At 64.2% G+C, this 57671-nt stretch carries 53 protein-coding genes and 1 tRNA gene (2 of these 54 only partly in view); 29 read left to right on the top strand and 25 right to left on the bottom strand.

Going from position 1 to position 57671, the window contains the following annotated elements:
* Positions 1-872, top strand: partial view of a class I SAM-dependent methyltransferase gene (locus ACRECS_RS10230; RefSeq protein WP_431582857.1) — the 3' portion only. The gene continues 79 nt to the left of window position 1, outside the view; the window shows 872 of its 951 coding nt (coding positions 80-951); its start codon lies beyond the left edge, outside the window; the stop codon is at positions 870-872.
* A gap of 18 nt (positions 873-890) precedes the next feature.
* On the opposite strand, the gene ACRECS_RS10225 is transcribed toward ACRECS_RS10230, so the two are convergent.
* The 3 genes from ACRECS_RS10225 to rpsU form a co-directional block, all read right to left on the bottom strand.
* Positions 891-1514, bottom strand: a complete 624-nt coding sequence (locus ACRECS_RS10225; RefSeq protein WP_431582856.1) for an FKBP-type peptidyl-prolyl cis-trans isomerase — start codon at positions 1512-1514, stop codon at positions 891-893.
* Positions 1515-1567: 53 nt separating this feature from the next.
* A complete protein-coding gene (locus tag ACRECS_RS10220; protein ID WP_431582855.1) occupies positions 1568-2191 on the bottom strand; it encodes an FKBP-type peptidyl-prolyl cis-trans isomerase in 624 nt (207 codons plus the stop codon).
* Between the two features lie 91 nt (positions 2192-2282).
* Positions 2283-2489, bottom strand: coding sequence for a 30S ribosomal protein S21 (gene rpsU, locus ACRECS_RS10215; RefSeq protein WP_034160206.1), 207 nt, complete (start codon positions 2487-2489; stop codon positions 2283-2285).
* Between the two features lie 166 nt (positions 2490-2655).
* Here rpsU and cysS point away from each other — a divergent pair, with 166 nt between their 5' ends.
* The 5 genes from cysS to ACRECS_RS10190 all read left to right on the top strand — a co-directional run bounded on the left by cysS (position 2656) and on the right by ACRECS_RS10190 (position 11131).
* Complete coding sequence (gene cysS, locus ACRECS_RS10210) at positions 2656-4083, top strand: cysteine--tRNA ligase (RefSeq protein ID WP_431582854.1); 1428 nt, start codon at positions 2656-2658, stop codon at positions 4081-4083.
* 48 nt (positions 4084-4131) lie between these two features.
* A complete protein-coding gene (locus tag ACRECS_RS10205; protein WP_431582853.1) occupies positions 4132-5067 on the top strand; it encodes a D-2-hydroxyacid dehydrogenase in 936 nt (311 codons plus the stop codon).
* Positions 5068-5358: 291 nt separating this feature from the next.
* Complete coding sequence (locus ACRECS_RS10200) at positions 5359-6729, top strand: class II 3-deoxy-7-phosphoheptulonate synthase (RefSeq protein WP_431582875.1); 1371 nt, start codon at positions 5359-5361, stop codon at positions 6727-6729.
* Positions 6730-6769: 40 nt separating this feature from the next.
* Positions 6770-7813: an alpha/beta hydrolase fold domain-containing protein gene (locus ACRECS_RS10195; protein ID WP_431582852.1), complete on the top strand. Its 1044-nt coding sequence runs from the start codon at positions 6770-6772 to the stop codon at positions 7811-7813.
* Between the two features lie 366 nt (positions 7814-8179).
* Positions 8180-11131, top strand: coding sequence for a TonB-dependent receptor plug domain-containing protein (locus tag ACRECS_RS10190; RefSeq protein ID WP_431582851.1), 2952 nt, complete (start codon positions 8180-8182; stop codon positions 11129-11131).
* Between the two features lie 316 nt (positions 11132-11447).
* On the opposite strand, the gene ACRECS_RS10185 is transcribed toward ACRECS_RS10190, so the two are convergent.
* Positions 11448-12437, bottom strand: coding sequence for a helix-turn-helix domain-containing protein (locus ACRECS_RS10185; RefSeq protein WP_431582850.1), 990 nt, complete (start codon positions 12435-12437; stop codon positions 11448-11450).
* A gap of 173 nt (positions 12438-12610) precedes the next feature.
* Between ACRECS_RS10185 and ACRECS_RS10180 the strand changes: the two genes are divergently transcribed.
* The 4 genes from ACRECS_RS10180 to ACRECS_RS10165 are packed head-to-tail and all read left to right on the top strand — an operon-like array spanning position 12611 to position 16987.
* Entirely contained in the window at positions 12611-14626 is a 2016-nt protein-coding gene (locus ACRECS_RS10180; protein ID WP_431582849.1) for a TonB-dependent receptor, read from the top strand.
* Positions 14627-14640: 14 nt separating this feature from the next.
* Entirely contained in the window at positions 14641-15783 is a 1143-nt protein-coding gene (locus tag ACRECS_RS10175) for a PepSY-associated TM helix domain-containing protein (protein WP_431582848.1), read from the top strand.
* On the top strand, positions 15783-15989 hold the full coding sequence (locus ACRECS_RS10170) for a hypothetical protein (protein ID WP_431582847.1): 207 nt from the start codon (positions 15783-15785) through the stop codon (positions 15987-15989). The genes ACRECS_RS10175 and ACRECS_RS10170 overlap by 1 nt, the downstream gene beginning before the upstream one ends.
* Positions 15986-16987, top strand: a complete 1002-nt coding sequence (locus ACRECS_RS10165; protein ID WP_431582846.1) for a pyridoxamine 5'-phosphate oxidase family protein — start codon at positions 15986-15988, stop codon at positions 16985-16987. The genes ACRECS_RS10170 and ACRECS_RS10165 overlap by 4 nt, the downstream gene beginning before the upstream one ends.
* A 53-nt stretch (positions 16988-17040) precedes the next feature.
* Here ACRECS_RS10165 and ACRECS_RS10160 read toward each other — a convergent pair whose 3' ends face one another.
* On the bottom strand, positions 17041-17790 hold the full coding sequence (locus tag ACRECS_RS10160) for an SDR family NAD(P)-dependent oxidoreductase (RefSeq protein ID WP_431582845.1): 750 nt from the start codon (positions 17788-17790) through the stop codon (positions 17041-17043).
* Between the two features lie 116 nt (positions 17791-17906).
* Here ACRECS_RS10160 and ACRECS_RS10155 point away from each other — a divergent pair, with 116 nt between their 5' ends.
* Together ACRECS_RS10155 and ACRECS_RS10150 are read left to right on the top strand one after the other, a co-directional pair.
* On the top strand, positions 17907-18260 hold the full coding sequence (locus ACRECS_RS10155) for a winged helix-turn-helix transcriptional regulator (protein WP_431582844.1): 354 nt from the start codon (positions 17907-17909) through the stop codon (positions 18258-18260).
* 61 nt (positions 18261-18321) lie between these two features.
* Positions 18322-19161: an MOSC domain-containing protein gene (locus ACRECS_RS10150; protein WP_431582843.1), complete on the top strand. Its 840-nt coding sequence runs from the start codon at positions 18322-18324 to the stop codon at positions 19159-19161.
* Between the two features lie 136 nt (positions 19162-19297).
* Here ACRECS_RS10150 and ACRECS_RS10145 read toward each other — a convergent pair whose 3' ends face one another.
* From ACRECS_RS10145 to ACRECS_RS10125, 5 genes are all read right to left on the bottom strand, one after another.
* Positions 19298-20419, bottom strand: a complete 1122-nt coding sequence (locus tag ACRECS_RS10145; RefSeq protein ID WP_431582842.1) for an agmatine deiminase family protein — start codon at positions 20417-20419, stop codon at positions 19298-19300.
* 129 nt (positions 20420-20548) lie between these two features.
* Entirely contained in the window at positions 20549-20962 is a 414-nt protein-coding gene (gene arsC / locus ACRECS_RS10140; RefSeq protein WP_431582841.1) for an arsenate reductase (glutaredoxin), read from the bottom strand.
* Complete coding sequence (arsB, locus tag ACRECS_RS10135; RefSeq protein ID WP_431582840.1) at positions 20959-22050, bottom strand: ACR3 family arsenite efflux transporter; 1092 nt, start codon at positions 22048-22050, stop codon at positions 20959-20961. The genes arsC and arsB overlap by 4 nt, the downstream gene beginning before the upstream one ends.
* Complete coding sequence (locus tag ACRECS_RS10130; protein ID WP_431582839.1) at positions 22047-22394, bottom strand: ArsR/SmtB family transcription factor; 348 nt, start codon at positions 22392-22394, stop codon at positions 22047-22049. Before ACRECS_RS10130 ends, arsB begins: the two co-directional genes overlap by 4 nt.
* Positions 22394-22813: an ArsI/CadI family heavy metal resistance metalloenzyme gene (locus ACRECS_RS10125; protein WP_431582838.1), complete on the bottom strand. Its 420-nt coding sequence runs from the start codon at positions 22811-22813 to the stop codon at positions 22394-22396. The genes ACRECS_RS10130 and ACRECS_RS10125 overlap by 1 nt, the downstream gene beginning before the upstream one ends.
* A 146-nt stretch (positions 22814-22959) precedes the next feature.
* On the opposite strand from ACRECS_RS10125, the gene ACRECS_RS10120 reads away from it, so the two are divergent.
* The 9 genes from ACRECS_RS10120 (at position 22960) to ACRECS_RS10080 (ending at position 31368) form a co-directional block, all read left to right on the top strand.
* Complete coding sequence (locus ACRECS_RS10120; RefSeq protein WP_431582837.1) at positions 22960-24006, top strand: glycosyltransferase family 2 protein; 1047 nt, start codon at positions 22960-22962, stop codon at positions 24004-24006.
* A gap of 416 nt (positions 24007-24422) precedes the next feature.
* Positions 24423-24950, top strand: a complete 528-nt coding sequence (locus ACRECS_RS10115) for a radical SAM protein (protein ID WP_431582836.1) — start codon at positions 24423-24425, stop codon at positions 24948-24950.
* Positions 24938-25552, top strand: a complete 615-nt coding sequence (locus ACRECS_RS10110) for an SPASM domain-containing protein (RefSeq protein WP_431582835.1) — start codon at positions 24938-24940, stop codon at positions 25550-25552. The genes ACRECS_RS10115 and ACRECS_RS10110 overlap by 13 nt, the downstream gene beginning before the upstream one ends.
* A gap of 4 nt (positions 25553-25556) precedes the next feature.
* Positions 25557-26633 carry a glycosyltransferase gene (locus ACRECS_RS10105; protein WP_431582834.1) on the top strand — a complete coding sequence of 359 codons (1077 nt, stop codon included), beginning with the start codon at positions 25557-25559 and terminating at the stop codon, positions 26631-26633.
* Between the two features lie 26 nt (positions 26634-26659).
* Positions 26660-27430, top strand: a complete 771-nt coding sequence (locus tag ACRECS_RS10100; RefSeq protein ID WP_431582833.1) for an AcvB/VirJ family lysyl-phosphatidylglycerol hydrolase — start codon at positions 26660-26662, stop codon at positions 27428-27430.
* Positions 27427-27837: a DUF2147 domain-containing protein gene (locus ACRECS_RS10095; RefSeq protein ID WP_431582832.1), complete on the top strand. Its 411-nt coding sequence runs from the start codon at positions 27427-27429 to the stop codon at positions 27835-27837. The genes ACRECS_RS10100 and ACRECS_RS10095 overlap by 4 nt, the downstream gene beginning before the upstream one ends.
* Complete coding sequence (gene mprF / locus ACRECS_RS10090) at positions 27807-30395, top strand: bifunctional lysylphosphatidylglycerol flippase/synthetase MprF (protein ID WP_431582831.1); 2589 nt, start codon at positions 27807-27809, stop codon at positions 30393-30395. The genes ACRECS_RS10095 and mprF overlap by 31 nt, the downstream gene beginning before the upstream one ends.
* A gap of 71 nt (positions 30396-30466) precedes the next feature.
* Positions 30467-30541 (top strand) — tRNA-Glu (locus tag ACRECS_RS10085).
* A gap of 47 nt (positions 30542-30588) precedes the next feature.
* A complete protein-coding gene (locus ACRECS_RS10080; RefSeq protein WP_431582830.1) occupies positions 30589-31368 on the top strand; it encodes an NRDE family protein in 780 nt (259 codons plus the stop codon).
* 19 nt (positions 31369-31387) lie between these two features.
* On the opposite strand, the gene ACRECS_RS10075 is transcribed toward ACRECS_RS10080, so the two are convergent.
* Genes ACRECS_RS10075 through cyoA form a run of 8 tightly spaced genes read right to left on the bottom strand, consistent with a single transcriptional unit; the run spans position 31388 to position 38527 of the window.
* A complete protein-coding gene (locus tag ACRECS_RS10075) occupies positions 31388-31849 on the bottom strand; it encodes a hypothetical protein (RefSeq protein WP_431582829.1) in 462 nt (153 codons plus the stop codon).
* Between the two features lie 60 nt (positions 31850-31909).
* Complete coding sequence (locus tag ACRECS_RS10070) at positions 31910-32443, bottom strand: response regulator transcription factor (RefSeq protein ID WP_431582828.1); 534 nt, start codon at positions 32441-32443, stop codon at positions 31910-31912.
* A gap of 4 nt (positions 32444-32447) precedes the next feature.
* On the bottom strand, positions 32448-33743 hold the full coding sequence (locus ACRECS_RS10065) for an ATP-binding protein (protein WP_431582827.1): 1296 nt from the start codon (positions 33741-33743) through the stop codon (positions 32448-32450).
* Positions 33740-34450: an SURF1 family protein gene (locus ACRECS_RS10060; protein WP_431582826.1), complete on the bottom strand. Its 711-nt coding sequence runs from the start codon at positions 34448-34450 to the stop codon at positions 33740-33742. Before ACRECS_RS10060 ends, ACRECS_RS10065 begins: the two co-directional genes overlap by 4 nt.
* Complete coding sequence (gene cyoD, locus ACRECS_RS10055; protein ID WP_431582825.1) at positions 34450-34815, bottom strand: cytochrome o ubiquinol oxidase subunit IV; 366 nt, start codon at positions 34813-34815, stop codon at positions 34450-34452. The genes ACRECS_RS10060 and cyoD overlap by 1 nt, the downstream gene beginning before the upstream one ends.
* Entirely contained in the window at positions 34812-35426 is a 615-nt protein-coding gene (gene cyoC / locus ACRECS_RS10050) for a cytochrome o ubiquinol oxidase subunit III (protein ID WP_431582874.1), read from the bottom strand. The genes cyoD and cyoC overlap by 4 nt, the downstream gene beginning before the upstream one ends.
* Before the next feature lie 8 nt (positions 35427-35434).
* The gene (gene cyoB, locus ACRECS_RS10045) at positions 35435-37444 is read right to left on the bottom strand and encodes a cytochrome o ubiquinol oxidase subunit I (protein ID WP_431582824.1); all 2010 of its coding nucleotides are present in this window, start codon (positions 37442-37444) and stop codon (positions 35435-35437) included.
* A gap of 12 nt (positions 37445-37456) precedes the next feature.
* Entirely contained in the window at positions 37457-38527 is a 1071-nt protein-coding gene (gene cyoA / locus ACRECS_RS10040) for a ubiquinol oxidase subunit II (RefSeq protein ID WP_431582823.1), read from the bottom strand.
* Positions 38528-38655: 128 nt separating this feature from the next.
* Between cyoA and ACRECS_RS10035 the strand changes: the two genes are divergently transcribed.
* Positions 38656-39993, top strand: a complete 1338-nt coding sequence (locus ACRECS_RS10035; RefSeq protein WP_431582822.1) for an MFS transporter — start codon at positions 38656-38658, stop codon at positions 39991-39993.
* A gap of 6 nt (positions 39994-39999) precedes the next feature.
* Here ACRECS_RS10035 and ACRECS_RS10030 read toward each other — a convergent pair whose 3' ends face one another.
* The 5 genes from ACRECS_RS10030 to dgcN all read right to left on the bottom strand — a co-directional run bounded on the left by ACRECS_RS10030 (position 40000) and on the right by dgcN (position 45863).
* On the bottom strand, positions 40000-40671 hold the full coding sequence (locus tag ACRECS_RS10030; protein WP_431582821.1) for an HAD-IA family hydrolase: 672 nt from the start codon (positions 40669-40671) through the stop codon (positions 40000-40002).
* Positions 40672-40762: 91 nt separating this feature from the next.
* Positions 40763-42331, bottom strand: coding sequence for an N-acyl-D-amino-acid deacylase family protein (locus tag ACRECS_RS10025; RefSeq protein WP_431582820.1), 1569 nt, complete (start codon positions 42329-42331; stop codon positions 40763-40765).
* Between the two features lie 20 nt (positions 42332-42351).
* Entirely contained in the window at positions 42352-43746 is a 1395-nt protein-coding gene (locus ACRECS_RS10020; protein WP_431582819.1) for a serine hydrolase domain-containing protein, read from the bottom strand.
* Positions 43747-43786: 40 nt separating this feature from the next.
* Complete coding sequence (locus ACRECS_RS10015; RefSeq protein WP_431582818.1) at positions 43787-44800, bottom strand: dipeptide epimerase; 1014 nt, start codon at positions 44798-44800, stop codon at positions 43787-43789.
* A 52-nt stretch (positions 44801-44852) separates the two neighbouring features.
* Complete coding sequence (gene dgcN, locus ACRECS_RS10010) at positions 44853-45863, bottom strand: N-acetyltransferase DgcN (RefSeq protein ID WP_431582817.1); 1011 nt, start codon at positions 45861-45863, stop codon at positions 44853-44855.
* A 202-nt stretch (positions 45864-46065) separates the two neighbouring features.
* On the opposite strand from dgcN, the gene ACRECS_RS10005 reads away from it, so the two are divergent.
* A complete protein-coding gene (locus ACRECS_RS10005) occupies positions 46066-47508 on the top strand; it encodes an amino acid permease (RefSeq protein ID WP_431582816.1) in 1443 nt (480 codons plus the stop codon).
* 104 nt (positions 47509-47612) lie between these two features.
* Here the strand turns inward: ACRECS_RS10005 and ACRECS_RS10000 are convergent, their stop codons facing one another.
* Positions 47613-48515, bottom strand: a complete 903-nt coding sequence (locus tag ACRECS_RS10000) for a MurR/RpiR family transcriptional regulator (protein WP_431582815.1) — start codon at positions 48513-48515, stop codon at positions 47613-47615.
* 222 nt (positions 48516-48737) lie between these two features.
* Here ACRECS_RS10000 and ACRECS_RS09995 point away from each other — a divergent pair, with 222 nt between their 5' ends.
* A complete protein-coding gene (locus ACRECS_RS09995) occupies positions 48738-51116 on the top strand; it encodes a TonB-dependent receptor (protein WP_431582814.1) in 2379 nt (792 codons plus the stop codon).
* 61 nt (positions 51117-51177) lie between these two features.
* Here the strand turns inward: ACRECS_RS09995 and ACRECS_RS09990 are convergent, their stop codons facing one another.
* The gene (locus ACRECS_RS09990) at positions 51178-53244 is read right to left on the bottom strand and encodes a M13 family metallopeptidase (protein WP_431582813.1); all 2067 of its coding nucleotides are present in this window, start codon (positions 53242-53244) and stop codon (positions 51178-51180) included.
* Between the two features lie 179 nt (positions 53245-53423).
* Between ACRECS_RS09990 and ACRECS_RS09985 the strand changes: the two genes are divergently transcribed.
* The 5 genes from ACRECS_RS09985 to ACRECS_RS09965 all read left to right on the top strand — a co-directional run.
* Complete coding sequence (locus tag ACRECS_RS09985; RefSeq protein WP_431582812.1) at positions 53424-55025, top strand: carboxyl transferase domain-containing protein; 1602 nt, start codon at positions 53424-53426, stop codon at positions 55023-55025.
* 4 nt (positions 55026-55029) lie between these two features.
* Complete coding sequence (locus ACRECS_RS09980) at positions 55030-55812, top strand: hypothetical protein (protein ID WP_431582811.1); 783 nt, start codon at positions 55030-55032, stop codon at positions 55810-55812.
* Between the two features lie 173 nt (positions 55813-55985).
* A complete protein-coding gene (locus tag ACRECS_RS09975; RefSeq protein ID WP_431582810.1) occupies positions 55986-56462 on the top strand; it encodes a nuclear transport factor 2 family protein in 477 nt (158 codons plus the stop codon).
* A gap of 32 nt (positions 56463-56494) precedes the next feature.
* Complete coding sequence (locus ACRECS_RS09970) at positions 56495-56980, top strand: nuclear transport factor 2 family protein (protein WP_431582809.1); 486 nt, start codon at positions 56495-56497, stop codon at positions 56978-56980.
* Positions 56981-57008: 28 nt separating this feature from the next.
* Positions 57009-57671 carry the 5' portion of a CPBP family intramembrane glutamic endopeptidase, BDIM_20840 family gene (locus ACRECS_RS09965; protein WP_431582808.1) on the top strand. Its footprint extends 57 nt past the window's final position, so the window shows 663 of its 720 coding nt (coding positions 1-663); its start codon is at positions 57009-57011; its stop codon lies off the right edge, out of view.

Raw genomic sequence — 57671 nt, 5'->3', positions numbered from 1 at the left:
GCGCCGGCGCGCGCTATCTCAATTATGCTGACGGTACAGCCGGGGATCTATTCGATTTCGGCAGCGGCTACCACTATGGCGATCGACGCATCTGGCAGGCGATCGAAGCCAAATTGGTCGGCTTTGCCGAGGCCGGACACCAAAGGCTGACCGTGCTCGACGCTGGGTGCGGCCCCGGCACATGGCTGCGCCGCGTCGTCACGCGCGCGCATCTTCTCGGCATCCCCGAGATTTGCGCAACCGGTTTTGACATTTCCGGCGAGCAGATCGCCATTGCGCGGCTCCAGACGAGCACCCTGCGACAGCTTCCCGGTGTCAGGCTGCGTCTCGAAGAGCGCGACCTGGCTACACCCTTGAGCGAGGAAGACGCGTCGATCGACCTGTGCCTGTGCCTCAATGGCGTACTCAACCATATGCCCGCCGCCCATCGCGCGTCCGTCGCCGCCGACCTCGCCCGCGTCACGGCGGGCAAATTGTTCGTCACCGTACGCACCTGCGGAAGCCAGCCATCGATCTTTATCGACCGGATCGATGCAGCGACCGATTTCCATCATGACGACCGCACCGATCGGCTCGAGATCAACCTGCGCGACGGCCATCGCGTCGAATTCGACCTGCATCTGTTTCATGCCAGCGAAGTGCGGGCGCTGTTCGCGCCACATATCGACATCATTCGCCTGTCCGGGATCGACATCTTCCACAGCCGCTTCACGCCCGATCCACGCTGGAACCCCGCCGAAGGAGCCGAGGACGCAGCATTCCACCGCGACCTCGAACTATTGGAACAGGCTTATGCGGCGGATCCCCATTTCATCGACCATGCCACGCATGTCCTGATGATCGCGGAGCCACAGCAGATGATGGAACGCTGAACCGGTCGCGGCCCGAAGCTATGGCTTCGGCACGGCTCCTGCCGGCGGCGCGCCGGCACCCGGGCCGCCAGCGCCTTGCTGCATCATCTGTTGTTGCATCTGCATCTGGCGAAGCTTCGCCTCGGGGATGAAGTCGAGCAGTTCGACGTCGAACACCAGGACCGAATTGGCCGGAATCGTACCGCTCGTCTTGTCGCCATAACCAAGACTTGGCTTGATCCAGAAACGATATTTGCCGCCCTTGGGCATCAGTTTCAACGCTTCGGAGAAGCCGGGAACGACGCCCGTTACCTGCAAGGGTATGGGTTGCGGCGACTTGTCGAAGGTCGTGCCGTCGGTCAGCTTGCCCTCATAATTGATCAACACAACATCGCTGTCGGTCGGCTTGCCCCCCTTGCCTGCCGTCAATATTTTGTACTGCAAGCCCGATGGTGTCTCGACGATGGTCTTGTCTGCGCTGCGGTTTTTGGCGAGGAAGGTTGCGCCCGAGGTGACCTGCGCGCGCGAATAATCCATGTACTTGATGACACCGAGCGTCGCGGCGACGCCGATGGCGATCCCGATCAGCCCGAAGATCAGCGCGCGACCGTTGCCTGGTTTAGATCCGGGCGCCACGACGGGCTTGGGAGGAATCGACGCCATCGGCTGCTCTTTCATTAGGTCGGCAACGCGCAGCGTGCGCGAAACGATCGGGATTATTGGCCCGGAGGCGGCGTGCCGGCACTCGGGGGTATAGCACCGGGGGGCATGGCGCCTGGAGCACCGCCCTGTTGTTGCATCATCTGTTGTTGCAGCTGTTGCTGCATCTGCATCTCTTGCAACTTTGCCTGGGAGATGAAATCAAGCAGTTCGACGTCGAAAATGAGCACCGAATTGGCCGGAATCGGGCCGGTCACCTTATCGCCATAGCCAAGGCTCGGCTTGACCCAGAAGCGGTACTTGGCGCCCTTCGGCATCAGCTTCAATGCTTCGCTAAACCCTGGCACGACGCCGGTGACTGGAAACGGAGTCGGCTGCTGCGACTTGTCGAAGGTTGTGCCGTTGGTCAGCTTGCCTTCGTAATTGACCAGCACGACATCGGTATCGGTTGGGCGTGCATCGCCGCTGCCGGGCGCGACGATCTTGTACTGCAGCCCCGACAGAGTCTGCACAACGCCCTTGTCGCGCTTGTTCTTCGCCAGATAACCGATCACCGGATCGACCGGCGCCATCTGCGCGAGCCCCACGGCACCGATCAGCGCCAGCGCGATCCCGAGCCACAGATACACCAGCACGCGCCGCTTGGTAGGCTGCAACGGAACCGCGGTGACTGAGGACATCGGCGCTTATCCTGACGCGGTGCCGCCAGGGACACCAAAGTGAAGGAACTTGAGAGCAGTCACGGGAGCCTCAATGGCTCCCGTTGGGCACTTACCGTGCGCCGTCACGCTCCAGGCGCTTACGCTCAAGCTTGCGGGCGCGGCGGACCGCTGCCGCACGCTCGCGAGCGCGCTTTTCCGACGGCTTTTCATAATGCCGGCGCAGCTTCATTTCGCGGTAGACGCCTTCGCGCTGCAGCTTCTTCTTCAGGGCACGCAGGGCCTGGTCGACGTTATTGTCGCGAACGATGATTTGCATAAACCGGTGCAGCTCCGAATCAATAGATACAGGGCGTCGCAGACATAGGTCCGCGCCGCGAAGGCGTGCGCCCTACCAGTGACCGACGTGCTTTTCAAGACGAAAGGGATTTCAGGATGAAACGGCATGTTTGCGGCCCACGCCATGCCCCGCTATGCCCCGCGCCATGACTGGCGCATCCCTGACCCTGTATAACAGCCTCACCCGCTCACTCGAAACATTCGAGCCGATCGATCCGTCACTGGTGCGCGTCTATACCTGTGGCCCGACGGTCTATAATTATCAGCATATCGGCAATATGCGCGCCTTCCTGTTCGCCGACACGCTTGGCCGCGTGTTGCGCTGGAAGGGCTGGCCGACCAAGCACATCATCAACATCACCGATGTCGGGCATCTGACCTCGGATGCCGATGCCGGCGACGACAAGATGGAAAAGGCCGCCGCCGCCCAGGCGAAATCGATCTGGGAGATCGCCGCGCATTACACCGATGCGTTCAAGCACGACGTCGCTCGCCTCAATATCGTGCCGCCAGCCGAATGGACCGTCGCGACCGACCATATCGCGCAGATGATCGACTTCGCCGAGAAGATCGCGCCCGCACATTGCTACGAGATCGATTCGGGTCTGTATTTCGATTCGAGTAGCGTGCCCGATTATGGTCGCCTCGCCCGTACCGTCTCTGATGAGGGCGAGAGCCGCATCGACCCGGTCTCGGGCAAGCGTCATCCGCAGGACTTCGCGATCTGGCGCAAATCACCGGAGGGCGAACAGCGCCAGATGGAATGGGATTCACCCTGGGGCAAGGGCGCGCCGGGCTGGCATCTCGAATGCTCAGTGATGAGCCATGAGCATCTCGGCCATCCCTTCGACATCCATACCGGCGGTATCGATCACCGCGAGATCCATCATCCGAACGAGATTGCTCAGAACCAGGCGTTCTGCTCGTGTGGCGACAGCGGTGCGCGGATCTGGATGCACAACAACTTCCTAGTAGATCGCGGCGGCAAGATGTCGAAATCGACCGGCGAGTTCCTCAAGCTGCAAGTGCTGGTCGATGCCGGCTATCACCCCCTCGCCTATCGCCTGCTGTGCCTGCAGGCGCACTATCGCAGCGAACTGGAGTTCACCTGGGGCAATCTCGCCGCCGCCGCGACGCGGTTGAAGCGGCTCGTCCAGTCGATCGAGCGCCTGCACAGCGATACAATTGGCACTACGGACAGCGCTACTGCGTATCTCGCACGGCTCGATGAAGCGGTATCCGATGACCTCGCCACTCCACGCGCCTTGCCGGTGCTGGAAGAAATGATTGCCGACAAGCGGCTTCCCGCCGCTGATCGCCTCGCGACGCTGACCGCGTTCGATGCCGTGCTCGGCCTTCAACTTTCCAGCCTCACCCGTGCCGATCTGCGCGTGCGGCCGGCCAATGCAACGCTCACCACCGAAGCCATCGACGCCCACCTGACCGACCGCAAACAGGCGCGCGCCGACAAGGATTTCGCCCGCTCCGATGCGATCCGCGACGAACTGGCCGCTTCGGGAGTCGAGGTTATGGACGGTGACCCGTTGGGCTGGGACTGGAAACTGAACGCCTGACCTGCCCCCTGACGGCGATAGGCGACTGACTAGGAGATTGCCAAGATCATGAAAGCCGTTCTCCCCGCCCTCGCCCGCCCTTTGCTCGAACCGCATCTTCCTGCCGATCTCGAGATCGCCTGGTTCACTTCGCGCGAAGAGGCCGAGCAGATGGTGCTCGATGCCGACATCGCCTGGGTCGACATGCAGCGCTCGGGCCATTCGGGTGAAGTCGCAGCGCTTGGCACGCGGCTCAAATGGCTCTCGACCATTTTCGCCGGCCTCGACGCCTTCCCGCTCGACCTGCTCAAGGAACGCGGCATCACCGTTACCAACGGCACCGGCATCAACGCTGTCGCGGTGGCCGAATATGCGGTGATGGGCGTACTCACCGCGGCCAAGCGCTTCGACGAAGTTGTCCGCCTCGCCGACCGCCATGAATGGACCATCGCCGCGCCGGGCCAGGTCGAGTTGCTCGATACGACCGCGCTGATCATCGGCTATGGCGCGATCGGCAAGCTGATCGGCGACCGGCTCACGGCATTTGGTGTGACAGTGACCGGCGTCACTCGCTCGGGCCGTAACGGCACGCTGACACCGGACGCATGGCGCGGCAAACTCGGCGACTTCGACTGGGTAATCCTCGCGGCCCCCTCAACCGGCGAGACCAAGGCGATGTTCGGCGCTGAAGAATTTGCCGCGATGAAGCGGAGTGCCTGGCTGATTAACATCGCGCGCGGCGACATGGTCGACCAGGACGCGCTGATCGAGGCGCTGACCGCACGCCGCATCGCCGGGGCATTCCTCGATACCGTCACGCCCGAACCGCTGCCGCCCGAGCACCCCCTTTGGGACGCGCCCAATGCGATCCACACCATGCATCTTTCCGGCCGCAGCCAGACCAAGATGTTCCAGCGTGCCGGCGTCCTGTTCCTGAAGAATCTCGACGCCTTTTTGGCTGGCCGCCCAATGGAGAATGTCGTCGATCTCGCCGCCGGCTATTGACCCGAATGCAGCAATTTACCCTAATGGGGAAATTCTCGCTTGCCCGCATTACCCCAACTGGGTAATGGCCAGTTTATGACGACGATGGCCGGCCTCAAGATCAAGCGCTTCCGCGAGGAACGCGCACTCACCCGGGCGGCGTTCGGTGCGTGGTACAGCGCGCCGGGCAGCACGGTTCAGGGCTGGGAAGAGGATGGCAAACGCGCCAGCGGCCCGGTCGTCAACCAGATCGCGGCGAACGGTATCGCCACCCATGCCGACTGGTACATTGCAATACGCACGGAGAATGACATGAGCACCTGGGCCCCCGACAGCTGGACCAAGGCCGAGGCGCGACAGCTTCCGACCTATGCTGACCCGGTCGCGCTGGACGCCGCGACCGACGCGCTGGAGAAATTCCCGCCTTTGGTTTTCGCCGGCGAGGCGCGCAACCTGACTGCCGATCTTGCCAAGGTCGCAGAAGGCAAGGCGTTCCTGCTGCAGGGTGGCGATTGCGCCGAAAGCTTTGCCGAGCATAGCGCGAACAACATTCGCGACACGTTCCGCGTGCTGCTGCAGATGGCCGTCGTGCTGACCTATGCATCGAAGCTGCCGGTGGTAAAGCTCGGCCGCATGGCAGGCCAGTTCGCCAAGCCGCGCTCCGCCGATACCGAGATCCAGGGCGATGTGGAGCTGCCCGCCTATCGCGGCGACATCGTCAACGATATCGACTTCACCGCGGCCGGGCGCCAGCCCGACCCGCAGCGCATGATCCGCGCCTATTCGCAATCGGCCGCGACGCTCAACCTGCTGCGCGCTTTCGCGACCGGCGGCTATGCGAACCTGCACCAGGTGCATCGTTGGACGCACGACTATATGGGCCGCAGCCCGTGGGCGAAGAAATATTCCGACGTTGCCGACCGCATCGGCGAGGCGCTCGATTTCATGGAAGCGTGCGGCATCAGCCCCGAGACCGTGCCGCAGCTGAGCCAGACGCAATTCTATACCAGCCATGAGGCGCTGTTGCTGCGCTACGAACAGGCACTGACGCGGCAAGATTCGCTCACCGGCGACTGGTACGACACCAGCGCGCATATGCTGTGGATCGGCGACCGCACTCGTTTCGAGGGGTCGGCGCATGTCGAATATTTGCGCGGCATCGGCAACCCGATCGGCATGAAGTGCGGGCCCAGCCTTGAGCCCGACGCTCTGTTGCGTCTGCTCGACACGCTCAACCCGGCACGCGTTCCCGGCCGCATGACGCTGATCACGCGCTATGGCCATGACAAGATCGAGGCTGGCCTGCCCAAGCTGGTCCGCGCGGTGCTGCGCGAAGGCCATCCAGTGGTGTGGAGTTGCGACCCGATGCACGGCAACGTGATCAAGGCCGCAAACGGCTATAAGACGCGGCCGTTCGAGCGCATTCTCGCCGAGGTGCGCGGCTTCTTCGCCGTGCATCGTGCGGAGGGGTCGATCGCGGGGGGCATCCATGCCGAAATGACCGGCCAGAACGTCACCGAGTGCACCGGCGGCGCGGTCGATGTGACCGAACAGTCGCTGGCCGACCGCTATCACACGCATTGCGACCCGCGGCTGAATGCCGGGCAGAGCCTTGAGCTTGCGTTCCTGCTTGCCGAAATGCTCAATGTGGAAATGGCGGAGCGGCGGCGGGCAGCCGCCTGACAAACGACGGAAGATCGGCCGGAACCGGGAGAAGCGTCACATGAAGGTTTTCATCGCCGCATTGTTGACCTTTGGCGCGGCGACGGCCGGCTTCGCGCAATCGGCGCCGGCCCAGCCCGACCCTCGCGTCGACATGCCCAGCACCATCTCGCCGGAAGCGGCGGCTGAGTTGAAGATGATTTACGGGCTCTCGCGAGGGAGCAAGGCGCCGGCCAAGCCCAATGGCCCGGCTGACTGGAAAGCGTCCTACGACCGGCTCGAGGCGATGATCGAACCGTTCGTCACCGCGACCGTCAAGCCGCTGAACATCACCGAGACGCCCGGCCGGCTCGGTGATGTCCCGGTCCTGCGGTTGCGACCGGCCAATCACAAGGCGGGCACGGCGCCGCTGATCTATGTTCATGGCGGCGGCTATGTCTCCTTCTCGGCCAAATCGTCGCGCCTCACCGGCGCACTCGTCGCTGCCGCGTCTGGCCGTGAAGTGATCTCGATCGATTACACCGTTGCACCACAGGGCAATTGGCGCACCGCCACCGATCAGGTGCTGGCGGTGTGGAAGGCGCTGATTGCCGCCGGTGCGAAGCCTGCGACGATCGGCATGTTCGGTGATTCGGCCGGCGGCGGGTTGGTCGCTGGCTCGGTGCTGAAGATGCGCGACCAGGGGCTGCCGCTGCCCGGCGCGCTGCTGCTGCTCTCGCCCTGGTCGGACATCACCGCCACCGGTGATACCTATACCACGCTGGCCGCGGCCGATCCGTCGCTTAAAACCGAGTCGCTTGCCTGGGGCGCGGATGTGTATGCGGCACCGGCCGACCAGAAGAACCCCTATGTGTCACCGGTCTATGGCGATTACTCGAAAGCCTTTCCGCCGACGCTGATCCAGGGCGGCACGCGCGAGATCTTCCTGAGCAATTTCGTGCGCCAGTATCAGGCGATCCGATCCGGCGGGCATGAGGCAGTGCTCGATATCTATGAAGGCATGCCACACGTCTTCCAGACGCTGGCGTCGCACTCGCCCGAATCTCGCCTCGCGGTGGCGCGCGCGGCAGCTTTCTTCGACGCACATCTCGCTCGCGCAAAATAGGCTCGGAGGCACGGCGTCACTGCCGACCATGCCTGTCACGAAAGCACTTTGATACCGCATTCGACGGGCCACGACCGGCGCGCCGAAGGCTGCAAACTCGCGGCAACATAACGACACTTCGCACGTCGGAAGATTCTGCCGTCGGTACGTGCGCGACCCGACCGCGAATGGGCGCCAGTTGTGTTATTTGTGTTACATAAGCGCCCAAAAATGGCTGAAATCAGCGCCAAACGCTATACAGCGCCTTTACAGACCGCGCGTACCACGTGCTACGGGCCGCCATCCGTGCTGCCCGGGAAGAGCATGGGTGTGTCAATTTCGACAACCGCCGTCAGGGTGCGTTGGGAAAAAGGGAAGCTTAAACACATGAAAATCTGTACTCGCGCTGCGCGCAGGTCGTTCCTGCTCGCCGGTATCGCGCCGTTCACCATGCTTGCAGCGACCGTGCCGGCCCATGCCCAGGATGCGCCCGCAACCGAAGTCGCACAGGACGACACGGCACAGGATACGGCCAAGGATATCGTCGTTACGGGTTCGCGCATTGCGCGGCCGGAACTCGACTCGCCGACCCCCGTCGCCATTGTCGGCAGCGCCGACATTCGCCGCGGTGGCTCGACCAACATCCAGGATGTACTGGCCAAATTGCCGCAGGTCGGCATCCCCGGCCTCAGCAACACCAACTCCAACTTCCTGACCAGCGGCAACGGCGTTTCCACGATCAACCTGCGTAACCTCGGCGACGCGCGGACCCTCGTGCTCGTCAATGGCCGCCGGTTTGTCGCGGGCCTTGCCGGCACCTCAGTTGTCGACGTCAACAATATTCCCGCCGACTTCATCGATCGCGTCGAGGTCGTTACCGGCGGCGCATCGTCAATTTACGGCTCGGACGCGATCGCCGGTGTCGTGAACTTCGTCCTCAAGGACAAGATCGAGGGCCTCACCGCCCGCGCCCAGGCCGGCATCACCGACAAGGGCGACAACCCGCGCTATAATATCAGCGTGACGGGCGGGACCAGCTTCGGCGCCGATGAAGCCGGTGGGATCATTGCCAACTTTACCTATGACAAGGACGGCGGGCTGCTGTCGCGCGATCGCGCGATCTCGGCGGAGGATTGCTCCTTCCTCGGATGCGGTCCGCAGTCGTACAGCAGCTATTCGGCGCAAGGCCGGTTTCAACTGTTCAACAATGGCAGACCCACAGGGAATAACGGCTTCACCACCGAACTATTCTCGTTCGACCCGAGCAATAACCTCGTGCTCGGAGCAGGGGATGGCTTCAACCGCAATGCTGTCCGTCGTATCTCGACGCCGGTCGAACGTTATATGGGCAACGTCGCTGCACATTATGACATCACCCCCGAGATCACCGCATTCGTCGAGGGTACCTATGTCAAGGTGAAGTCGAGCTCCGCCATCGAACCCGCTGCGCTGGATTCCGAGCTTGACGTCGGCGCCGGCTATTCGATCGACAACCCGTTCGTCCCCGCCGCCATCAAAGCCCAGATCGCGGCGCGTAACGGCGATGCCGATCCCACGAACGATGTCGATCATATTGCGTTCCGGCGCCGCCAGAATGAGGTTTTCAGCCGCAGCAACAATAACCGCCGGGAAACCTGGCGCGTTGCGGCCGGCTTCAAGGGGACGGTTGCCGAGAAATTCAATTACGAATTGTCGTACGTCCATGGCGAGCTGAAGGATCACACCTACACCGAAGATCTGGACATTTCGAAATACGCCAACGCGCTTGATGCGATCACGGTCGGCGGACAGGTTGTCTGCCGCGACGTGGCGGCCCGCGCGGCAGGCTGCGTTCCGATCAACCTGTTCGGTTATAATTCGGTGAGCCCCGCAGCCGCTGCCTATGTCACTGCGGCAATGCCTCGCGAAGAGCGCATCAAGAATACCGAAGATGTTTTCTCGGCCAACATTTCGGGCCCGTTGTTCCAGGTCCTGCCGGCCGGCGCCGTCCAGGCGTCGATTGGCGCCGAGTATCGTCGCGAAAAGAGCGTGGACGATTGGGATGCGCTCACCAACGCCGGCCTCAACTCCGGTAACAAGACCCCCGACACGGTCGGCAAGTTCAACGTCAAAGAGGTGTTCGGGGAGCTTAGTGTTCCGATCCTGAAGGATCAGCCCTTCTTCCACAGCCTCAGCCTGACGGGTGCGGCGCGCTATTCGAGCTATTCGACGATCGGCGATGTGTTCAGCTGGAATGCCGGGGCAGAATGGGCCCCGGTTTCCGGTCTGCGTTTCCGCGGCAATTACGCCGTGGCAAACCGGGCACCGAACATCAATGAGCTCTTCCAGCCACCTTCGGAAACCTTCCCGACGGGCATCAGCGATCCGTGCAACGGTATCACCGCCACGACAACCGGAACGCTTGCGAATACATGCCGCGCAATCCCCGGGGTCAATGCGACCATCGCGAACAGCGCCACCCATAGCTTCACATATACTCCGGCTGATCTCCAGTCGATCAATGGCTTCGATGGCGGCAATACCGCACTTCAGGAAGAAAAGGCGAAGACGCTGACCTTGGGCATGGTGCTGGCACCACGTGCTCTTCGGGGCTTCAACCTGACGATCGATTACTTCAACATCAAGGTCGATAACGCGATCGGCATCATTGATCGCCAGACCTCGATCGAGCAGTGCCTGACGGCAGCCCTGCCGCAGTTCTGCGCCAATGTGCTTCGCAACCCGAACACCGGCTTCATCAGGACGGTGAACGCACAGAACGTCAATATCGCCTCGCTGAAGACGAGCGGCATCGACACGGCTGTGCGCTACGGGCGCGAGCTCGGGCTGGTCAGCAACGACCGTCTCGATTTCAACGTGCTGTGGACGCACACGTTCAAGTTCGACACGCAGGCCGATGTTGCATCGCCGGTACGTCACGGCGTCGGCAACCTCGAATTCGGCGGCGCCTTCACCAATGGCGCCGTGTTCCGGGACAAGGTCACGGGGCGGTTGAATTACGAGTTGCCCAATGGTTTCGGCCTTTCCTGGTCGACCACCTTTGTCAGCTCGATGTATGATCAGGACCCCTATCGCTTCGAGAAAAACAGCGCCACTGGCGATCCAGTCATCGACGGCCACAACAAGATCAAGGCACGCCTGTATCATGACGTGCAGCTGAAGACCGCCGTTGGCGAGAAGTTCGAGCTGTTCTTCGGCGTGAACAACCTGTTCGACCGCAAGCCGCCGAAGCTTGAGGACACGGTCTTTACCGGCACGATCACCGGCACGACCACAGCAGCGGACGTCTATGATCCGTTCGGTCGCCGGTTCTATGCCGGCGCTCAGGTTCGCTTCTAGTTCTCACATAGATCCAAGAGGTTTTGGGGCGGCTCCTTCGGGAGCTGCCCCTTTTTTTATCCGAATTTGCGCCGGTATCAGTCCGGCAAGGGATGACATGCCCGATCCCGTGCGATGGTTGAATCGCGGCCGGCACAGGGTCGGCAGGAACCGGACTGCCGGGTCGAGCGCAGGAGATATGGGACACCGGTTGTGTCATATCCCAGGCCGCATCGCGGCGAGGCTGTTATATAGTTTATTATATATATCAGGTACTTAATCTGATCCTGAAGATGCCAGAGCTCCGGCACCGATCCGAAATCCCCAACCCTTCGGATCAGTGCGACCGGGTATCGCGACGCCGGGTCGGCGCCTCACCGAAATGCCGGCGATAGGCGGCGGTGAAGGCCGCGGGGTTGGTGAAGCCGACGCGAAACCCGCTGTCCGCCACGCCAAGCCCATGCTCCTCGATCAGCGCGCGGCCCATTTCCAGCCGGCGCTGCCGGACATAACCGAAGATCGTCGTCCCGAACGCGGCCTTGAAGCTCGCCTGAAGCGTGGTGACGTTGGTGCCGAGCTGACGCGCGAGGTCGAGCGTCTCGGGCGGGTCGACCATCGCGCTGTCCAGTATCTCGCGTGCGCCGTACACGCGGTCATAGGATCGCCGCCCGATCCGCCCGACCAGCCGCGTTTCGTCGCGCAGCTGCCCGGTGATCTCGAGCAGATAGCGCAGCGCCACGCTTTCGTGGAACAAGGTGCGGAGCGGGCCGGTGTAATCGCGATCGAACACGTCATTGGCCAGCGCGACGATCGGGCGCGGCGCGGCCAGCGACCGGACATGAAAGCCCGGATCGAGCAGCCCGCGCAGCGCCACCAGCCCCTCGTCCGCGACGGTGTCGCCGAAGCGATCGAAAAACGCCGGGGTGAGCAGGATCGCAAAGGCGCGGTTCGACTGGCCGGCACGGCATGAGCGCCGGCACGAGGACGGATCACCGAACCCGATCAAGGTCAGCCGCTCGGCCGAATGCAGGATCGCGGGGTGGCCGGGCACTTCGAGCGGTTCGGTATCGCCCGATAGCAACAGACCGCACATCAGCATCCGGTCGACCCTGACGTCGAACAGGCCCTCATCGCGATAGGTGATCTCGCGCGCCGACAGGGTCAGGCCCGGCTGCACATCCTCGGCAATGACCATACCCGACATGATCGGACTGTCGACGATAACCGAAGCCTCGGGCGTCGCGGGAAGCGGGAGCGACTGCGCGGCCGCTTCGCGCACCAGGTCGGATACCGAGAAATCTCCCTGGACCCGTGCCATGACTCCCATCGCGTGCTCCCCGGCGATCGCAAAGCTTGCGTTTCGCGATAGTCTTCGACCGTCGCGCAATAGTCGTCGCCATAGCACGCCATAAGAGCAGTTGCTAATGCGAATGCCTCGCAGAACTCTGCCGTGATGGCGTCGAGGCGCTGCGCCGAAGCGTATATTAGGGGAATTTGTCGATGTCTTTCCGAACGCTGATGCTCGTGGGGGCGGCATCGGTCGCGTTGCTGTCCAGCGGCATTGCCCGGGCACAGGAAGCGGCACGCGCCGACGAGGACATCATCGTCATCGCCGACCGCGCCAATCGTTCGCTCAAGGAGACGTCGGCCAGTGTCAACGTTTCGACCGCCAGGGACATTGCCAGCGCATCGGGAGTCTATTCGGTCAACAACCTGCTCGACCGCATCCCCAATATCGTCACGACCGAGCCCGGCAACGACCTGCCGGCGATCCGCGGCATCGACGGCACGGGCGTCGGCAATGGCATCACCGCGTTCCTGGCCGGCGTCCGCCCCCGCCTGACCTATCAGGTCGATGGCCGGACATTGAGTTTCAACGAGGCGGTGTTCGGCGACACCAGCCTGTGGGACGCATCGCAGGTCGAAGTCTATCGCGGGCCGCAAAGCACATTGCAGGGCCGCAACTCGATCGCCGGGGTGATCGCGGTCAAGACTACCGACCCGAGCTTCGCCTGGCACGGCGCGGCGCGCGCAATCGTCGGTAATCGCGACGAGCTTCAGCTGTCGGGCGCGGTCGGCGGGCCGATCGTGGACGATATCGCCGCCTTTCGCGTCAGCGCCGATTGGCAGCGCAGCCGCAGCTTTCTCGATTTCACCCCTTATCCGGAAAATGACGATCCCGACCGCTTCGACGCCAAGACGTTTCGCGGCAAGCTGCTGCTGACCCCGGCACCCGGCGTGCGCTCGCAATTCACGCTGTCCTATCAGGACGCACGCCAGCCACAGTCCTTCTCCATCGCCCGTCCGTTCACGCAGCTCGTTCCTTCCTATCCGCGGATGTCGGCATTCAGGACACGGTCGACCGTTGGCGTCATGGACACCAGTGTGGCGCTCGATTCAGCGCTGTCGCTTGAGCTGCTGTTGTCGGCCGCCGACTTCCGAATCGACCGCACCGCACCGGCATTCGAGGGCAATCTGCGGATCGACGGGCGCGAATATGTCGCGCAGCCGCTGATCCGCTACGCGCCCGCCGACGGCGCGCTATCGGGCTTCCTTGCCGCCTATGTCTTCCGCACGCATCAGGACGAGACGATCGACCTGTTCGGCGGCGGCGCGTACCGTGATGAAACCGACACCACTGCCCTGTTCGGCGAAGTGACGATCCGGCCGGCCGAGCCGCTGTCGATCATCCTCGGCGCGCGCTACGAAGTGGAGAAGCGCTACCGCGTCGGTGCGACCGGCCCGCTGCTGGCCAATTTCCGCGAAACCTATCGTGAATTCCTGCCCAAGGCGACGATCTCGCTCGACGTGACCAAGGATGTGACCGCCGGCATCACCGCGAGCCGTGGCTATAGCGCTGGCGGCGCCGGCATCACCTTCTTCGCGCCGTTCGTGGAATATACCTACCGGCCCGAATATGTGTGGAATTATGAAGGGTTCGTGCGCGCAAAACTGTCCCGCGACCTCTCCCTGACCGGCAATATATTCTACAATCGCTACAAGGACATGCAGCTCCCCTTCTATCTCTCGCCGCTGTCGGTCGTGATCCGCAACGCGGAACGCACCACGACGTATGGCGCGGAGGCCGGGCTGAGCTGGCGTCCCTCGCGGGGCAATGAGGTCTTCGCCAATGTCGGCGTGCTGCGGACCAGGATCAACCGCTACAATGATCCGCTGACGGTCGGCAACGACTTGCCCCGCGCGCCGGGGTTCAACCTGGCAACCGGGTTCAATTTTTCGCCCGACGGCAAGTTCGAACTGGGCGCCGATGTCCGCTATACCGACGGCTATTTCTCCGACGTGCTCAACGACGCACGGACTCAGGTCGGCGCCTATACGGTGGTGAACGGACGGCTGGCCTATAAGATCGGCCCGGCGCGATTATTCTTCTCGGTGCGCAATCTGCTCGACAGCGGCAAGCCGGTGTGGATCGGACTTGGCCTGTCCGAGGCGACCGATCTCGCCACGATCCTCGAGCCGCGCAAGATCAGCGCCGGCGTCGAGCTGCGGTTCTAGCGGGCGGCGGGATCATGGCCTTGTCGCAAAAGAACATTCGCCGCTGGTACCTGGTCCATAAATGGACCAGCCTGGTCGTGACCGCCTTCCTGCTGATGTTCTGCCTGACCGGCCTGCCGCTGATCTTCCACCACGAGATCGACGACCTGACCCGCGCGCCGGTGATCGCCGCACAGGTCGAGGCGCGCCCGGTCAATCTCGACGCGATCGGCCGCCGCGCGGTGGCCGAACAGCCCGGCTGGCACATGATGTTCCTGACCTGGGATCCGGACAAGCCGATCGTCTCCGCGGTGATCGCACCGTCGATGGCAGCAGATGAGAGCCAGGTGAAGATCCTGCCATTCGATGCGCGCTCGGGCGAACGGCTCCATGCCCCGCCCGCCGACGAGGGCGTGATGGCCTTCCTGCTCGACCTGCATTCGCATCTGCTGCTCGGCATTCCCGGGCAATTGTTCCTCGGGCTGATCGGGCTGGTCTTCATGGTCGCAATCGTCTCGGGCGTGGTGGTCTACGCGCCGTTCATGCGCAAGCTTGCCTTCGGCACGGTGCGCAAGGACCGCAGCAAGCGAGTGAAATGGCTCGACACGCACAATATGATCGGCATCGTCACGTTGGGCTGGATCAGCGTGGTCGGGCTGACCGGCTTCATCATCACCATGACCCTGCCGATCACGATGATCTGGCAAATGGACGAACTGGCCGAGATGGCCGCACCGTACAAGGACGCAAAGCCGCCGGCACGGCTGGCGCCGGTCGATGCGGCGGTGGCGAGGGTGCGCGCGGCGGTGCCCGATGGACGCGTCAGCTTCGTCGCCTGGCCCGGCAGCCAGTTCAGCACGCAGCACCATTACATGATCGGCCTGAGTGGCAAGACGCCGCTGACCGAGCGGCTGATCCGTCCGGCACTGGTCGATGCCGCGACCGGCCGGCTTACCGACCTGCGCGAGATGCCCTGGTACGTGAAGACCCTGTTCCTGTCGGTGCCGCTGCATTTCGGCGATTATGGCGGCATGCCGCTGAAGATCATCTGGGCGCTGCTCGACATTGCGGCGATTATCGTGCTGATCAGCGGCCTGTATCTCTGGCTCGGCCGGCGGCGCGTGCCGCTCGACAAGCGTGTCGCCGAACTCAGCGCCGGCGGCGTGACGGAGGGATGATGAACGCTGGCCTGAAACCCGGCGCGCCGACCCGGCAATCGAGCTGGCGGATCTTCCGCTGGCCGCTGGCAATGGCGCTGGCCAATGCGATCGGCCTGGTCGCGGCGCTGGTCGGCGACGGCTGGTACGATCTCATCTCCTGGGCGACACTCGGCGGGACCATTGTCGTGATGATCGTCGCCTGGCGGGGGCGAGGGACGCGATGACCGACTGGGTCGACAGCATCGCCGCGCTGGAGGCCTGTATCGGCAAGACGCCCCCGCCGGTGCATCTGAAAGTGATCGACCATATCGACCCGCTGGCGATGCGCTGGATCGCCGCATCGCCCTGCCTGTTCACCGGGGTCGCCGGTGCGCGCGGCATGTCGATCACGCTGGGCGGCGGCACGCCCGGGTTCGTCCGCGCCGAACCGGGGCTGCTCACCATCCCCACCGATGCGCTCGATGACCCGGCGGTTGCGCGACCGGGTGACAGTTTTTGCTCATTGTTCCTGCTGCCCGGGATCGGCGAGACGCTGCGCGTCAATGGCCGGGTCGCGGCGTGCGATGCGGCCAGCATCACCGTCGCGGTCGAGGAATGCTATGCACATTGCGCCAAGGCGCTGATCCGGTCAGAGTTCTGGAAGGCCCAGCCGCGAGACATTGCGAGCGACGATCCCACCGCTTTCATCGCCGCCAGCCGCTTCATGGCGCTCGCCACGGTCGATGCCGCCGGCGCCGCCGATCTCAGTCCGAAGGGCGATCCGGAAGGCGATATGGTGCATCTCGCGGACGGGCGGCTGTGGTTCGCCGAACGGCCCGGCAATCGCCGCGCCGATAGTTTGCGCAACATCGTCGCACAGCCGCGCGTCGTGGCCATCCTGCTGGTGCCGGGCGCGACTCATATCGTCCGTCTGTGCGGTACCGCGCGCCCCTCCGCCGACGCCGGGATCCGCGCCGGCTTCGCGGTGCGCGACAAGGTCCCGGCGCTCGCGACCTGCATCGACGATCTCGACCTTGAGCTTCAGCCGAGCGCCGCGCTGGCGCGGGCCCAGTTATGGCCGCTCGGCGACATCCCCGATCTCGATGCCGCCAAGCTGTTCGTCGCGCATCTCAAGATCAACAAGGACAAGGGCCTGCAGGCAAAGTTGATCGGCGCCGCCGTCTCGATCCCCGGGCTGATGCGCAAGGGGCTCGACAAGGATTACGACACGAATCTGTATTGAGGCCTGTGCGGAGCGTTCGCCGGCCGCCCCGCGGCAGCCGGCGAACCATCACCTCAGATCTGCGCCGCGCCGCCATCGGCGAACAGCTCGCCGCCATTGACCAGCAGGCTGTCATCCGTCGCCAGAAACAAGGCCGCGCCCGCCACTTCGTCCGGCTCGCCCAGCCGGCCCCATGGCGTGGTCTGTTCGACCTGTTCGATCATCGCCCGGTGCATTTCCTCATTCGGCGCGATCGCGTGCCAGCCGGGGGTCGAGGTACCGCCCGGCGTCAGCGTGTTGACCCGGATCCGACGCGGCGCGAGCTCCATCATCCAGCTGCGCGCGAAGCTGCGGATCGCCGCCTTGGTCGCGGCATAGCTGCTGGCATGGGGAAAGCCGGTGGTCGCCGATGTCGATCCGGTCATGATGATGCTGCCGCCATCCTTGAGCAGCGGCAGCGCCTCCTGCACGGTGAAGACCGTGCCCTTCACATTGACGCCGAAGACATGGTCGAGATGCGCCGCGGTGATCGACCCCAACGCGCCAAGCTCGCCAAGCCCGGCATTGGCGACGACCACATCGATCGTGCCGGCCTCTGCCTTGACGACCGCATAGAGCCGCTGGACATCGGCAAGGACCGAGACATCGCCCTGCACGCCGCGCGCGCCCTGCCCGACTTCGGCGACCGCCGCGTCGAGCTCTGCCTGGCGGCGGCCGGTCATGAACACCTTCGCCCCTTCCGCTGCGAAGCGCTTCGCGATCGCCAGGCCGATACCGCTATTGGCGCCCGTCACCACCGCCACTTTTCCATCCAGTCTTGCCATCATCTTGTCCTTTCGTCCGGCCGGCCCAGCGCCGGCGTTCATCTGGTGGAAGCGCAGATGGACACTGGCTTTCTTCAATAACAGTACCTACCTTGAGGTAAGTATGGAGAAAGACGATGGCCGGACGGAAATCGGACTGCGGGCTGGACGTGGCGTTTGCGGTGGTGGGCGGCAAATGGAAGCCGATGATCCTGTTCCACCTCGCCCGCGAGCCGCGCCGCTTCGGCGCGCTGCGGCGGCTGGTCGAGGGGGTGAGCGAGAAAGTGCTGATCCAGCATCTGCGCGAGCTGCAGGCGGACGGCGTGGTCGAGCGGACCGATTACCGCGAATTGCCGCCGCGCGTCGATTATACCATCACGCCTTATGGCCGCAGCCTGGCCGAGGCACTGATGCCGCTATGCGAATGGGGCAGCACCAATCGCGCCAGGGTGGAGGAGATCAGGCGCGCCACCGCCGACCTGGCGGCATAGGCTGGCAGGTCGGCCCGCCTCCGGCATGGACGCCGCCGGCCATTGCGGTATGACGCCGGTCATGACCTCGCCCTCCCCGCGCATCGCCGGCCTCCACCGCTATCCGGTCAAGAGCCTGCGCGGCCATCCGCTTGAACACGCCCCGGTCGGTCCGCGCGGTTTCACCGGCGATAGGCGCTGGATGCTGATCGACGATAAGGACCGTTTCCAGACACGGCGCGAATTGCCGCATATGGCATTGTTCGATGTCGCGTTCGACGGCGATGCGCTGATCCTCACGCATCCCGATCTGGGCACGCACCGCGTCGATCGCCCGGGCGAAGATGCCGCGACGGTCGAGGCGAAGATCTGGCGTGACACGGTCTCCACGCACCTCGCGCCCGCTGCTACCGCTGCCTTCCTGTCCGAGGCTCTGGGCAAGCCGGTGCGGCTCGTCCATCAACCCGATACGGTCCGGCGCCCGGTCGATCCGCGCTATGCCGCCGAAGACGACCAGGTCAGCCTGGCTGATGGCTTCCCCTTCCTGATCACGACCGAAGCCTCGCTCCAGGCGCTCAACACCCAGCTCGCCGTGCCGGTCGGCATGGACCGATTCCGGCCCAATATCGTCGTCACCGGCGCCGAGGCATGGGCGGAGGATCGCTGGCGGCGGATCCGCATCGGCACCGTCACGCTGCGCATCGTCAAACCCTGCGCGCGCTGCGTCATCACCACTCAGCATCCCCTGACCGGCGCGCAGGAACAGGGAAACGACCCGCTCACCACGCTGCGCGCAATGGGGCGGATGGCGAAGGGCGGCATCATCTTCGGCCAGAACGCGATCGCCGATGGGCCGGGCGAGATCGCGCTGGGCGATGCGGTGGAGATACTGGAAGAGGGCGAGAGCAATCTGCGCCAATAGCAGATGCCTCTTGTCACCACCCATGCTTACCGGTTTCCCGGCGAAGGCCGGGTCCCAAGCGGGAAGGCCGAGGCGATGAAGCGTGGAGCACGATAAAGGCTCACCGACCGGCACTGACCGCCGCGGGGAAAACCAATCAAGCGTGAGGCGGAATCTTCGCCCCGGCCGCGGGCTGCTGCTGCGTCGCGCAATGAATGCCGCCGCCCGACTCTCCGATCGGATCGACATTGAGCATGACGATGTCACGGCCGGGATAGAGGTCCGCCAGCCTCTCACGGACCAAGTCGTCGGTACGCGGATCGCCGAACTCGGCCGCGATGACCGCGCCATTGCAGACATAATAATTGATGTAGCTGGAAACGAAATCGGGCGCGTTAGACCTGGTCTTCTCCGGCTCGGGAAGCTTGACGATCTGCAAGCGCCGCCCCTGAAGATCACGGGCCTGCTCCAGGACCCGCAGAGTTTGATGTGCCGCGCGCGACCAGGGGTCGGCGGGATCGATCTCATCGTCGATCTGGATCAATACCCGACCCGGCCCGACGAAGCGGGCCAGCGCGTCGATATGATAATCGGTAATGTCCGCGCCGATCACGCCCGGCGCCCAGATCATCTGCTGGGCGCCCAGCGCCTGGCATAGCCGTCCGGCAATATCGTCGCGGCCCAGCCGATTGCGATTGGGATTCACCCAGCAGCTTTCATGCGCAAGGAGCAATCCCGCGCCATCATGTTCGACGCCGCCCTGTTCACCCACCAGGCCGGTTTCGAGCAGCGGCACCCCGAGCCGCGCCGCGACCCGCTCCGCAATCAGGCCGTCATTGGCGAAGCCCTGCTTGTTGCCCCAGCCATTGAAGCGCAAATGCGCGACAGCGAGCGCGCCGGCACCGTCGACGACGAATGTCGGGCCGGAATCGCGGCACCAGAGATCGTCGGTCGGGATGTCCCAGATCTCGACCGCGGCACTCAGTCCCGTCTTATGGCCGGTTCTTGCCGTGTCCGCCGCCAGCAATACCACCGGCTCGAATTCGGCAATGGCGTTGGCGATGGTGACGATCGCCTGCTGCACCTCACTCAGGTCCCGGCGGCCATAGACCGACAGCGCGATCGGCCATTGCATGAAGGTTCGCGTATGCGGTGCGGATTCCAGCGGCATGTGGAACGAACGCAGCCGCGGATCGGGCGGCGCACCTCTCGCGCCGGCCGAGGTCAGGACCCTGGCACCCGCCAGGGCGCCCATGCTTCCCACCACACCCAGGGTCAAGGCAGCTCTTCTCGTAAACAATGCGATGCTCCCATGGCGCGGAGCATAGCAAAAATCGTTGCGACGAACGAGGCCGAAGCGGCGATACACACGCAGTCTCGCGACTGCGGCAAACGGCGCCCAGATGGATCAGGACTGAGAACGAATGATTTCACCATCCTCCTTGGTGAAGACCACCGGCGCCCGATCCAGAAGCTCAAGCACGATTTCAGAGGGTCGGCACAGCTTCACACCCTTCGGCGTCACGACGATCGGTCGGTTCACCAGGATGGGATGTTCGATCATCGCATCGATGATAGCCGCGTCTGCTATCGAGGAGTCCAGCAAGCCCAGTTCGGCAGCAGGCGTGCCCTTTTCGCGCATCACCTCGCGTGGAGCCGCACCCATTGTCGCGAACAGCCATTCAAGCTGAGGACGCGTCCAGCCGACGCCGAGATAGTCGATGACCCTGGGCGCGTATCCGGCGGCCAGGATCATCGCCAGCGCGTTGCGCGAGGTGCCGCAATCGGGGTTGTGGTAGATGGTGACGGGGAACTCGGTCATGGCCTGGCCTGTGTTGCGATGGCGGGCCGGGCGACGCTGCCGCCGCGCTCGTACCAGCCCCTGGAGCGGTTCACGATTGCGACGACCGACAGCATCACCGGCACTTCGATCAGGACGCCGACCACCGTCGCCAGCGCCGCGCCGGATTGCAGGCCGAACAAACCAATCGCGGCGGCGACCGCCAGTTCAAAAAAATTGCTGGCGCCGATCAGGGCCGATGGTCCCGCGACGCAATGCGCTTCGCCCGCTACGCGGTTCAGGACATAGGCCAGCCCGGCGTTGAAATAGACCTGGATCAGGATCGGCACAGCCAGCAGCGCGATGACCAGCGGCTGCGCGACAATCTGTTCGCCCTGGAATCCGAACAGCAGGACCAACGTCGCCAGCAATGCGATCAGCGACACCGGTCCCAGCCGCGCCAGAAGGCGATCGAGCGCACTCTGCCCGCCATCCGCCATGATGGCCCGTCGAATGACTTGTGCGATGATGACCGGCACAATGATATACAGCGCGACCGACAGCAGCAGCGTATCCCATGGCACGGTGATCGACGCGACGCCGAGCAGCAGCCCGACCAGCGGCGCGAACAGGAAGATCATCAGCACATCGTTCAACGCGACCTGGCTCAGCGTGTAGGTCGGGTCACCATCGCACAGGTTCGACCAGACGAAGACCATCGCCGTGCACGGTGCCGCCGCCAGCAGGATCAGCCCCGCAATATAGGACGAGGCCTGCCCCGCCGGCAGCAGCGGCGCGAACAGCCAGCCGATGAACACCGTCCCCAGCAACGCCATCGAAAAGGGTTTCACCGCCCAGTTGACGAACAGCGTGACGCCGACACCACGCCAATGCCGCCTCACGGTACCGAGCGCGCGGAAATCGATCTTCAGCAGCATGGGAATGATCATCAGCCAGACGAGTATCGCGACCGGCAGGTTGACGCTGGCAATCTCCGCCGCACCGATCGCCGCGAACAGAGCGGGTAATATGTGCCCCGCCGCGATACCGACGATGATGCACAGCAAGACCCAGAGCGTCAGATAGCGTTCGAACACCGCCATCTTCGGCCTGCCGGCATCGACCGTCATGCCGTTGCGCTCACATCGCAGCACGCTGCCGGATCGAACAGTGCACCGCAGATTTCGGGACGGCCGGCACAGCAATCGGCGACCAGGAAGCCCAGCAGGTCCCGCATCCCGTCATAATTTGCGGAATAGATCACGGAACGACCTTCACGGCGCGAATGGACCAGCCCGGCATGGCCGAGAATGGTCAGATGCGTGGACAGCGTGTTCGGCAGCACCCCGATGTCGCGCGCGATTTCACCCGCCGGCAAGCCGTCGGCACCGGCCCGAACCAGCAACCGGAACACCGCAAGCCTGTGACCATGGGCAAGCGCCGAAAGCGCTTCGACGGCGGAGGGCAGCAGCATCAGCAGCATCCCGCCTTGGGCGCCTTACCCGGGATCTCCTCGTCTTCGCCATAGGAGGTCGCCTCGCCCATGGTGAAGAACGTCTCCCAGCGAACACCGGCCGTATCGGTCACCCAGCTCTTGTCCGATTTCGCATAGCAGCAGGTGGTCGCCGCCTGATCGAAGGTGGCAGTGCCTGCTGCTTTCAGCCGCGTGGCCAGTGTCGCCAGTTCGTCGGCGCTATCGACCTGGATGCCGACATGATCGACGCCGGTGGCGCGCGCTCGTGACGATATCGCCAGATTCACCCGAGGATCCTCAAGCAACCATTTCGCATAATCATCCTTCACCACCGACGGCGGCGCATCGAACAAGGTGCTGTAAAATATGACTGCCTGGTCGATGTCGGGAACACTGACATGCAGATGCAAACGCTTCATGGCTCAAGCCTCCTGGTTTCGATATTTCGAATATTCTCGAATTATCGATTCGGCAAGCGCTATTTTCCAGATCCGCGGGCGGCTTCGTTTGCTCCGATATCTTTCGACCTAGCTCCCCGGAGCGCAACCAAGCTAGGCTAAGCGAAATGCCGCATCTCAGCCCCGCCCCCGCCGTCTCCATCCTGATGCCGACCTATAATGCGCCCGATCTCGCCCGCGCGGCGATCGACAGCGTGCTTGCCCAGAGCTTCACCGACTTCGAACTGATCGTCATCGACGACGCCTCGACCGACACCACTGCCGCCATGCTCGCCGGGATCGATGATCCCCGCCTCCGCATCCTGAGGCCGGACCGCAACGAAGGCCCCGTCGCCGCGCGCAACCGCGGGTTCGCGGCGGCGCGGGGGCGCTATATCGCCGCGCTCGACCATGACGATCTGTGCCGGCCCGGCCGGCTTGCCGCGCAGGTCGCCTATCTCGACGCGCACCCCGGCACGGTGCTGGTCGCGAGCCATGTTTCGGTTCTTCAGCATGGCGAGGAGCGGCCGCATTCCGGGCCGCGCCGCACCACGCCGGTGCTGCTCGACTGGCTGCTGCTGCTGCGCAATCCTCTGGTCTGGTCGTCAGTGATGGTCCGCGCGGATGCGGCGCGCGCGCTCGATCCGTTCAACCGGCCCGAGCGCTATGGCGCGGAGGATTTCGACTTCTACCACCGCATCCGCGCGCACGGCGCGATCGCGCGGATCGATGCCGATTTGCTGGTCTATCGCGACCATCCGGGCGGCGTATCAAAGCGCTTTGCCGATCGCACGGATGCAGCCGCCATTGCGGTGCTGTCCGAGGCCTATACCCCACTCTTCGGCGACGACGCGGCGGCGCGCGCCACAGCGATGATCCGCCACGCTGCGCGGGCCGCGCCGGTCGACGATGCGGCGACACTCGCCCTGCTCGGCGATACGCTCGATCGGCTTCATGCCTGGTTCCTGAGCGAGCACGCACCGCGTTGGTCCGATCGACGGCATATCGCATGGCACACCGCACGGCTCTGGTGGCGGTTTGCCGCGGAAGCACGGCGCGCCGGCGTGCCGTTGCGCAAGGCGGCGCAGAGTGCACCGCGCTGCGCGCGATTGTCCCGCCTGGGTGCGCCGGCGCTTGCCCGCATCTGGCTCGGCAAAATGCGCCGCCGGACCTAGTCTTCCTTATCGATTCAACCCGGTCACAACCCATGGCAGAGGTGGTGAACGGAGCGCCATCGCGTCTTCCGTCACGCTCTTTCTCATGATGAATCAGACGATGAATTCGTCCGCTGTTATGGCGATAACAGGGGTGGCGCGACCCCTGTTATGTTGGATTTGACCCCTGTTATCCATAACAGCGGTCATCGGCCGCAACACATTGGAAAAACACCGATAAACCGGACGCAAAATCCAACTTAACAGGGGTCGTTTCTTTTTTTCCCAAAAACAGCGGTGGATGACAGGTGCCGGCGGCATGCGGGTGGCGTTTCGAACCCGCAAGCCGACTCCCGATACAATCGACCGGCCCCACGCTTTCTTAATGACTTGGCGGCACGATCCGGCATGCAGCCCATTACTTGCGAGATCTGTGCATGACCATCGAAAGCATCGCCCGTTCGCTTGCCCGCAGCGTACCCGTCTCCGCCCCCGCGCTAAAGGCCGGCTATCGCGCGAGCGAGCGCATGCTCAGCACCATGGCCGGCACCTGGCCCTCATTGATCAAGGCGCGGACCGAGAAGATCACCATTGCGATCACCGCGCATTGCAATCTGCGCTGCAAGGGTTGCAAATATGGCCGCGACTTCATGCCGGGCGCGCAATTGCCGCTCGAAACGGTGCGTGGACTGCTTGAGGATGCGGCAGCTGCGAAAGTGCCTGCGGTACGCCTTTATGGCGGCGAGCCGCTGCTCCACCCGAATGTGGTCGAGATGGTGCAGATCGCCAATGATCTCGATGTCGGCTGCTATATGACGACCAATGCGCTGATCCTCGACAAGAAGATCGCCGCGCTGCACGCCGCCGGACTGCGCAAGGTGACGATCGGCTATTATGTCAGGAAGGCGCGTTCGACGATTATGTCCAGCGCCCCGGCCGGTTCGAGCGGCTGGTGGAAAGCCTGACCAACACCCGCGCCATGTTCGGCCCGGACCAGCTCGACATCCAGTTCAACTTCCTGCTCAGCCGCCGCTCCGCAACGATCGCCGCGGTCGATGAGATGGTCGCCTTTGCCGATCGCTTCCAGGGCAACGTCCATATCGATGTGGTGCATTACTCTTTGCCTTATTTCGATGAAGGCGAGGACCGCGAGCTGCAGTTCCGGCCCGAGGACAAGCCGGCGGTCGACGCGGTGATCGACCATCTGCTGCGCCTGAAAATGGCACGCCCGAAGCTGCTGACCGAATCCGCCACCGCGATTGCCGCCTTTGCCGACTGGGCGCTGAAGCAGGAGGGGATGCGCATCCCGTGCGACGCGCGCAAACTGCTCTGGGTCGGCGCCGATGGCTCGGTGATGCTGTGCTACGTCACCTTCCCGCTCGGCAACCTGCATGAGAAGCGGCTGAGCGAGATCCTTTACAAGGAACCGCATCACGAGGCGGCGCGCGACGCGTTTCAGCTCAACTGCCCCAATTGCCATTGCGAGGCGGCGTCGCGGGTCGAGAAGCACGCGCCGTCGTTCCGCAAATATTCGAAAGAGGCGGCGGAGCGCCTCATGGCGCGCTGACTCCGTGCTCCGCGTCGCGCATCTGCTGCCCAATCTCGTCATTGGCGGGCGCGAACGGATCGTCGCCGATCTGTGCCGCGATGCGCCGGATGATGGCATCGACCCGTTCGTCATCGCCTATGATCCCGCCGCCGATCCGGCCGGGCAGTTCGCGGTCGAGGCTCCGGTGATAGCGGTCGACCGGCGCGACCCCGGCTTTGCGCGCCAGCTCCGTGACTGGCTCACCGATGCGCGGATCGATGTGCTGCATGCTCAGGGGCATGTTTCGGCCGCTCTGGCACGGCGCGGCCTGGGTGATGTGCCGATGGTCGCGACCTTGCACATCGCGCTCGGCACGGGCTGGCGCTGGGCGCTGCCCGTCGCGCGTGGCTTGCGGGCGGCGCGGGAGGTGACGGCGGTGTCCGATGATCTCGCACGCCGCTATCGTCCGCTTGCCGGCCGGCCGATCCGCACCATCGCGACGGGTGTCGATCTCGGCCGCTTCGCCGCGCGGGAGCGGACCTGCCAGTCCGACCGTTCTTTCACGCTTGGTATTGCCGCCCGGCTTCATCCGGTCAAACGCCATCAGGATGCGCTGGCGGCGCTGCGTATCCTGCAGGAGCGCGGCCTGTCCTGTCGGCTGGAGATCGCGGGAGACGGTCCCCGCGCCGCTGAGCTGGCCCGCTTGGCGCAAGATCTGGACGTCCGGCTGCTCGGCACGGTGACCGATATGCCCGGCTGGCTAGCAACACTGGACGGCTTCATGCTGGTGTCGGACCATGAAGGCACGCCGGCTGCACTGATCGAGGCGATGGCGGCGAGCCTGCCCTGTATCGCCACCCGGGTCGGCGGCATGCCGGCGCTAGCCGGTGACGCTGCGCTGCTTGTTCCGCGCCGGTCGCCGCGCGCCATCGCCGACGCGATCGAGCGCCTGATCCGCGACCCCGGACTGAGGCGAGACCTGGCGAATGCCGCGAGAGATCGCGCCGCGCAGTTCGGCACCGACCGGCAATCCTCGGCCTATCGTGAAATCTATCGGCAATGTGTTGCCGGACCCCACCATTTGCATGACAAATTCGTCATCCAGCCGCCATCTCCCTGAAATCCGGTTCTGGTTACATCTGCGTAATGGCCAGATCCTCCTTCAGCACCCGGCGCCGCCGGCCGATCCTACGCCCGATCCTGATCGTGGCGGCGGCGATCCTTGTCATCGGCAGTGTCGTCGCCTGGGCGGCGGGCTTCTTCGACAGCGATCCCGACCATTTCTTCGGCAGTCCGGCAAAGGGCCCCGCGCCAGTCGCGGCGCTGTACATGTCGGGCGATATGGGCCTGCGCTTCGGCATGGGCAGCGGCGTCTCGCATGCGCTGGCCATGCGCCACATCCCGGTGCTCGGCATCAGCTCGCCGGCCCTGTTCGCCACTCACCGCACTCAGGCTGAGGTCGATGCGATCGTGGCGCGCGGGGTACGCGACGTGCTGGCGCGGACCGGTGCCGAGCGGGTCATCCTGATCGGCCAGTCGTTCGGTGCCGATGTGCTCGGCACCGGTGCGGCCGCATTGCCCGCCGACCTGCGGCAACGCATCGCTGCGATCGTGCTGGTGGTGCCGGGCCAGGGTGTCTTCTATCGCGCCGACCCGACCGGCTTCGCCTATCGCGGCACGCCCGATGCCGACCCGGTCAAGGCGGCGAAGAGCATCGGCTGGGCGCCCTATGTGTGCATTTACGGCGAGCAGGAAACCGACAGCCTCTGCCCCCGCCTGAAGGGCACATCGGCGCGTGTCATCGCTTTGCCCGGCGGCCATTTCCTCCACCGTGACGAACCGCGGCTGATCGCCACCATGGTCGCCTCGCTTCGCCCCCATGTCCCCCAGCTCAATCTCAAGGAAGTGACGCAATGACCCGTTTCGGTCGGCTGGCGATGATGCTTGCCCTGCTCCCGGCGATCGCCGCCGCCCCGGTGTCGATCGAGACGCCGCCCATATTGGGCCTGTGGCATAACCCGCAGAACACGCTGCAGGTGCGCACCCAGGCCTGTGGCGGCGAGCTGTGCGGCGTCATCGCCCATGCCACCCCAACCGCCGAGCAGGACGCGCGCGAGGCTGGCGTGAAGCAGCTGATCGGCGTGCAATTGCTCTCCGGCTACCGTGAGACCGGTCCTGGCAAATGGTCGGGCACGGTGTATGTTCCCGACATGGGCCGCAGCTTCTCGTCGCGGATCGTTCAGCTGTCGCCCGACACGCTCAAGATCTCGGGCTGCCTGATCGGAGGATGGTTTTGCAAGTCGCAGATCTGGACCCGCGTCTGATCCGCCGCGACCGGATCGGCGAGGCGATCACCTGGGGCCGCGCGCATCGGCGTGAGCTGGCGATCCTCGCCGTGCTGATCGTCGCGCTGCTTGGCTTCGCGGCGCTGCATGCGATCCTTGCCGAGGTCCGGCTGAAGGAAGTCCGCGCCGCGCTCCATGCGATCCCGCAGATACAGATCGTGGCGGCCCTGGCGCTGACCGCGCTCAGCTATCTCTCGCTGACGCTCAGCGAAGCGCTGTCGCTGCGTGCGATCGGCGTGCGCCTGCCCTGGCGCACCGCGGCGCTCGCGTCGTTCACCAGCTATGCAATCAGCCATAATTTCGGACTGACGCTGCTGACCGGCGGGTCGGCGCGCTACCGGGTATATGCCTCGGCCGGGCTCGATCTAGGTGCCGTCGCGCGGGTCGGGCTGCTCTCCTCCGCGGCCTTTTGGGGCGCCTTGCTCGGCATTGCTGCGCTGGCACTGCTCAGCGGCGGCGCGCCGATCGATATCGCCGGCGCCACGATCCCGGCATTCGCGGGCCAGGCCGTCGCCATCATCGTCCTGGCGCTGCTCGCCTTGCTGTTCATCGTCCGCTTGCGCGGGGTCGAGCAGGTCGGGATCGGGCGCTTCACTCTGCCCATCCCGCCGGCCGCGACCATGGCCGCTCAGCTGGGCGTCGCCGCCTTCGATCTTGCCGCTTCCTCAGCCGCGCTGTTCGTGCTGCTGCCCGAGGCGGCGCCGCAGACGATCGGGATGTTCTTTCTCGCCTATGCGGTGGCGGTCTCGGTCGCGGCCGTGTCGCACGTGCCCGGCGGCATCGGCGTGTTCGAGGCGATCATCCTCGCCATCACGCCGGCCAGCAATGGCGGCGTGTTCGCCGCGCTGCTGCTGTACCGGCTGATCTATTACGTCCTGCCGCTGATCGTTGCGGCGGCATTGCTCGCCTCGGTGGAGGGGCACCGGCTGCGCCGCCCGATCGCGATGGGCCTGTCGCTGGCCGAACGCAGCGCGCGCTACCTCGCCCCGCCGCTGATCGGGCTGCTGGTCTTTACCGGCGGGCTGATCCTGCTCGTCTCCGGCGCGTTGCCGGCGGTGCACTGGCGAATCCACTGGCTCGCCCATGTCGTGCCGCTGCCGTTCGTCGAGGCTTCGCACTTCGCCGCCAGCCTGGCCGGCACCGCGCTGCTGCTGGTCGCCCCGGCGATCAGCGCACGGATGCGCAGCGGCTTTCTCGCGGCGCGCCTGCTGCTTGCCGGTGGCATCGTCTTCTCGATCCTCAAAGGGTTCGATTATGAGGAAGCCATATTGCTCGGCGTGATCGCGATCATCCTGCAATATTGCCGCCCCGCATTCTATCGCCGCGCCGGCATCCTGGATGCGCCGCTGCAACGCACCTGGTTCGCCGCGGCTGCCGTTGCGATCGGGCTCAGCCTGTGGGCCGGGTTCTTCGCCTATAAGCACGTCGCCTATCATGACGATCTGTGGTGGGCGTTTGCCTGGAAAGGCAATGCGCCGCGCTTTCTGCGCGCCAGCATGGGGGCGGCGATCCTGCTCGGCGCGGTCGCGTGCTGGCGGCTGCTGAGCGCACCGATCCGGCCGGTCGGCGACATGATCCTGCCGCCCCGGGTGGCCGATGCCGCGCTTGCTCTCTCGTCGCGTGCCGACGCCGCGCTCGCGCTGACTGGCGACAAGCAGTTCCTCGTCTCGGCCTCGGGCGCCGCATTCCTGATGTACCGCGTGCGCGGGCGGACCTGGGTGGTGATGGGGGATCCGGTCGGTGCGTTCGCCGACTGGTCCGAACTCGTGTGGCAGATCCGCGGGCGCTGCGACGCCGCGCATGGGCGGCTGTGCTTCTATCAGGCGAGCAACGAGCTGCTGCCGCTGCTGATCGAAATGGGCCTGCAGGTGATGAAATATGGCGACGAGGCGCAAGTCGATCTCGCTACCTTCACGCTCGACGGGCCAGCCGCCAAGTCGCTGCGCCATTCGACCCGCAAGGCGGAAAGCGCCGGCCTGTCGTTCGAGATCGTCGCCGCTACGGCCGTGCCGGCGATCGTCCCGCAGCTCCGGGCTGTGTCGGAGGCCTGGCTCGGTGACAAGGGCGGGCATGAGAAATGCTTCAGCGTCGGCCGCTTCGACCCGGCCTATCTCGCCCGCTTCGATTGCGCGGTGCTGCGGCAAGAGGGGAAGATCATCGCCTTCGCCAATATCTGGACGACGCGTAACCGGGCCGAACTGTCGGTCGATCTGATGCGGCACTGGCCCGACACGCCCTATGGGACGATGGACCTGCTGTTCGTGCGGCTGATGCAATGGGGCGCGGCGAACGGCTATGCCCGGTTCAACCTCGGCATGGCGCCGCTCTCGGGCCTGAATGGCCGCCGCCTCGCCCCGCTCTGGTCGCGCATCGGCCATGCGATCTATGGCCATGGCGAGGCATTGTACGGCTTTTCCGGGCTGCGGTCGTTCAAGGCGAAGTTCCAGCCGATCTGGGTACCGCGCTATGTCGCGACCATGCCCGGGCTCGCCACACCCTGGGCGATGATCAACCTTGTCGGCCTGATCGGCGGTTGAGGACGCGCCAATGCGAAGGGCTGCTTGACGCCACCCCGCCCTCGCCCTATTTGCCGCGCCTCAGCTTGCACGGCCCCTTCGTCTAGCGGTTAGGACGTCGCCCTCTCACGGCGAAAACACGAGTTCGATTCTCGTAGGGGTCACCAGCGATTATCGCTGGCAGCCGCACGCCATCTCGCTATGAGCCGCTGGCATGTGTGTCCTTGCCCTTGCCTGGAAAGCGCATCCCCGCTGGCATCTCGTGATGGCGGGCAATCGCGATGAACTCCACGCGCGCCCGACCGCGCCACTGGCCCATTGGGACGAACCCCAGCCCTTGATCGCAGGCCGCGACCTGCTGTCGGGCGGGACATGGCTCGGCGTTTCCAAGGCAGGCCGCTTCGCCGTCATCACCAATCTCCGCGGCCATGGCACGCCCCGGCCCGACCGGTCGTCGCGCGGCACATTGGTAACCGACCTCATTGCCGGCACGGGGCGATATGCCGACCCCGACCGCGCAGAACTCTCCGACTTCAATCCATTTAACCTGATCCTCGCCGATCATGACCGGGCGTTGTTCCTGTCGAATCGGCCCGAGTCGGTCCGCAGCCTCCTCGCCCCCGGGCTTTACGGCCTGTCCAACGGCACGCTCGACGAGCCCTGGCCCAAGACGCTCCGCCTCAAACAGATCCTGCTCGACTGGATCGTCCAGGGCGCGACCGAGCCGGCCCAATTGCTCGACGGCCTGGGCGAGGACACACTCCCCGCAGCCGGACTGAACCCGGCCACACCGTCCGACGTGCCACAGGAACCGCAGCTCTCGCCGATCTTCATCCGCAATCCAGTCTATGGAACGCGCTGCAGCACGGTCGTCGCGGTCGACAGTCACGGTCAGGGCCGGATCGTCGAACGGCGCTACACCTCGACGGGCGAAGTTTCCGGCGAGACCACAATCACCTTTTCTTGGCCGCGCGGTATCGACGGCTCGCAATGAAGTATCGGTCGCTGTCGAATCAGTCCCGCACCGGACATTCGGGCTCGCCGGCGTTCGACCATTCATCGGCTTGCGTGACGTCGCTGTTTGACCAGCGCTCGAACGCCTCGACATCGGCCGGGATCAGCGTCCAGGCACTGCGCGTGCATTGCTTGGTGAGCCTTGCGTCCGAACCGAACGGGCAATGTACGGTCACCGCGGCGAAAAAGCCGACATCGCTGGTCGTGCCACGGAAGATATAATCGATCGCGTCGCTCGTCTCATGACGCGATGGCTTGCGGTAATAGCAATGCTCGAACCGTCGCACGCCGGTCTCGACCTGCTCGCGCGAGCTGCCCACCGGTGCCGACAGGATATAGGCGTCGAGTCCGTCGAGCGAGACATCGCCCATGTAATTGGGCGCGACGAACATCAGGACGAACAGGAACGGCACGGCGATCTTGTCGAACGTGCGCGTCTTGCTCTCTGCCGCTTCCGCCATGCGCTCATCTTAGCCGCTTAGCCTCAATAAAGGGTTCAAGCAGACGCCGCCCGAGCGAAATTATCGCAGCGGCCGCTTCTCCAGCTTTCGTGCCAGCGTGCGGCGATGCATGCCCAGCCGGCGCGCGGTTTCCGAGACGTTGAAGTCGCTCTCCGCCAGCGTCTTGTGGATCCGCTCCCATTCGAGCGTCTTGATCGAGGTCTGCCGCGCGCCGATCGGCGTATCGACATCGCCGCCGATCTTGCCGAATGCGGCCTCCAGATCGTCGGTATCGGCCGGCTTGGCGAGATAGGATGTCGCGCCCAGCTTGACCGCCTGCACCGCCGTCGCGATGCTCGCATAGCCGGTCAGCACGACGATCACGGTCTCGGGATCATGACCATGCAATGTCTGCACACAGGCAAGACCCGATGCCTGGCCGAGCTTCAGGTCGACCACCGCATAGTCTGGCGTCTCCGCGGCCAGCAACTGGTCGAGCTCCGCCGGGTCGGCGGCAAGCGCGACGCGGTAACCGCGCCGTTCGAACGAGCGCTGCAGCGTACGGGCAAAAGCTGCATCATCCTCGACCAGGAAGAGCAAAGGCTGGTCCGCCATGATCCTACTCCGTCAACGCGAGTGCCGCGAGCGGCAGGTGCAGCACCACTTCCGCGCCGCCGCCCGGCCTGTTGCGCGCCTCCATCGTGCCGCCAAGCTTGCGCATCACATTGGCGACCAGAAACAGACCGAGCCCCGCGCCCGCCGTCCGCTTGGTCGAGTTGTACGGCCGCCCGATCGCGTCGAGCGTCGCCGCGGCAAAGCCGGAGCCGCGATCGGCGACCGTGACGAGAAGCGTGTCACCGTCGCGCGCCAGGCCGATGCGGATTTCCTCGGACGACGCCTCGGCGGCGTTGTCGAGCAGGTTGAAGACCATTTGCTGCAGCACGGTGTCGGAAACGATCGGCACATCGGTCCCGAAGGCGTCGTCATAACGCAGCCCGGTGAACCCGCGCGCCGTCTGCCAGTCGGCGACGACCCGGCCGAAAAAGGCACGCACGGTGGTGACGGTCGAGGCTTCGCCGCGTGCTTCGCCCGCCGCGAGCAGGATGCCGGTCACGATCGCCTTGCAGCGTTGCACCTCGGCCTGCATCTCGGCGAGTTCATGGGCGAGGTCGGGATCGCCGGCAATGCCGGGCGACCTGCGCCAGTCGCCGAGGATCACAGACAGCGATGAGAGCGGCGTGCCCAGTTCATGCGCCGCGCCCGAAGCGAGCAGGCCGATGCGGACGATATGGTCCTCCTCCGCCGCTTGGCGCTGCATTGCGGAGAGGTGCGCGTCGCGGGCGCGCAGATTGCGGTTGATGCGCGTGACGAACATCACCAGCAGCACCGCGACCAGCGCGAAACAGACCCACATGCCCTGCACATGCAACTGGAACAGCGAGGTGCGATAATCGTCGGGCAGCAGGATCGGCCGGTAGAATATGGTCAGCAGCGCGAAGGCGATGCTGGTCACCACCACCACCACCCAGGTCGACCCCTGTTTGAGCAGCACCGATCCCAACACGACCTGAAGCAGGAACAGCGACACGAACGGATTGGTCGCCCCGCCGCTGAAATAGAGCTGAACCGACAGGCACAGCACGTCGAGCAGCAGCGCGACGAGCAAGGCGCGGTTGTCGATCGACCGCCCGGAGCGGAGCCACACCATGCTGATCGCATTGAGCAGAGCGAGTCCGGCAAGCACAGCGAGCATCGGCACGATCGGCAGCACGATGCCGAAGGCGTAATGGGTGAGCAGGATCGTCACGCATTGCCCGGCGATCGCCAGCCAGCGCAGCTGCACCAGCTGCAGCATGTTCTGCGACGCGGTGGCATCGGCCGGGGCGAGCGCCCGGGGCGTGACGAGCGCGGTCATTGCGGTGCCGCGCGGCGGTCCGCGCGCAGAAAGATGACAAGGGCACCGGCGACCATCATCGCCAGCACATACCATGTGATCGCATAAACCAGATGGTTGTTCGGAAAGGCGATGACCGTCAGGCCGCCGATCGGCCCGCCCGGCGGCGCGGAAGCCGCATCCAGATCAATGAAATAGGGCGCAACGACGCCGAGCTTGCGCGCGGCGGCGATGGCGGCGACGTCGCGCGAATACCAGGCATCGCGCGCCGGGTCGTTCGAGCGCAGGAAGCCGCCGCCCGGCTCGGTGATGCGCAGCAGCCCGGTCAGGGTGACCGGCCCCGAGGGTGGAGCGGCGACTGCGCGTGTGGGCACGAAGCCGAGGTTGACCAGCACGACAAACCCCTGCTCCGTCCGCATTGGCGCGATCACCCACCAGCCGGGGCCCTGCACCGTGGCCGCCTGCACCAGCGCCGGCGGTACCGGCAGGAACTGACCGGTGAGCCGGAGGCGGCGATATTGCGCACGGGGGCCATCGACCTTCGGCCAGGCGGCGGGTCCGGGTGCGGCGACAGGCGCGGCATGGACGCGGGCATCGACCTGCGCGATCAGGTCGCGTTTCCAGGCCAGCCGCTTCACCTGCCAGGTGCCGAGCGCAATCAGCATGGCAATGAGCAGCAGCGCCACCACCACAGCGGTGACGCGCGCGCCGGTGGCGCGCCGCCTCATTACATCGGGTCCATGGCCTGCGGCATCGGCATCATATTGGCGTTCATGTGATACATGACCCACAGCGACCCGCTCAGCGCGATGCCGACGATCACTACGGTGAACAGCAGCGCCATCATCGACCAGCCGCCCTCCGCGCGCCGGTTCATGTGCAGGAAGAAGATCATGTGCACGACCATCTGCACCGCGGCAAAGGCCATGATGATCAGCGCGATCACCGGTTTCGAAAATGGTGTCGTCATCACCAGCCAGAACGGGATCGCGGTAAGGATCGCGGCGAGCACGAAGCCGATGATATAGCCCTTGCGGGTACCATGGCTTTCTTCATCGTCATGATGGCCGTGAGTGTCGGCGGAGGCGCTCATCGCAGCATTCCCATCAGATAGACAAAGGTGAAGACGCCGATCCAGATGACGTCGAGAAAGTGCCAGAACAGGCTGAGGCACATCAGCCGGCGGCGATTGGCCGGGATCAGCCCCTTCATCTTCACCTGGACCATCAGGGTCACCAGCCAGATCAGGCCGAAGGTGACGTGCAGGCCGTGAGTGCCGACCAGGGTGAAGAAGGAGGACAGGAAGGCGCTGCGCTGCGGCCCTGCCCCTTCATGGATGAGATGCGCGAACTCGTACATCTCGATGCCGAGAAAGGCGAGGCCGAACAGGCCGGTGACCGCCAGCCAGGCCTGTGTCCCGCGCACCTTGTCCTCAGTCATCGCCAGCATCGCAAAGCCATAGGTGATCGATGAGAAGAGCAGCATCGTCGTGTTGAGCGCGACCAGCGGCAGGTCGAACAATTCGCGCGGGCCGGGACCGCCGGCATAGCTCGCGCCGAGCACGCCGTACGTCGCGAACAGCATCGCGAAGATCAGGCAGTCGCTCATCAGATAGATCCAGAAGCCGAGCATGGTGCTCGAGCCCTCAGGATGATCATGCTCGTCGACCAGATAGAAGACGTCGCTACTGTGCGTGTCGGTCATCGTCGCGCTCATGCTGCCGCTCCCGCCGCGAGCAGTCGCGTGCGCTTGTCCTCGGTCGCGACCACCTCCTCCACCGGGATGTGGAAGTCGCGGCGATAGTTGAAGGTGTGGCCGATCGAAACGGCGAGGATCGCGACGAAGCTGAGCGCCGCCAGCCACCAGACATACCAGATCATGCCGACCGAGAAAGCCACGCTGAGCGCGGCGATGATCACGCCGGTACCGGTGTTGCTCGGCATATGGATCGCCTTGAACCCCTGGGTCGGGCGCACATAGCCCCGCTGCTTCATGTCCGCCCAGGCATCGCCATTATGCACCACCGGCGAGAAGGCGAAGTTGTAGTCGGGCGGCGGCGAGGAGGTTGCCCATTCGAGCGTGCGGCCGTTCCATGGATCGCCAGTCTCGTCGCGCAGTTTCTCGCGGTCGCGGATGCTGACATAGAATTGCATCAGCATCGCGCCGATGCCGATCGCGACCAGCACCGCACCGAACGCGGCGATGCCGAACCAGATCTGCAGGCTCGGATCCTCAAAGGTGCGCAGGCGGCGCGTCACGCCCATCAGGCCGAGGATGTAGAGCGGCATGAAGGCGAAATAGAAACCGAGCACCCAGAACCAGAAGGACACTTTCCCCCAGAATTCATTGAGCCGGAAGCCGAACGCCTTGGGAAACCAGTAATTGATCCCGGCGAACAGGCCGAACAGCACGCCGCCGATGATCACATTGTGGAAATGCGCGACGAGGAACAGTGAGTTGTGCAGCACGAAATCGGCCGGCGGCACGGCGAGCAGCACGCCGGTCATGCCGCCGATCACGAAGGTGATCATGAACGCGATGGTCCACATCATCGGCAGCTCGAAGCGGATCCGCCCACGGTACATGGTGAACAGCCAGTTGAAGATCTTCGCGCCGGTCGGGATCGAGATCACCATGGTGGTGATGCCGAAGAAGGAATTGACGCTGGCGCCCGATCCCATGGTGAAGAAATGGTGCAGCCACACGACATAGGCGAGCAGCGTGATCACCGCGGTCGCATAGACCATCGAGGTATAGCCGAAGAGCCGCTTGCCCGAGAAGGTCGAGGTCACTTCACTGAAGATGCCGAACGCGGGGAGGATCAGGATGTAGACCTCCGGATGGCCCCAGATCCAGATCAGGTTCACATACATCATCGGGTTGCCGCCGAGCGTGTTGGTGAAGAAGGCCGTGTCGGCATAGCGGTCGAGCGAGAGCAGGCCGAGCACTGCGGTCAGCACCGGGAAGGCCGCGACGATCAGGATGTTGGTGCACAAGGCGGTCCAGCAGAAGATCGGCATGCGCATCATGGTCATGCCCGGCGCGCGCATCTTCACGATCGTCGCGATCAGGTTGACGCCGGACAGCAAGGTACCGACGCCGGCGATCTGCAGCGACCAGATATAATAATCGACCCCGACCCCGGGACTGTAGCTGATCCCCGATAGCGGCGGCATGGCAAGCCAGCCGGTCTGCGCGAATTCGCCGACGAACAGGCTCATCATCACCGTGATTGCGCCGGCCGCGGTCATCCAGAAGCTGAAATTGTTGAGGAACGGGAAGGACACGTCGCGCGCGCCGATCTGCAGCGGCACGACATAGTTCATCAAACCGGTGACCAGCGGCATCGCCACGAAGAAGATCATGATCACGCCGTGCGCGGTGAAGATCTGATCATAGTGATGCGCGTTGAGATAGCCTTCGGACCCGTTGAACGCCATCACCTGCTGCAGCCGCATCATGATCGCGTCGGCAAAGCCGCGCAGCAGCATGACCAGCCCGAGGATCATGTACATGATGCCGATGCGCTTATGGTCGACGGTGGTGAACCATTCGCGCCACAGATAACCCCAGAGCTTGAAGTAGGTCAGCGCACCGAGCAGTGCGATGCCGCCCAGCGCGACACCGGCAAAGGTCGCGACGACGATCGGTTCGTGCAGCGGCAGGGATTCCAGCGTGAAACGGCCGAAGATCGGGCTGACGGAAGAAGGTGAGATCTGCATCGGAATGGCCATTTAGAGGGCAGGCTGTTTGGGCGGCACAGCGTCGGACGGCGCGCCGTGCGAGCGGTGATCGACATGCGCGGGATCGGCGGGCGGTGGGCTGCCGGGGGCGGCCGTGGTCAGAGGGGATTCGGGCTCCTTCGCTGGCGCGGACATATGGTTCATCCCCGCCATGCCGGCGTCCTTCATCATGATGTCGGCCATGCATGGCGTGCCCGGCTTGACACACTGCCCGACCGCCGCGTCGAACAGGCCCGGCGCGACCTTCGCGAAGCGCATCACCGGCACCTTTTCGGTCGGCTTTTCGAGCTGCAGGTAGCGCGCACGGCTGAGCTCGTTGCCGGCCGCCTTGTTGCGTGCGACCCAGGCCGCGAAGTCCGCATCGCTCAGCCCGTGAAAGCGGAAGCGCATGCCGGAAAAGCCCGCACCGCTATAATTGGAGGAGAAGCCCTCATAGTCGCCGGCCTTGTTGATCACGGCGTGGAGCTTCGTCTCCATCGACGGCATGGTGTAGATCATGCCGGCAAGCGTCGGCACATAGAAGGCGTTCATCACCGAGGAGGAGGTGAGCCGAAACATGATCGGCCGATCGACCGGCGCAGCGAGTTCATTGACCGTCGCGATGCCATATTCGGGATAGATGAAAAGCCATTTCCAGTCGAGCGAGACAACCTGCACCTCAAGCGGCTTGACGTTCGGCGCGACCTTCCGGCCCGTTGCGATGCGCTCGATCGGGCGATAGGGGTCGAGCAAATGGGTGCCGGTCCAGGTCACTGCGCCCAGGCAGATGATGATCAGCAGCGGCGCCGCCCAGATGACCAGTTCGAGTTCAGTCGAATGATCCCAGTCGGGCTCGTAACGTGCGTCCTTGTTCGACGCGCGGTAGCGCCAGGCGAACAGCCCGACTAGGGCAAGCACCGGAACGACGATCAGCAGCATCAGCACCGTGGCGATGATCACCAGGTTGCGCTGCTGCACCGCAACATCGCCCATCGGGTTCATCACAACCCAATTGCACCCGCCGAGCAGCAGGAGCGCGGCGGCCACGGCGGGCAGGCGAACGATGCGGAGAACCTTTACCATGGTCGCTCGCTACCCTTCTAGGGTGCACTGCAACATTGGACATTTTGTCCAATGCGCAAAGCCATCAAATGGGAGTATACCCTAGCTGACCGGCATTCTCCATCCGCCGCCACCCAGGAAGTTCGTCAATGACCGCGCCCATTGCCCCCACATCCCGGGCTCCGACATCCGGTACGGCCGAACGCGACGCCCGCGCGATCAATGCGCGGCACAGCGATGTCGCACCGGGCGAGATCGCCATTGGCGTAATCATCGGGCGGACGTCGGAGTTCTTCGACTTCTTCGTCTATGCCATCGCCTCGGTGCTGGTCTTCCCCAGCCTGGTCTTCCCCTATGTCGACCGGCTGACCGGCACGATCTATTCCTTCGCCATCTTCGCGCTCGCCTTCGTCGCGCGGCCGGTCGGGTCGCTGGCGTTCCTGTGGATCGACGAAGCGATGGGGCGCGGCACCAAGCTGACCATCGCGCTGTTCCTGCTCGGTGGGTCGACCGCGGCGGTCGCGTTCCTGCCCGGCTATGAGACGATTGGCATCTGGTCGGCGGTGCTGCTCGCACTGTTCCGCCTCGGCCAGGGCGTCGCGCTGGGCGGCGCCTGGGACGGACTTGCCTCACTGCTCGCACTCAACGCACCGGCCAAGCGGCGCGGCTGGTATGCGATGATTCCGCAGCTCGGCGCACCGCTCGGCCTGATGGTGGCAAGCGCCTTGTTCGCCTTTTTCGTGACCACCCTGTCCAATGCCGATTTCCTCGACTGGGGCTGGCGCTATCCTTTCTTCGTCGCCTTTGCGATCAACGTCGTGGCGCTGTTCGCGCGGCTGCGCATCGTCTCCACGCCGCATTACGCCAATCTGTTCGAGAGCCGCGAGTTGCAACCGTCACGCGTGATCGACACGGTGCGCGGCGACTGGCGCAACATCGTGATCGGCGCGTTCGCGCCGCTCGCCAGCTTCGCGCTGTTTCACATGGTCACGGTGTTTCCGCTGTCCTGGGTATTCCTGTTCACGCATCAGGATCCGGCGCGCTTCATGGTGATCGAGATCATCGCCGCCGCCTTCGGTGTGGTCGCAGTGATCGCTTCAGGCGTGATCGCCGACCGCTTCGGGCGCCGCACCGTGCTCGGCGCGTCAGCCGCCGGGATAGCGGCATTCAGCGGCTTTGCGCCACAGTTGCTCAATGGCGGCGACGCCGGCGAGCTGGCGTTCATGATCATTGGCTTCGTGCTGCTCGGCCTCGCTTTCGGTCAGTCCTCGGGCTCGGTGTCGGGCAATTTCTCCTCCGCGCACCGCTATACCGGCGCGGCATTGACCTCCGATCTTGCCTGGCTGGTCGGCGCGGGCTTCGCGCCGCTGGTCGCCTTGCTGCTCGCGGCCAATTTCGGACTGCTCGCGGCCGGCGGCTATCTGTTGTCGGGTGCGGTCGGCACGCTGGTGGCGCTCGGCATCAACAAGGAACTGGCCGGGCGCTGAGCCGGGTCAGGCAGCGACGGGCAGGAAACCGAGACGGTCGGAATCGGCCGGATCCAAAGCCATCGTCTCATAACCGGCAATGCGGGGATGAACCGTCTCGAGCGGATGGCGATGCGTCGCGGTCAGCACCATGACATCCGCGCCCGCCGCCTCGGCCGCGGCGATACCGGCCGGAGCGTCCTCGAACACGAGACATTCATCGATCGCGACACCAAGACGATCAGCGGCGAGCAGGAAGCAATCCGGCGCCGGTTTGCCGCGTGCCGCATCCTCGGCCGCAATCAGCAGCGGCGGCGTGGGCAAGCCGGCAGCGGCAAGGCGCCGCAAGGCAAGGCCGCGCGGCGCCGAGGTGACCACCGCCCAGCGATCCAGCGGCAATGATGCGAGGAAAGCGGCCGCGCCGGGGATCGGCGCGATATCGTCGACATCGTCCATTTCCAGCCGGGTGATCTCTGCCGCCTCGGCAACCGGATCAACCCCCGGCAACCCGAGCCGCCGGATCGTTTCGACCGACTGCACGCCGTGGATGGTCGGAATAAAGGTCGCAACGTCGAGACCTTGACGCAGCGCCCAGGCAGTCCAGACCCGCTCCGCCGATGCGATCGATGTCAGGATCGTCCCGTCCATATCGAACAGGAACGCGGCATAGCGCCGCTGCGGCGTCTCGGTAGCTGGCACGGATGATAACCTTTCCGGGCGCAAGGAATGCGCCTCCGCGCCGGAGATAGGTTTGCCGGTCGGCGAGAACCAGAGCCAATCTGCAAGGCGCTCACTTTGCCGCCACGGCGCGCCTCACCGGCTGACCGGTCCGGGTGCCGGTCGGCTTGCCGTCCTTCAGCACCAGCCCGCCATTGACCCAGACCCGTGAGATGCCGACCGATTGCGCCGACGGGGTCTCGCTCGTCGCGCGATCGGCAACGGTGGCGGGATCGAACAGCACCAGATCAGCGCGTGCGCCGGGGCGAATGACGCCGCGATCGGTGAGCCCCATATGGGCCGCCGCCGCGCCGGTCATCTTGTTGATCGCCTGTTCGAGCGTCAGCAGATGCTGTCCGCGGACATATTGGCGCAGCACGCGGGGGAAGGAGCCGGTGCCGCGCGGGTGACGATCGTTGAGCTGGCCATCGCTGCTGATGTTCGCGGACGGCCAGGCGATAAGCTTGCCGACATCGTCAGACCGCATGCTGGTGCCGATCACCATTTCCTCCGCACCGGGCGCCTGCGATTCAGCGATCAGCTGCATCAGTGCGGTGGCGGGATCGATACCGCGCTGCGCCGCGACCTGCGCCACGGTCTTGCCGACCAGCTTGCGGTCGGGGCTGAACTCCGAAAGCAGCAGGCCGTTGGCCGGCGCAAGATGGTCGAGCGCGAACTGCGCGCTCTCGCGATTGGTGAAATCGCGCTTGGGGAACATGACCGTCAGCGTCGATTGCCAATATTCATAGGGATAGACGTCGCCGGTGATGTTCACGCCCGCGGCGCGCGCGCGGTCCATCACGCCGAGATAGCGATCGGCCTGCCCCCACCAGTCGGTCATGGCGAGTTTCATGTGCGAGACCTGCACCGGCATGCCGGTGGCGCGCCCGATCTCGACAATCTCGTCGAGTGCGGCCCAGATATACTGATCCTCGCTGCGGATATGGCTGATATAACGCCCGCCGTCCCGCGCGGCTTCTTTCGCGAGCGTCAGCACCTCATCCTTGGTGGCATAGATGCCGGGATCATATTCGAGCCCGGTCGACAGGCCGAGCGCGCCCGCCTGCATCTCGGCGCGCACGATGGCGCGCATCCGGTCAATCTCGGCGGCGGTGGCGACGCGCTTGTAATCCTTGCCCAGCACCTGGGCACGGATCGAATTATGCCCGACATAGGAGGCGATATTCACCGCGACCGGCATCTTCGCCATCCGCGCGAACAGGCGCGGCAAGGGCAGTTCCGACCCGCCATCCTGTCCGACGACGATCGTGGTGATGCCCTGGCTGGTCACCGGCAGCGCATCGGGCTGTTCGAACAGCCCGCGATCGTGATGGCTGTGCGTGTCGATGAACCCCGGCGACAGGACCTGCCCGCCCGCGTCGACGACCTGCTCTTCCGCGAGCGGCTTCAATTCGCCGATCGCGACGATGCGGTCGCCCTGGATCCGCACCGATGCCGGGCGCGCCGGCGCGCCGGTGCCGTCGATCACGCTGGCGCCAGTGATCAGCGTTGATTTCGGCGTTTGCGCACCGGCGGCGCCAGTCGGCGCGACGATGATCGCCGCCATCATCAGACCGCGGCCACACGACCGGTACAAGGTTTCGAACCACCGGCGTCCAGCGCCGAACATGCCCATTTTCATCTCGTTGCTCCCCTCGCGGCTTATTCGTTGATCATGAACTGGGAGACTTTATCCCCGGGCGCGATCGCAAGCCGCGCTTTCATGGTTCGATCGCCAAAGGCCACGGCAAAGCTGTAGCGCGTGTCGTCGCCAAGCTCGCGGCGGTCAGTGAGTTCCACTCTCGTCACCGGACCCAGCGTCTTCAGCTTCGGCCCGAAATATTTGTTCGCGAGGTCCGCAAATCCTTCCCCCGCAAGTGGCACGTCCTGCTGACGCAAAGTGCCGCCGCGTACGGCCTCGATCAACGTAGTGAGGCGACGCGCCACCGCCGGTTCCGGCGCCGGGTGCGGCCCGGTTGCGACAAGCTTGTCGTCCCAGAGTTTGGCAATGCCGTCGACAAAGGTGTCGAGCTTGGTGTCGGCCGAATTGGTCAGCAGGATGATCGAGAGATCATCACCCAGATAACGCGAATAATAAGTCCGGAAGCCCTGCCAGGCGCCACCATGATGGTAACGCGGCGCCCCGCCCGCCTGATCGATCTGCCAGGCGAATCCATAAGGGTAGGTCTTGCCGCTATTGAGCTTGACCGGGGTATAGACCTGTTGCCAGCCGGCGGCACCGATCACCGCGCTCTGTTCGACGCCGCGCGCCCAGGCGATCATGTCGTTAAGCGAGAAATAGAGCGATCCGTCCGCCGTGGCGTTGAGCGACGGCGAGACAAAATCCTGATTCTTCAGCGCGCCTTCGACGAGTTGATAACCGGACGCGCGATGGGGCACGATATCGGCGTCGCTGATCCCGCGCGCGGTCTTCATCCCCACCGGCTTGAACACGCGCTGGTCGAGGATGTCGAGATAGGATTGGCCCGACGCTTTCTTCACCAGGATGCCGAGCAGCGCATAGCCTGTATTGCTGTAGTTCCAGCGCGCGCCGGGCGTGAAATCGAGCGGCAGCGCGTACGCCTGCTTCACCAGCTCATCATCGCTATAGTCGCGGCGATAGTCGAAATCGGGTTTGTAATTGGCGACGCCCGAGGTGTGAGTGAGCAAATGCCGGATAGTGATCGGGCGCCAGCTCGCGGGCTCATCGGGCAGATATTTGCTGATCGGATCGTCGAGCCCGATCTTGCCCTGCTGAACCAATGTCATGACCGCCACGGCAGTGAACATCTTGCCGACCGAGCCGGACTGGAAGATCGTGTCGGCGGTCACGGGTACATCATGCTCGACCGTCGCCTTGCCGAAGCCTTTGGCGACGATGATCTCACCCTTGCGCAACACCGCGACCGCGACGCCGGGCACTTTTTCCGCCTGCATCTCCGCCTCGACAAAGCTGTCGACTTGCTTGCGGAAAGTTTCAGGGTCGGGCGCCGCGATCGCCGGCGCGGCGATGCAGAGGGTTGCCAGTGCGCCCAGAATTGTGACCTGCTTCAACATACCCATCCCCTTTTGCTGTTTTCATGACTTATCGATCGGCTCAGGCATGAAAGGCGACCGGTGCGCCGGTGCGCGCACCGCCCCAGAGATCGTCGGGGCACCAGATCATGCCATTGCCATAATGGGCGCCCGGCACCCGGTCGCGCCGCAGCAGCACCGGCCCATCGAGATCGACGACGTCGCAGAACTGACCGACGATGAAGGCGGGTGCCATGGCCAGCGACGTGCCAAGCATATTGCCGACCATCACCCCCATGCCGCGCGCCCGCGCGGCATGGACCATGGCCAGCGCCTCGGTCAGGCCGCCGCATTTGTCGAGCTTGATGTTGATGACCGAAAAACCGTCCGACAGGGTGGCGAGCGACGCCAGCCCCTGCACGCTTTCATCCGCCGCAAGCGGGATCGGCGAAGCGAAGGTGCCGAGTTCGGCATCGCGGTCCACCGGCAGCGGCTGCTCCACCAGCGCCACGCCGGCCTCGACCAGTATCGGCATCAGCTGTTCGAGCCCGGCCAGCGTGAAGCCGCGATTGCCGTCGACGCCGAGCCAGACATCGGGCCGCGCCGCGCGTACCGCACGCACCCGCTCGGCATCGAGGCCGTCGCCAGTCAGTTTGAGCTTGATCGCGCGCGCATCGGCAAAGGCCAGCGCGCGCTCACCGACCAGGTCGGGCGCATCCGCACCGATCGTCCAGGTGGTGAGGCACGGCTTGGGCCGGGTCACGCCGGCATCGAGCCAGGCCGGCCGCCGCGACCGCGCGCCTTCCAGATCCCAGAGCGCGCAGTCGAGTGCATTGCGGGCACCGCCGATCGGCAGCAGCGATTGCAGACGTGTACGATCCATGCCGACGGCAAAGGCCGGCCGGACCGCCTCGATCTCGGCGGCGATACTGGTCGGCGTTTCGCCGAGATAATCGACGCCGGCGGCCTCGCCTTTGCCTTCATGCTCGCCGTCCCGGATCACCGCGACGACCAGCTCGATCTCGGTATAGGTACGCCCGGTGATGCGGAATGGATTGGCCAATGGCCATGTCTCGATGCGAACTTCGATATCCATCACTGCACTCCGGGAATGGGCGAGATCACCGGCCAGCGCCGGGCAGAAAAAGTCAGTCGAAGGTTTCGGCAATATGAGCGACAAGCGCCCCCGCGCCGGTTGCGACCGGATCGAAACAGGGCAACCCGAAGCGGTCGGTAATGGCTTGCAGATGCGCCGCGCGCGCCTCCGCCGACAGGGTCTGCGTATTGATGCTGACGCCCGCGCAGCGCACCGCCGGATTGGTCAGCCGCGCCATGCGCAAATTGGTCTCGATGCACTCGGCAAGATCGGGCAGCGGGAAATCGGGATAGCCGTCGATATGCGTCCGCCCGGCCGCATGGCACAGGATGATCGCATCCGGCTGCGATCCGTGCATCAGGCCCAGCGCGACCCCGGCATAGGCGGGATGGAACAGCGATCCCTGCCCTTCGACCACATCCCAGTGATCGGCGTCATTGTCGGGCGAAAGCGCCTCCGCCGCGCCGGCGACAAAGTCGGAGACCACGGCGTCGATCGGCACCCCCTGCCCCGCGATCAGGATGCCGGTCTGCCCCGTCGCGCGGAACGTCGCTTTGATCCCCGCCGCCGCCATGTCGCGCGCAATCGCCAGCGCGGTGTATTTCTTGCCGACGGCGCAATCGGTGCCGACCATCAGCATGCGCCGGCCGCTCCGCTTGCGCCCCGATCCAACGGCATAGCGCATACCCGGCGTGCGGACATTGAACAGCCTGGCCCCGGAGGCACTGGCCGCTTCCGCAATCTCGGGCACGCTCTCCAGCCTTGTGTGCATGCCGCTCGCCACATGGAGCCCCACCTCAAGCGCGGCGACGATCGGTGCGACCCATTCGGGCGCGATCGCGCCCCCAAAGGGCGTGATCCCGATCACCAGGGTCTCGGCGCCGGCGGCCCGCGCCTGTGCGAAGTCCAGGTCCGGAAGTCCCAGATCGATGCTGCAATCGGGCAGGCGCCACTGCCCCGCGCACCGATCGCGCGCCCAGTCGACCAGCCCATATGCGGTCTTGGCATCCAGCGGATCACGTGCCGCCCCCAGGAAGAGCAGATATTTTCCAGGGATGATCATTCGGTTCGGTCTTTCCTGCGGTATTGTCGATGCCGGCATTCCGGCTATGGCGTTATAGTTATAATTATTGCTAGAAGTGTCAACTGACATAAAAATAACATTTTGCCATGACCAATCGGGAGGCATGCATGACGACGATATTGATTCAGTCCCCATTTCAATCTCCGCCGGCCCCACCGCACGCAGATCAACGAGGGCAAGCATGAAGCCCTTCGAGCGCAAGACGATCGCAGCGCTGCAGGGCGATCGCGCCGGCCATGGCGAGGGGCTGTCACGCAATATCGGTCTGTTCGCACTGACCTGTTTTGGCGTGGGCAGCACGGTGGGCGCTGGCATCTTCGTGCTCACCGGCACCGTCGCCGCGCAGCATTCGGGACCGGCGGTGGCTTTGTCCTTCCTGATCGCCAGTGTGGTCTGCCTGCTTGCTGGCCTTTGCTATGCCGAACTCGCCGCGATGATGCCGGTCACCGGCAGCGCCTATTCGTACAGCCACGCATCGATGGGCGAAGCGGCGGCCTGGATGGTCGGATGGTGCCTGCTGCTCGAATATCTCTTCGCCGGCACGCTCGTCGCGATCGGCTGGTCGGCCTATTTCCAATCGGCGCTGCACGATCTGGGGGTTGGCCTCCCCACGCTCTTCACTCAGGCGCCGTTCGCGCTCTCGCCGCATCGCAATTTGGTTGCAACGGGGGCGATCGTCGACCTGCCCGCCGTATTGCTCACCCTGTTCTGCACGGCCTTGCTGCTGCGCGGCACCGAATTCTCGGCGCGGGTCAACAACATCATCGTCGTCGCCAAGATTGGCGCGATGCTGCTGGTCGTGGTGACCGGATTCGCCTTTGTCGACCGCGCCAACTGGACGCCCTTCATACCCGAGAACAGCGGCGTGTTCGGCCACTTCGGCTGGTCGGGCGTGATGCAGGGCGCGGGCGTGCTGTTCTTTGCCTATGTCGGCTTCGATGCGGTCTCGACGCTGGCGCAGGAAGTGCGCAATCCGCAGCGCACCGTTCCCCGCGCGCTGCTTGCATCAGTCGGGGTGACGACCTTGCTCTACATGCTGGTCGGCCTGGTGATCACCGGCCTGGTCAGCTACCGCCTGCTTGACGTCGCTGACCCGGTCTATGTCGCGCTCAACAGCGTTGGCGCAGGGCTTGTCTGGACCAAGGTGATCGTCGGCTTCGTCGCGATCGCCGGGCTGATCTCGGTGCTGCTCGTCACCCTGCTCGGACAGGTGCGCATCTTCTATGCAATGGGACGCGACGGCCTGCTGCCCGCGGCCTTCACGCGCGTCCGCGCTGAATCGCACACGCCGCAGATCGGCACGCTGGTGACCGGCACGGTTGCCGCACTTGCCGCCGGCTTGCTGCCGCTCAGCCTGTTGGGTGAGCTGATTTCGATCGGGACCTTGTTCGTGTTCGTGACCGTCGCGGTGAGCGTGATCATCCTGCGCGGGCGTGAACCGCAGGCGGCGCGGCCGTTTCGCGTGCCGCTCTATCCCTGGACGCCGCTGCTCAGCATCGCCGCCTGCCTGTATCTGATGTGGACCCTGCCGGGGGATACCTGGATCCGGCTGTTCTTCTGGCTGGTGATCGGCGGTGCAGTCTATCTGCTTTACGGCCTGCGGCGACAGCGGAGGGTGGGTTAGGACGGATTCGCCTGGATTGATCGACACCCTCCGTTCGCGCTGAGCCTGTCGAAGGGCACGCTCAAGGCTTGGGCTTCGACAAGCTCAGCCCGAACGGTGATTGACTATGACCGGCCGGGCCTGCGCCTGGCCGAGCTGCCGACATGGCCGGTATGCGCCTGATAGAGTTCCGACAGGCGTTCGAGGCGTTTTTCCACCTTGGTGCCGAGCATGCCGATCACGTCATTGACCAGCAGGTTGACCGCGCAGCCCAACGCCACCTGCGAGCTCCAGAATAGCTCCACCTCGGTCGGCACGGCGATGACGTCATTGGTGAATTTGCGGATCCAGTCGCAGAATTTGTCGGTGAGCATGACCACCGGAATGCCCTCTCGGTTCGCGCGCGCCGCCAGGTCATAGGCCTGTTCCGAATACCGCCGCATATCGACCAGCACGAGGCACTGATCGGCAGGATCGGCCGCGAAAATCTCGTGATAATTGCCCGCCGTGGTGTCGGCGATGCTCACGCCTTCGCGCGCATATTGCAACAAGTGCGCGAGCGTCGCGGCAACGCCGCGTTCGGTCTGGAAGCCTGCGATATGCACATGGCGGCTGGTCGCCAGCAATGCGACGACGCGTTTCCACGTCTCGCCTTCGGCCATCGCATAGACTTCGATGATCCCGGCCAGTTCGAGCTCAAGGCTGCGCTTATCGCGGCTGCTCCCATCGCGGGCGCCAACGAACTCGGTCACCTGATCGCCGACCAGCCAGGGTACGCCCGACATGGTCATGCGCAGCCCGGCCTTGAGTTCCTTGAAGTGGCGATAGCCCATCATGCGCGAGAAGCGGCCGACCGTGGTCGCGCTGACCTGCAGCTTCTCGGCAATCGAATTGGCCGACTCGAACGCGATCCCGCCGCGATTGGTCAGGATGAAATTGGCGATCGACCGCTCCGCGGGCGTGAAGCTGTCAAGACTGTCCTCAAGCCGCTTCAGCAGATCGTGCGACGTGTCGGCGTCACCAGGCACTGACCATCTCTCCCCCATTTCCAATCACATGCCCTTCCTAGTGCAGCCGGCGCGCCGCCGCCAGCACGGCAATTCCCGCGCCGGATCACACGCTTGCATATGTCAATGTTACTAATTTGACATTTATCGACTCAATGACATAAATCTACCATCGTCATTTGGAGCGAAGCGACCCTCACCAAGATCAGGGCGTGTCCGGGCGACGGGGACAAAGGGAAAGCCATGACCACACAGGACCGCGTGACGCGTAAGGTACGGTATCGGCTATTGGGTGCCGGATTGAGTTCACTGGTATCGTCGCTGGTGTTGGCCAGCCCGGCCGCTGCACAGCAGGCAGCCGCTCCGACCGAGACACAAACGGAAGAAAGCACGCAAGCCGCCGACGACATCGTCGTCACTGCGACGCGGCGATCCGAAACGGTCCGCGACGTGCCGTTCAACATCCAGGCGATCTCTGCGGATACGCTGGAGAAGACGGGCGCGACCGATATCGCCGACTTCGCCAGGACTGTCCCGGGACTATCCTTTACCGACAGCGGACCGCGCGACGGCGTCAAGCTGGTGCTACGCGGCCTGCGCACCGGCAGCGAGGCGGGGCTTGAGCCGACTACCACGGTCTATGTCGACGAAGTGCCGATGGACATGCCCTATCGCGGCACGCCGCTTGACCTGAAGCTGGTCGATATCGAGCGCGTCGAAGTGCTGCGCGGCCCGCAGGGAACCTTGTTCGGCGGCGGGGCGATCGGCGGGACGCTACGCTACATCTCGAAAAAGCCGGACATGACAGCGATCGAGGGCAGAGTCGGCGCGGAACTGTCGACCACCCGCCATGGCGGCATCAATTACAATGTCACCGGGATGATCAACATCCCTCTCGCCGACTGGGTCGCGGTGCGCGCCGATGCGGGGCGTTTCGATAATCAGGGCTTCATCGACAATGTCCGGCTGGGCACCAGCAACATCAATGACGACAGGACCACCTCGGCCCATCTCGCCGTGCTGATGAAGCCGGTCGATAAGCTCGACATCAGCCTTTCCTATTATCGCCAGCAGGCGCGCTATGGCGATTCATACGGCCAGCGAGAGTCTCAGCCCCGATATACCGCGGATTATTATTTCCCTGGCGATACGCGCTACACAGCCCAGCTGGCCAATGTGACGATCGGCTATGATTTCGGCTGGGCCAACCTGACGTCGAGTTCGTCCTATGTCGACGAACGCCAGCGCTCCAGCGGCGATTCAACGCTCGGTATTCGCGACATCATCTTCGGCAGCTTCCTCGACCCTGCCGATATTCCCGAATTCACCGTGATCACCAACCGCCGCGCCAAATCGCACAGCTTCGCCCAGGAGGTGCGGCTGGTGTCGAGCTCGGACGGCCCGTTCAACTGGATTCTGGGCGGTTATTACAACACCAAGCGCGTGCATGAGGATCAGGAAGAGCTGGTGCCGGTCCCCTTCCCCGGCCAGGCCGCGTTCGAGCAGAATATCATCGGCGCGGAACTCAACGACGACAAGGAATATACTTATCAGAGCGATACGAAGACCCGCCAGTTCGCGGTGTTCGGCGAGCTGAAATATCAAGTCACCAGCGCCTGGCAGATATCGGTCGGCGGTCGCTATTTCGACGTCCGGAGCACGGGCGATTTCTACTCGATCGACCAGTGGTTCGGCCCGAACGCGCGTGACGCCAATGGCCTGGGGCGGACCACGCCACTGCCCGGCGAAGTCTCCGGCGGCCGTTACCGCGAAAAGGGCAGCGTCTGGCGGTTCAACACATCCTACAAGTTCGGCAAGGACGGCCTGGTCTATGTCACGGTTGCGCAAGGCTTCAGGCCGGGCGGCTTCAACCTCACCACGCCCAATACCGGCATTCCCCCTGAAGGACGCCAATACGCCTCGGACGACCTGATCAGCTATGAGCTTGGCGGCAAATTCTCGCTGCTGCGGAATCGGCTCTATGTGAGTTCGGCACTGTTTCGCATCGACTGGTCGGATATCCAGACCACGGTGCGCACCCCGCTCGGGTTCGCCTATCTCGGCAATGCCGGCCAAGCGGTATCACAGGGCGTGGAAATAGAACTCAACGCACGCGATGTCGCGCTTCGCGGGCTGTCTTTCAGTCTCGGCTATGGCTTTACCGACGCCAAGCTAACCGAGACGATCGCCGGGATCGGCTTCAAGGACGAGCGGATGCCGCTGGTCCCGCGCCATGCCCTTTCGGGGATGGCGGATTATAGCACCGAACTTGCCGGCGACCTAAAGGCCGGCCTCGCGTGGCTCACCACTTATACGAGCGGCAGCTATGCCGATTTCGGACGCTATAAGCCGGTCAGAGATCCCGTCACCGGCAATCCCGTTGCGGCGACGGCGATCAATCGGCAATATCTGCCGCTCGATCCTTATTGGCTGACCAATGTGTCAGTGCGCCTCGAAAGCAAGAGCTGGAGCGCGCGGCTGTTCATCGACAATCTGTTCGACGCCCGCTTCAAGACGTCGCGCCAGTTCCAGAATACCAACAGCCCCTATAACGCTCCCGATGTGAGCTATAACGCCAACCGGCCGCGTACCATTGGCTTGGGCCTGACGAAACGCTTCTAGCATTGCCCCGGGGCCGGCGGCGTCGATCCGATCGGGTCGACGCCGCACGATGCTCAGCCGATCACCAGACCTTCACGCGCTTGTCGGGCGCGAGGTAGAGTTTCTCGCCCGCTTTCACGTTGAATGCCGCGTACCAGGCATCGAGATTACGTACCGTCTGTACCCGCCACGGCGCCGGGGCATGAACGTCGGTCGCAACACGTGCGCGCAAGGCCTTTTCGCGCATCTTGGTGCGCCAGCTCTGGCCGAAGGCGAGGAAGAAGCGCTGGTCGCCAGTCAGGCCGTCGATCACCGGCGCCTCCTTGCCCCCGAGCGACGCGCGATAGGCTTCATAGGACGCGGTCAGGCCAGCGGCGTCGGCGATATTCTCGCCCAATTCCTGCTTCCCGTTGAGGTGCAGCCCCGGCAGCGCTTCATAGGCATTATACTGTGCGACCAAGGCCGCGCCGGCCTCTTCGAAATGCTTGAGATCGGCCGGGGTCCACCAATTGTGCAGCCGCCCGGTCGAATCGAAATCGGACCCGAGATTGTCGAAGCTGTGGCTGATCTCATGCCCGATCACCGCGCCGATCGCACCATAATTGGCGGCCGCGTCGAACTTGGCGTCGAAATAGGGCGTTTCGAGAATCGCGGCGGGGAAATTGAGCGCATTCTGCACCGGCAGGTTGACCGCGTTGACCGTCTGCGGCGTCATCCACCATTCGTTACGGTCGACCGGCTTGCCGATCTTGCCGATCTGATGGCGATATTCGGCAAGCCGCGCGCGCTGCAGATTGCCGACCGGATCGTCCGCCTTGATCTCAAGCGTCGAATAGTCGCGCCATTTGTCCGGATAGCCCACGCCGACGATCAGCACCTTCAGCTTCTTGCGCCCTTCCTCCCTGGTCGCGGGCGCGAGCCAGTCGAGCTTGGCCAGGCGATTGTCGAACGCGGCGACGATGTTCTTCACCATTCCTTGGATCTCGGTCTTCGACGATGCGGGGAAATATTTGCCGACATAGATCTGGCCGACCGCATCGCCGAGCTGCGCATTGACTGACGCGATGGCGCGCTTGTCGCGCGGCTGTTGCTGCGGCGTGCCGTTCAGCGTCTTGCTGTTGAAATCGAACGAGGCCGCATCAATCGCCTGCGGCAGCACCGACGTCACCTGATTGATGGTGTGAAAGGTCAGCCAGTCCTGCCACGCCGCGATCGGCTCACTACCGACCAGCGCAGACAATTTGATGATCGCGCCCGGCTGCCACAGCATGAAATCCTGCTGCGACGGCAGGGACGCCGCGTTCCAATAGGCATTCCAGTCGATCCCCGGCGCCTTGGCAGCGAAGTCGGCACGCTTCCACGATGCGGCGCCGTGCGCATCCTGGCTGGTGACGATGTCGTAATGCGCGTTCGCGATCTTGGTCTCGAGCGCGATGATGCGGTCGGCGCGCGCGGCGGCATCGCTGATACCCGACAGTGTCAGCAGCTTGGCGACATAGGCTTTGTAGCCGGCGCGCAACTCGGCCATTTCGGGCTTGGCCGACACATAATAATCGCGATCGGGCAGACCGAGCCCGCCCTGCATCAGATAGGGAATGGTCACGTCCGGCCGGTTCAGGTCCTGGGTCACGAACAGGCCGAACAGATTCTCCGTCTCGAAATTGCTCGCGTTGAGCGGGTCGGTATCGGCGCGCATCGTCGCGCCGAGCATTGCCGACAAGGCACCCTTGTCCTTCAGCGCGGCGATCGCATCGAGCTGGCTCTTGAGCGGCGCCATTCCGCGCTTCTCAATGCCGGCGGTGTCGGTATAGGCGGCGTAATAATCCGCAATGCGCCGCTCATCGGTGCCTGCCGCGGCATTGGCCTTGACCGCGGCCTGGATCAGCTCCGCGTTGCGCGCCTCGGCCACCTTGAACACGTCATAGCCGACACCGGTCGACGAACGATCGGCCGGGATTTCGGCCGTCTTCGCCCAGGTGCCGCTGGCATAGGCGTTGAAATCGTCGCCCGGCTTCACGGTCTTGTCGATCAGCGCCTGATCGACGCCGGCAAGCGTGCCGCTGGCGGATTGGCTCGTGCCGGTCGTCGTTGACGAGGGCGAGCAGGCAGCGCTGGCGAGCAGCAGCGCAAGGACAATGGAACGCTTCATGGGCACTCTCTCCGGTATTGCTGTATGATCACAGGACTACACTCACTCGCGCCGCCCTGCCAAGCCATGGGCCAACCCAGCCGCCTGCCTGTCGGCACAGCGATCGATCCGGTCGATCCACTTCCCATCACCCGCACCCGCCGCTAGGCACGATCGAAACGATAGAGGAAAACCGCCCCATGAGTGCTCCGGTGCTTGACACGAAACTCGCCGCAGAGAGCGAAACCTTCCGTGCCAACGCCGCGCATAACCGTGCGCTGGCCGACAAGCTGCGTGCCGATGTCGCGACGGCGGCGCTGGGCGGGCCCGAGAAAAGTCGCGAACGGCATGTTTCGCGCAACAAACTGCTTCCTCGCGATCGGGTCGAACGGCTGCTTGATCCGGGTTCGCCGTTCCTCGAGATCGGCCAGCTCGCCGCCAACGACGTGTATGACGGCGAAGTCCCAGGTGCAGGCATGATCGCGGGCATTGGCCGCGTGTCGGGCCGCCAATGCATGATCGTGTGCAACGACGCGACGGTGAAGGGCGGGACCTATTTCCCGATGACCGTGAAGAAGCATCTCCGCGCGCAGGAGATCGCCGAGGCCAACCGCCTGCCCTGCATCTATCTGGTCGACAGTGGCGGTGCGAACCTGCCGCACCAGGCCGAGGTGTTTCCCGACCGCGACCATTTCGGGCGCATCTTCTTCAACCAGGCGAACATGTCGGCGCTCGGCATCCCGCAGATCGCCTGTGTGATGGGCAGCTGCACCGCGGGCGGCGCCTATGTCCCGGCCATGTCGGACGAGACCGTCATCGTGCGCAACCAGGGCACGATCTTCCTCGCCGGCCCGCCGCTGGTGAAGGCCGCGACCGGCGAAGTGATCTCGGCCGAAGAGCTGGGCGGCGCGGATACGCATGGCCGACGCTCGGGCGTGGTCGATCATGTCGCCGAGAATGACGAACATGCGCTGACCATCGTCCGCGACATCGTTTCCACGCTGCAACCGCAGGCGGCGGGCGATGTGAACCTGAAGGATCCACGCCCACCCAAGTTCGATGCCGAAGAGCTGTACGGCATCGTTCCGAGCGATGTGCGTGCGCCCTATGACGTGCACGAGATCATCGCCCGCCTTGTCGACGGCAGCGAGTTCCACGAATTCAAGTCGCTCTACGGCACCTCATTGGTGTGCGGCTTCGCGCATATCTGGGGCATCCCGGTCGCGATCCTCGCCAATAACGGCGTATTGTTCAGCGAGAGCGCGCAAAAGGGCGCGCATTTCATCGAGCTCGCCTGCCAGCGGCGTATCCCGCTGCTGTTCCTGCAGAACATCTCCGGCTTCATGGTCGGCGGGAAGTATGAAGCCGAGGGCATCGCCAAGCATGGCGCGAAGCTGGTCACCGCGGTCGCGACCGCAACCGTACCCAAGATTACCGTGCTGATCGGTGGCAGCTTCGGCGCCGGCAATTACGGCATGTGCGGCCGCGCCTATTCGCCGCGCTTCCTGTTCAGCTGGCCCAATAGTCGCATCTCGGTGATGGGCGGCGAGCAGGCGGCGAGCGTGCTGGCGACCGTCCACCGCGATGCGGAGAGCTGGACTGAGGAACAGGCCGAGGCGTTCAAGGTGCCGATCCGCCAGCGTTACGAGGATGAAGGCAACCCCTGGCACGCCACTGCGCGGCTGTGGGACGACGGCATCATCGACCCGGCGCAGACCCGCGACGTGCTTGGCCTCGCCTTTGCCGCAACGCTCAATGCTCCGATCCCCGAACGTCCGGCGTTCGGTGTGTTCCGGATGTAGCAATATGTCGCACGACTTTGGCGAGTTACTCGCCCTGGCCACGGAACTTCAGAACCCCGCACGCAACACCGGCGATAGCGAGGCGCGCTTCAATATCGCGCGCGACGAATTTGTTCGCGATCTGCTCAGCGATGGCGGCGACCCTGGCGAGATCGCTCCTTTTCTCGTCGCCGACCTCGACGCACTGACCAGGCACCCCGAGACCGACCCGCATGCGGCCGCTTATGTCCGTGAGGCATTGCTGACACAATTTGCGGAGCAATCTCGCCGAAACGCGGCCCGCCGCCGCGTCATCGCACTGATCCCCACCGTGCTGCTCATATTGGCCACGATTGCCTATTTCTCTTACTGGTATTCCAATCTGATATGGATCGACCAGCCGATCGAGAGTGGCGCCGGGCTTGTGCAACGCGCCGCCGCGGTGGAGAAAGTGATACGCTATGAGAGCTGGGCTGAGGCCAAAATCCAGCGCGGCCGGTTCATCCTGCTCATCATCATCTGGCCGATCAAGCCAACCGATAGCGAAGTCACGGGCGCTAGCGAATTCGCTCGCCTGACCCTTCAATATGTGCAGCAGATCAACAGCGAGCCCGGCTGCGAAGACGTTTCGTACGATAACGAATTCGTTCAGCGGTTCACGGTCGACGCCACCGCAAGAGCTGTCTTGCGAGATCAAGCCACCGGACACGCGCCATCATTAAACTCTCTCCGCAAAGGCATTCATGATCGGCATTGTCTTGATATCAGACCTGCCGATGAGCCTGAGTCGCCAAAGGAAGAGGAATGACGATGGCAAGGTCTTCCCACCGCCCCCTGCAAGTGGAACAGCAAGCATATGAGAGGAATGCCGGTGGGTAAGTGAGCCCCTGCTACCTAGCCGGCAGCATCGACATCGTCTGTCGGCTGCTTCGCCTAAGGACATCCCGCCCCCTAGTTCGGGGAGGTTTTAGAAAGACTGCCATGGCCCTGCTCCTTGCGCTCCTCCTTGCCGCCCAGACCACGCCGGTGCAGCCCTTGCCCAAGGGCACCGGCCTGCCCCCTCCCGCTACGGACGAAGGGTCAGTGATGGCGCCGATCCTCGCCGCCTTTGCCGGGATCACGGCGCGCGACAGCGCGGCGATCCACGCGCAACTGCGGTCGAGCGGCAATGCCACGGTGATCATGGAGAAGCCCGACGGCACCCGCACGGTCAAAAATCTCGAGCTCGCTGCTTATGCCGAGGCCTCACCCGGCACCGAGCGCTACGAAGAACGGATGATCGATCCGGCGATCGAGATTGACGGGGCGATGGCAATGGTCTGGGGACCGTACAGCTTCTCGATCGACGGCGTGGTCAGGCATTGCGGCTTCCAGCATTTCGACCTGGTGCGCGAGGGTGAAAGCTGGAAGATCCAGAACGTCACCTGGTCGGTCCGGACCACCGGCTGCGCCGGCTGAGTGTCCACCCAATCGAGCCCCGGGAGCATGACATGAAGCACGCGCCTCTTCTTGCAATCGCCCTTCTCTTCGCCGCACCGGCGGCCGCGCAGCAAGCCTCAGCGGCTGACCATGGATCGAAGGAAGATGCTGCTGCGGTGCTCGCGACGATCGACACCGTGTTCAAGGCGCTGGCGGCAAAGGATCCAGCCGGAATCATTGCCATCACCGTCCCCGAGGGCCGCGCGACCGGAACGACGGTGACCGACATCGGTGAGCACCGGGTCACGTCGAGCGACTGGGCCGGCTTTGCCGCGCGCCTCGCCAAGGTCCCGGGCAAGCCGGTCGAGCGCAACATCGACCCGCATGTCCATGTCGATGGCGACATCGCGATGGTATGGACACCCTATGAATTCACGCTGGACGGCGCGTTTTCACATTGCGGGATCAATCATTTCGACCTGATCCGCGTACAGGGCGCGTGGAAGGTCCAGAACGTCACCTGGACTCAGCGCAAAACGGGATGCCCGGGGCGTTGACCCAGGGGCCGCAACAAGGGGGAGTTGAATGCCGAGTTCGCTGATCAGGATGTTCGCCACTGCGGCAATCCTCATCATATTGGGGATCGGCCTTGGCTTGCTGCGCCGGGACCAGCTCTCGATCCGCTGGCTGCTGGTTGGCGCCAGCCTCGCCTTTTTGAACGACTGTGCGCTGACCAATGGCTATGGCGTCCTGCCGGACCTGTTTCGAGGCAGCAGCTGGAACTGGCAGGGCAAGCTGCTCGCGCTCGCCCTCACGCTGGCGGTCGCATCGCATCCCGCATTCGGATGGCGCCGTTCGGGCCTCACATTGGTGCAGAACATGGCGGGATGGAAGGTCACCTATGCGGTCGCGGCCCTTGTCTGCCTGGTATTCATCGGCTTCGCGATCTCCATGCCCAATGAGCCGCTCGATCATCAGACGCTGGCGTTTCAGCTGACCATGCCTGGGCTGGAGGAAGAGCCCTTCTATCGTGGCATCCTGCTGCTCGCCTTCAACGAAGCGCTGCGCGGACGGATCCGGATGCTCGGCATCGACCTGGGATGGGGGGCGCTGCTGTCCTGCGTGGGGTTCGGGCTCGGCCATGCCTTTGATTATTCGCATGGCGCCTGGTCGTTCGACCTGATGACCATGGCGCTGACCGCGCTGCCGGCGTTCATCCTGGTATGGCTGCGCGAACGAACCGGCAGC

Source organism: Sphingomonas sp. (assembly GCF_050725575.1).
In the GTDB taxonomy this organism is placed as follows: domain Bacteria; phylum Pseudomonadota; class Alphaproteobacteria; order Sphingomonadales; family Sphingomonadaceae; genus Sphingomonas.
This window is presented reverse-complemented; position numbering and strand designations above follow the sequence as displayed.

Coding starts and splice junctions, on each gene's coding strand:
- ACRECS_RS10025 (WP_431582820.1), bottom strand. CDS start 42,331: ATGAAAATGGGCATGTTCGGCGCTGGACGCCGGTGGTTCGAAACCTTG.
- ACRECS_RS10075 (WP_431582829.1), bottom strand. CDS start 31,849: ATGGCGGAAGCGGCAGAGAGCAAGACGCGCACGTTCGACAAGATCGCC.
- ACRECS_RS10095 (WP_431582832.1), top strand. CDS start 27,427: ATGACCCGTTTCGGTCGGCTGGCGATGATGCTTGCCCTGCTCCCGGCG.
- ACRECS_RS10070 (WP_431582828.1), bottom strand. CDS start 32,443: ATGGCGGACCAGCCTTTGCTCTTCCTGGTCGAGGATGATGCAGCTTTT.
- ACRECS_RS10120 (WP_431582837.1), top strand. CDS start 22,960: ATGCCGCATCTCAGCCCCGCCCCCGCCGTCTCCATCCTGATGCCGACC.
- ACRECS_RS09975 (WP_431582810.1), top strand. CDS start 55,986: ATGGCCCTGCTCCTTGCGCTCCTCCTTGCCGCCCAGACCACGCCGGTG.
- cyoC (WP_431582874.1), bottom strand. CDS start 35,426: ATGACCGACACGCACAGTAGCGACGTCTTCTATCTGGTCGACGAGCAT.
- ACRECS_RS10205 (WP_431582853.1), top strand. CDS start 4,132: ATGAAAGCCGTTCTCCCCGCCCTCGCCCGCCCTTTGCTCGAACCGCAT.
- arsC (WP_431582841.1), bottom strand. CDS start 20,962: ATGACCGAGTTCCCCGTCACCATCTACCACAACCCCGATTGCGGCACC.
- ACRECS_RS10005 (WP_431582816.1), top strand. CDS start 46,066: ATGAAGCCCTTCGAGCGCAAGACGATCGCAGCGCTGCAGGGCGATCGC.
- ACRECS_RS10065 (WP_431582827.1), bottom strand. CDS start 33,743: ATGACCGCGCTCGTCACGCCCCGGGCGCTCGCCCCGGCCGATGCCACC.
- cyoA (WP_431582823.1), bottom strand. CDS start 38,527: ATGGTAAAGGTTCTCCGCATCGTTCGCCTGCCCGCCGTGGCCGCCGCG.
- ACRECS_RS10225 (WP_431582856.1), bottom strand. CDS start 1,514: ATGGCGTCGATTCCTCCCAAGCCCGTCGTGGCGCCCGGATCTAAACCA.
- ACRECS_RS09970 (WP_431582809.1), top strand. CDS start 56,495: ATGAAGCACGCGCCTCTTCTTGCAATCGCCCTTCTCTTCGCCGCACCG.
- ACRECS_RS10160 (WP_431582845.1), bottom strand. CDS start 17,790: ATGGCAAGACTGGATGGAAAAGTGGCGGTGGTGACGGGCGCCAATAGC.
- ACRECS_RS10015 (WP_431582818.1), bottom strand. CDS start 44,800: ATGGATATCGAAGTTCGCATCGAGACATGGCCATTGGCCAATCCATTC.
- dgcN (WP_431582817.1), bottom strand. CDS start 45,863: ATGATCATCCCTGGAAAATATCTGCTCTTCCTGGGGGCGGCACGTGAT.
- arsB (WP_431582840.1), bottom strand. CDS start 22,050: ATGACGGTCGATGCCGGCAGGCCGAAGATGGCGGTGTTCGAACGCTAT.
- ACRECS_RS10185 (WP_431582850.1), bottom strand. CDS start 12,437: ATGGGAGTCATGGCACGGGTCCAGGGAGATTTCTCGGTATCCGACCTG.
- cyoB (WP_431582824.1), bottom strand. CDS start 37,444: ATGCAGATCTCACCTTCTTCCGTCAGCCCGATCTTCGGCCGTTTCACG.
- ACRECS_RS10100 (WP_431582833.1), top strand. CDS start 26,660: ATGGCCAGATCCTCCTTCAGCACCCGGCGCCGCCGGCCGATCCTACGC.
- ACRECS_RS10115 (WP_431582836.1), top strand. CDS start 24,423: ATGACCATCGAAAGCATCGCCCGTTCGCTTGCCCGCAGCGTACCCGTC.
- ACRECS_RS10170 (WP_431582847.1), top strand. CDS start 15,783: ATGAACGCTGGCCTGAAACCCGGCGCGCCGACCCGGCAATCGAGCTGG.
- cyoD (WP_431582825.1), bottom strand. CDS start 34,815: ATGAGCGCCTCCGCCGACACTCACGGCCATCATGACGATGAAGAAAGC.
- ACRECS_RS10130 (WP_431582839.1), bottom strand. CDS start 22,394: ATGCTGCTGCCCTCCGCCGTCGAAGCGCTTTCGGCGCTTGCCCATGGT.
- ACRECS_RS10190 (WP_431582851.1), top strand. CDS start 8,180: ATGAAAATCTGTACTCGCGCTGCGCGCAGGTCGTTCCTGCTCGCCGGT.
- ACRECS_RS09980 (WP_431582811.1), top strand. CDS start 55,030: ATGTCGCACGACTTTGGCGAGTTACTCGCCCTGGCCACGGAACTTCAG.
- ACRECS_RS10165 (WP_431582846.1), top strand. CDS start 15,986: ATGACCGACTGGGTCGACAGCATCGCCGCGCTGGAGGCCTGTATCGGC.
- ACRECS_RS10155 (WP_431582844.1), top strand. CDS start 17,907: ATGGCCGGACGGAAATCGGACTGCGGGCTGGACGTGGCGTTTGCGGTG.
- ACRECS_RS10220 (WP_431582855.1), bottom strand. CDS start 2,191: ATGTCCTCAGTCACCGCGGTTCCGTTGCAGCCTACCAAGCGGCGCGTG.
- ACRECS_RS10060 (WP_431582826.1), bottom strand. CDS start 34,450: ATGAGGCGGCGCGCCACCGGCGCGCGCGTCACCGCTGTGGTGGTGGCG.
- ACRECS_RS10175 (WP_431582848.1), top strand. CDS start 14,641: ATGGCCTTGTCGCAAAAGAACATTCGCCGCTGGTACCTGGTCCATAAA.
- ACRECS_RS09990 (WP_431582813.1), bottom strand. CDS start 53,244: ATGAAGCGTTCCATTGTCCTTGCGCTGCTGCTCGCCAGCGCTGCCTGC.
- ACRECS_RS10150 (WP_431582843.1), top strand. CDS start 18,322: ATGACCTCGCCCTCCCCGCGCATCGCCGGCCTCCACCGCTATCCGGTC.
- ACRECS_RS10080 (WP_431582830.1), top strand. CDS start 30,589: ATGTGTGTCCTTGCCCTTGCCTGGAAAGCGCATCCCCGCTGGCATCTC.
- ACRECS_RS10180 (WP_431582849.1), top strand. CDS start 12,611: ATGTCTTTCCGAACGCTGATGCTCGTGGGGGCGGCATCGGTCGCGTTG.
- rpsU (WP_034160206.1), bottom strand. CDS start 2,489: ATGCAAATCATCGTTCGCGACAATAACGTCGACCAGGCCCTGCGTGCC.
- ACRECS_RS10195 (WP_431582852.1), top strand. CDS start 6,770: ATGAAGGTTTTCATCGCCGCATTGTTGACCTTTGGCGCGGCGACGGCC.
- ACRECS_RS10035 (WP_431582822.1), top strand. CDS start 38,656: ATGACCGCGCCCATTGCCCCCACATCCCGGGCTCCGACATCCGGTACG.
- ACRECS_RS09995 (WP_431582814.1), top strand. CDS start 48,738: ATGACCACACAGGACCGCGTGACGCGTAAGGTACGGTATCGGCTATTG.
- ACRECS_RS09985 (WP_431582812.1), top strand. CDS start 53,424: ATGAGTGCTCCGGTGCTTGACACGAAACTCGCCGCAGAGAGCGAAACC.
- ACRECS_RS10125 (WP_431582838.1), bottom strand. CDS start 22,813: ATGAAGCGTTTGCATCTGCATGTCAGTGTTCCCGACATCGACCAGGCA.
- cysS (WP_431582854.1), top strand. CDS start 2,656: ATGACTGGCGCATCCCTGACCCTGTATAACAGCCTCACCCGCTCACTC.
- ACRECS_RS10020 (WP_431582819.1), bottom strand. CDS start 43,746: ATGTTGAAGCAGGTCACAATTCTGGGCGCACTGGCAACCCTCTGCATC.
- ACRECS_RS10200 (WP_431582875.1), top strand. CDS start 5,359: ATGAGCACCTGGGCCCCCGACAGCTGGACCAAGGCCGAGGCGCGACAG.